Source organism: Flavobacterium hauense, assembly GCF_054457175.1.
Genome location: NZ_JBTKVX010000004.1, coordinates 1 through 57,671 on the forward strand (window position 1 = coordinate 1; position 57,671 = coordinate 57,671).

At 37.9% G+C, this 57,671-nt stretch carries 61 protein-coding genes and 1 tRNA gene (1 of these 62 running past the window's edge); 16 read left to right on the forward strand and 46 right to left on the reverse strand.

What is annotated here, in order from left to right:
• Positions 1-3 precede the first annotated feature (3 nt).
• The 5 genes from ACX0HA_RS03205 to idi all read right to left on the reverse strand — a co-directional run bounded on the left by ACX0HA_RS03205 (position 4) and on the right by idi (position 2,476).
• Positions 4-77 (reverse strand) — tRNA-Thr (locus tag ACX0HA_RS03205).
• Between the two features lie 80 nt (positions 78-157).
• Positions 158-424, reverse strand: a complete 267-nt coding sequence (locus ACX0HA_RS03210; RefSeq protein WP_458843832.1) for a hypothetical protein — start codon at positions 422-424, stop codon at positions 158-160.
• Between the two features lie 55 nt (positions 425-479).
• Complete coding sequence (locus ACX0HA_RS03215; protein WP_458843833.1) at positions 480-1,445, reverse strand: type I phosphomannose isomerase catalytic subunit; 966 nt, start codon at positions 1,443-1,445, stop codon at positions 480-482.
• Between the two features lie 23 nt (positions 1,446-1,468).
• Complete coding sequence (locus ACX0HA_RS03220) at positions 1,469-1,879, reverse strand: 6-carboxytetrahydropterin synthase (protein ID WP_458843834.1); 411 nt, start codon at positions 1,877-1,879, stop codon at positions 1,469-1,471.
• Positions 1,880-1,948: 69 nt separating this feature from the next.
• Complete coding sequence (idi, locus tag ACX0HA_RS03225) at positions 1,949-2,476, reverse strand: isopentenyl-diphosphate Delta-isomerase (protein ID WP_458843835.1); 528 nt, start codon at positions 2,474-2,476, stop codon at positions 1,949-1,951.
• Positions 2,477-2,638: 162 nt separating this feature from the next.
• Between idi and ACX0HA_RS03230 the strand changes: the two genes are divergently transcribed.
• The 6 genes from ACX0HA_RS03230 (at position 2,639) to ACX0HA_RS03255 (ending at position 6,754) form a co-directional block, all read left to right on the forward strand.
• A complete protein-coding gene (locus tag ACX0HA_RS03230) occupies positions 2,639-3,313 on the forward strand; it encodes a hypothetical protein (RefSeq protein WP_458843836.1) in 675 nt (224 codons plus the stop codon).
• A 5-nt stretch (positions 3,314-3,318) separates the two neighbouring features.
• Positions 3,319-4,185, forward strand: a complete 867-nt coding sequence (locus ACX0HA_RS03235) for an AraC family transcriptional regulator (protein WP_458843837.1) — start codon at positions 3,319-3,321, stop codon at positions 4,183-4,185.
• Positions 4,186-4,261: 76 nt separating this feature from the next.
• Positions 4,262-4,981 (forward strand): siderophore-interacting protein, encoded by a 720-nt coding sequence (locus tag ACX0HA_RS03240; RefSeq protein ID WP_458843838.1) that lies wholly within the window; start codon positions 4,262-4,264, stop codon positions 4,979-4,981.
• A 23-nt stretch (positions 4,982-5,004) separates the two neighbouring features.
• A complete protein-coding gene (locus ACX0HA_RS03245; protein ID WP_458843839.1) occupies positions 5,005-5,772 on the forward strand; it encodes a helix-turn-helix domain-containing protein in 768 nt (255 codons plus the stop codon).
• A gap of 72 nt (positions 5,773-5,844) precedes the next feature.
• On the forward strand, positions 5,845-6,237 hold the full coding sequence (locus tag ACX0HA_RS03250) for a DUF1398 domain-containing protein (protein WP_458843840.1): 393 nt from the start codon (positions 5,845-5,847) through the stop codon (positions 6,235-6,237).
• A gap of 124 nt (positions 6,238-6,361) precedes the next feature.
• Positions 6,362-6,754 carry a DUF1398 domain-containing protein gene (locus tag ACX0HA_RS03255; RefSeq protein WP_458843841.1) on the forward strand — a complete coding sequence of 131 codons (393 nt, stop codon included), beginning with the start codon at positions 6,362-6,364 and terminating at the stop codon, positions 6,752-6,754.
• A gap of 41 nt (positions 6,755-6,795) precedes the next feature.
• Here ACX0HA_RS03255 and ACX0HA_RS03260 read toward each other — a convergent pair whose 3' ends face one another.
• Both ACX0HA_RS03260 and ACX0HA_RS03265 read right to left on the reverse strand, forming a co-directional pair.
• On the reverse strand, positions 6,796-8,109 hold the full coding sequence (locus tag ACX0HA_RS03260; protein ID WP_458843842.1) for an ABC1 kinase family protein: 1,314 nt from the start codon (positions 8,107-8,109) through the stop codon (positions 6,796-6,798).
• Positions 8,109-8,768 carry a TetR family transcriptional regulator C-terminal domain-containing protein gene (locus ACX0HA_RS03265; protein WP_458843843.1) on the reverse strand — a complete coding sequence of 220 codons (660 nt, stop codon included), beginning with the start codon at positions 8,766-8,768 and terminating at the stop codon, positions 8,109-8,111. The genes ACX0HA_RS03260 and ACX0HA_RS03265 overlap by 1 nt, the downstream gene beginning before the upstream one ends.
• Positions 8,769-9,001: 233 nt before the next feature.
• Here ACX0HA_RS03265 and parS point away from each other — a divergent pair, with 233 nt between their 5' ends.
• Both parS and ACX0HA_RS03275 read left to right on the forward strand, forming a co-directional pair.
• Complete coding sequence (parS, locus tag ACX0HA_RS03270) at positions 9,002-9,430, forward strand: type II RES/Xre toxin-antitoxin system antitoxin (protein ID WP_458843844.1); 429 nt, start codon at positions 9,002-9,004, stop codon at positions 9,428-9,430.
• The gene (locus tag ACX0HA_RS03275) at positions 9,427-9,888 is read left to right on the forward strand and encodes an RES family NAD+ phosphorylase (RefSeq protein WP_458843845.1); all 462 of its coding nucleotides are present in this window, start codon (positions 9,427-9,429) and stop codon (positions 9,886-9,888) included. Before parS ends, ACX0HA_RS03275 begins: the two co-directional genes overlap by 4 nt.
• On the opposite strand, the gene ACX0HA_RS03280 is transcribed toward ACX0HA_RS03275, so the two are convergent.
• From ACX0HA_RS03280 to ACX0HA_RS03300, 5 genes are all read right to left on the reverse strand, one after another.
• Positions 9,889-11,508 (reverse strand): serine hydrolase domain-containing protein, encoded by a 1,620-nt coding sequence (locus ACX0HA_RS03280; protein WP_458843846.1) that lies wholly within the window; start codon positions 11,506-11,508, stop codon positions 9,889-9,891.
• Between the two features lie 258 nt (positions 11,509-11,766).
• Positions 11,767-13,332 (reverse strand): NAD(P)/FAD-dependent oxidoreductase, encoded by a 1,566-nt coding sequence (locus tag ACX0HA_RS03285; RefSeq protein WP_458843847.1) that lies wholly within the window; start codon positions 13,330-13,332, stop codon positions 11,767-11,769.
• Positions 13,333-13,405: 73 nt separating this feature from the next.
• Positions 13,406-13,993 carry a hypothetical protein gene (locus ACX0HA_RS03290; RefSeq protein ID WP_458843848.1) on the reverse strand — a complete coding sequence of 196 codons (588 nt, stop codon included), beginning with the start codon at positions 13,991-13,993 and terminating at the stop codon, positions 13,406-13,408.
• A 16-nt stretch (positions 13,994-14,009) separates the two neighbouring features.
• Entirely contained in the window at positions 14,010-15,065 is a 1,056-nt protein-coding gene (locus ACX0HA_RS03295) for a DUF2891 domain-containing protein (protein WP_458843849.1), read from the reverse strand.
• A gap of 25 nt (positions 15,066-15,090) precedes the next feature.
• Positions 15,091-15,546: a hypothetical protein gene (locus tag ACX0HA_RS03300; protein WP_458843850.1), complete on the reverse strand. Its 456-nt coding sequence runs from the start codon at positions 15,544-15,546 to the stop codon at positions 15,091-15,093.
• A gap of 171 nt (positions 15,547-15,717) precedes the next feature.
• Between ACX0HA_RS03300 and ACX0HA_RS03305 the strand changes: the two genes are divergently transcribed.
• Complete coding sequence (locus ACX0HA_RS03305; RefSeq protein WP_458843851.1) at positions 15,718-15,954, forward strand: hypothetical protein; 237 nt, start codon at positions 15,718-15,720, stop codon at positions 15,952-15,954.
• Positions 15,955-16,078: 124 nt separating this feature from the next.
• On the opposite strand, the gene recQ is transcribed toward ACX0HA_RS03305, so the two are convergent.
• Positions 16,079-18,274 carry a DNA helicase RecQ gene (gene recQ, locus ACX0HA_RS03310; RefSeq protein WP_458843852.1) on the reverse strand — a complete coding sequence of 732 codons (2,196 nt, stop codon included), beginning with the start codon at positions 18,272-18,274 and terminating at the stop codon, positions 16,079-16,081.
• An 88-nt stretch (positions 18,275-18,362) separates the two neighbouring features.
• Here recQ and ACX0HA_RS03315 point away from each other — a divergent pair, with 88 nt between their 5' ends.
• Genes ACX0HA_RS03315 through ACX0HA_RS03335 form a run of 5 tightly spaced genes read left to right on the forward strand, consistent with a single transcriptional unit; the run spans position 18,363 to position 21,823 of the window.
• Positions 18,363-19,328 carry a KpsF/GutQ family sugar-phosphate isomerase gene (locus ACX0HA_RS03315; protein WP_458843853.1) on the forward strand — a complete coding sequence of 322 codons (966 nt, stop codon included), beginning with the start codon at positions 18,363-18,365 and terminating at the stop codon, positions 19,326-19,328.
• On the forward strand, positions 19,328-20,170 hold the full coding sequence (tatC, locus tag ACX0HA_RS03320; RefSeq protein WP_458843854.1) for a twin-arginine translocase subunit TatC: 843 nt from the start codon (positions 19,328-19,330) through the stop codon (positions 20,168-20,170). Before ACX0HA_RS03315 ends, tatC begins: the two co-directional genes overlap by 1 nt.
• Positions 20,163-20,525: a carboxymuconolactone decarboxylase family protein gene (locus tag ACX0HA_RS03325; RefSeq protein ID WP_458843855.1), complete on the forward strand. Its 363-nt coding sequence runs from the start codon at positions 20,163-20,165 to the stop codon at positions 20,523-20,525. Before tatC ends, ACX0HA_RS03325 begins: the two co-directional genes overlap by 8 nt.
• A gap of 14 nt (positions 20,526-20,539) precedes the next feature.
• The gene (lptB, locus tag ACX0HA_RS03330; protein ID WP_458843856.1) at positions 20,540-21,325 is read left to right on the forward strand and encodes an LPS export ABC transporter ATP-binding protein; all 786 of its coding nucleotides are present in this window, start codon (positions 20,540-20,542) and stop codon (positions 21,323-21,325) included.
• Positions 21,326-21,373: 48 nt separating this feature from the next.
• Complete coding sequence (locus ACX0HA_RS03335) at positions 21,374-21,823, forward strand: GNAT family N-acetyltransferase (RefSeq protein WP_458843857.1); 450 nt, start codon at positions 21,374-21,376, stop codon at positions 21,821-21,823.
• 123 nt (positions 21,824-21,946) lie between these two features.
• On the opposite strand, the gene ACX0HA_RS03340 is transcribed toward ACX0HA_RS03335, so the two are convergent.
• From ACX0HA_RS03340 to ACX0HA_RS03350, 3 genes are read right to left on the reverse strand one after another with little or no spacing between them, the layout of a single operon-like run.
• Complete coding sequence (locus ACX0HA_RS03340) at positions 21,947-22,606, reverse strand: DUF4145 domain-containing protein (RefSeq protein ID WP_458843858.1); 660 nt, start codon at positions 22,604-22,606, stop codon at positions 21,947-21,949.
• 38 nt (positions 22,607-22,644) lie between these two features.
• Positions 22,645-23,505, reverse strand: a complete 861-nt coding sequence (locus tag ACX0HA_RS03345) for a glycoside hydrolase family 25 protein (RefSeq protein WP_458843859.1) — start codon at positions 23,503-23,505, stop codon at positions 22,645-22,647.
• A gap of 3 nt (positions 23,506-23,508) precedes the next feature.
• Complete coding sequence (locus tag ACX0HA_RS03350; protein WP_458843860.1) at positions 23,509-24,261, reverse strand: CDP-alcohol phosphatidyltransferase family protein; 753 nt, start codon at positions 24,259-24,261, stop codon at positions 23,509-23,511.
• Between the two features lie 103 nt (positions 24,262-24,364).
• Here ACX0HA_RS03350 and ACX0HA_RS03355 point away from each other — a divergent pair, with 103 nt between their 5' ends.
• Positions 24,365-25,438, forward strand: a complete 1,074-nt coding sequence (locus tag ACX0HA_RS03355; RefSeq protein ID WP_458843861.1) for a putative type IX sorting system protein PorV2 — start codon at positions 24,365-24,367, stop codon at positions 25,436-25,438.
• A 4-nt stretch (positions 25,439-25,442) separates the two neighbouring features.
• A complete protein-coding gene (locus tag ACX0HA_RS03360; protein WP_458843862.1) occupies positions 25,443-26,567 on the forward strand; it encodes an Lnb N-terminal periplasmic domain-containing protein in 1,125 nt (374 codons plus the stop codon).
• A 39-nt stretch (positions 26,568-26,606) separates the two neighbouring features.
• Here ACX0HA_RS03360 and ACX0HA_RS03365 read toward each other — a convergent pair whose 3' ends face one another.
• The 30 genes from ACX0HA_RS03365 to ACX0HA_RS03510 all read right to left on the reverse strand — a co-directional run.
• On the reverse strand, positions 26,607-28,559 hold the full coding sequence (locus ACX0HA_RS03365) for a polysaccharide biosynthesis protein (protein WP_458843863.1): 1,953 nt from the start codon (positions 28,557-28,559) through the stop codon (positions 26,607-26,609).
• A gap of 253 nt (positions 28,560-28,812) precedes the next feature.
• A complete protein-coding gene (locus tag ACX0HA_RS03370; protein ID WP_458843864.1) occupies positions 28,813-29,391 on the reverse strand; it encodes a PglD-related sugar-binding protein in 579 nt (192 codons plus the stop codon).
• On the reverse strand, positions 29,384-30,340 hold the full coding sequence (locus ACX0HA_RS03375) for an MraY family glycosyltransferase (RefSeq protein ID WP_458843865.1): 957 nt from the start codon (positions 30,338-30,340) through the stop codon (positions 29,384-29,386). The genes ACX0HA_RS03370 and ACX0HA_RS03375 overlap by 8 nt, the downstream gene beginning before the upstream one ends.
• 2 nt (positions 30,341-30,342) lie before the next feature.
• A complete protein-coding gene (locus ACX0HA_RS03380) occupies positions 30,343-31,251 on the reverse strand; it encodes an NAD-dependent epimerase/dehydratase family protein (RefSeq protein ID WP_458843866.1) in 909 nt (302 codons plus the stop codon).
• Positions 31,252-31,253: 2 nt separating this feature from the next.
• Positions 31,254-32,288, reverse strand: a complete 1,035-nt coding sequence (locus ACX0HA_RS03385; protein ID WP_458843867.1) for a CgeB family protein — start codon at positions 32,286-32,288, stop codon at positions 31,254-31,256.
• 4 nt (positions 32,289-32,292) lie between these two features.
• Complete coding sequence (locus tag ACX0HA_RS03390) at positions 32,293-33,444, reverse strand: NAD-dependent epimerase/dehydratase family protein (protein WP_458843868.1); 1,152 nt, start codon at positions 33,442-33,444, stop codon at positions 32,293-32,295.
• Positions 33,423-34,013 carry a DapH/DapD/GlmU-related protein gene (locus ACX0HA_RS03395; RefSeq protein WP_458843869.1) on the reverse strand — a complete coding sequence of 197 codons (591 nt, stop codon included), beginning with the start codon at positions 34,011-34,013 and terminating at the stop codon, positions 33,423-33,425. The genes ACX0HA_RS03390 and ACX0HA_RS03395 overlap by 22 nt, the downstream gene beginning before the upstream one ends.
• Positions 34,006-35,088 carry a glycosyltransferase family 4 protein gene (locus ACX0HA_RS03400; protein ID WP_458843870.1) on the reverse strand — a complete coding sequence of 361 codons (1,083 nt, stop codon included), beginning with the start codon at positions 35,086-35,088 and terminating at the stop codon, positions 34,006-34,008. Before ACX0HA_RS03400 ends, ACX0HA_RS03395 begins: the two co-directional genes overlap by 8 nt.
• Positions 35,089-35,216: 128 nt before the next feature.
• Positions 35,217-36,308: a glycosyltransferase gene (locus ACX0HA_RS03405; protein ID WP_458843871.1), complete on the reverse strand. Its 1,092-nt coding sequence runs from the start codon at positions 36,306-36,308 to the stop codon at positions 35,217-35,219.
• 8 nt (positions 36,309-36,316) lie between these two features.
• Entirely contained in the window at positions 36,317-37,261 is a 945-nt protein-coding gene (locus tag ACX0HA_RS03410; RefSeq protein WP_458843872.1) for a CgeB family protein, read from the reverse strand.
• Positions 37,248-38,492 carry a hypothetical protein gene (locus ACX0HA_RS03415; protein ID WP_458843873.1) on the reverse strand — a complete coding sequence of 415 codons (1,245 nt, stop codon included), beginning with the start codon at positions 38,490-38,492 and terminating at the stop codon, positions 37,248-37,250. The genes ACX0HA_RS03410 and ACX0HA_RS03415 overlap by 14 nt, the downstream gene beginning before the upstream one ends.
• Positions 38,489-39,628 (reverse strand): NAD-dependent epimerase/dehydratase family protein, encoded by a 1,140-nt coding sequence (locus ACX0HA_RS03420; RefSeq protein WP_458843874.1) that lies wholly within the window; start codon positions 39,626-39,628, stop codon positions 38,489-38,491. Before ACX0HA_RS03420 ends, ACX0HA_RS03415 begins: the two co-directional genes overlap by 4 nt.
• Positions 39,629-39,684: 56 nt before the next feature.
• Entirely contained in the window at positions 39,685-40,170 is a 486-nt protein-coding gene (locus tag ACX0HA_RS03425; protein WP_458843875.1) for an acyltransferase, read from the reverse strand.
• A gap of 101 nt (positions 40,171-40,271) precedes the next feature.
• Positions 40,272-40,934 (reverse strand): CatB-related O-acetyltransferase, encoded by a 663-nt coding sequence (locus tag ACX0HA_RS03430; RefSeq protein ID WP_458843876.1) that lies wholly within the window; start codon positions 40,932-40,934, stop codon positions 40,272-40,274.
• Positions 40,927-42,180, reverse strand: coding sequence for a lipopolysaccharide biosynthesis protein (locus ACX0HA_RS03435; RefSeq protein ID WP_458843877.1), 1,254 nt, complete (start codon positions 42,178-42,180; stop codon positions 40,927-40,929). The genes ACX0HA_RS03430 and ACX0HA_RS03435 overlap by 8 nt, the downstream gene beginning before the upstream one ends.
• Before the next feature lie 44 nt (positions 42,181-42,224).
• The gene (locus ACX0HA_RS03440) at positions 42,225-43,685 is read right to left on the reverse strand and encodes a capsular polysaccharide export protein, LipB/KpsS family (RefSeq protein WP_458843878.1); all 1,461 of its coding nucleotides are present in this window, start codon (positions 43,683-43,685) and stop codon (positions 42,225-42,227) included.
• Between the two features lie 45 nt (positions 43,686-43,730).
• Positions 43,731-44,963, reverse strand: coding sequence for an N-acetyl sugar amidotransferase (locus ACX0HA_RS03445; RefSeq protein WP_458843879.1), 1,233 nt, complete (start codon positions 44,961-44,963; stop codon positions 43,731-43,733).
• On the reverse strand, positions 44,963-45,619 hold the full coding sequence (gene hisH, locus ACX0HA_RS03450) for an imidazole glycerol phosphate synthase subunit HisH (protein ID WP_458843880.1): 657 nt from the start codon (positions 45,617-45,619) through the stop codon (positions 44,963-44,965). The genes ACX0HA_RS03445 and hisH overlap by 1 nt, the downstream gene beginning before the upstream one ends.
• 2 nt (positions 45,620-45,621) lie before the next feature.
• Positions 45,622-46,467, reverse strand: a complete 846-nt coding sequence (gene hisF, locus ACX0HA_RS03455; RefSeq protein WP_458843881.1) for an imidazole glycerol phosphate synthase subunit HisF — start codon at positions 46,465-46,467, stop codon at positions 45,622-45,624.
• Positions 46,468-46,519: 52 nt separating this feature from the next.
• Entirely contained in the window at positions 46,520-47,260 is a 741-nt protein-coding gene (locus tag ACX0HA_RS03460) for an oxidoreductase (RefSeq protein ID WP_458843882.1), read from the reverse strand.
• Positions 47,253-48,179: a Gfo/Idh/MocA family protein gene (locus tag ACX0HA_RS03465; protein WP_458843883.1), complete on the reverse strand. Its 927-nt coding sequence runs from the start codon at positions 48,177-48,179 to the stop codon at positions 47,253-47,255. Before ACX0HA_RS03465 ends, ACX0HA_RS03460 begins: the two co-directional genes overlap by 8 nt.
• Entirely contained in the window at positions 48,176-48,895 is a 720-nt protein-coding gene (locus tag ACX0HA_RS03470) for an acylneuraminate cytidylyltransferase family protein (RefSeq protein ID WP_458843884.1), read from the reverse strand. The genes ACX0HA_RS03465 and ACX0HA_RS03470 overlap by 4 nt, the downstream gene beginning before the upstream one ends.
• Positions 48,895-49,944, reverse strand: coding sequence for a nucleotidyltransferase family protein (locus ACX0HA_RS03475; RefSeq protein ID WP_458843885.1), 1,050 nt, complete (start codon positions 49,942-49,944; stop codon positions 48,895-48,897). Before ACX0HA_RS03475 ends, ACX0HA_RS03470 begins: the two co-directional genes overlap by 1 nt.
• Complete coding sequence (neuC, locus tag ACX0HA_RS03480; protein WP_458843886.1) at positions 49,931-51,043, reverse strand: UDP-N-acetylglucosamine 2-epimerase; 1,113 nt, start codon at positions 51,041-51,043, stop codon at positions 49,931-49,933. The genes ACX0HA_RS03475 and neuC overlap by 14 nt, the downstream gene beginning before the upstream one ends.
• Complete coding sequence (gene neuB, locus ACX0HA_RS03485; protein ID WP_458843887.1) at positions 51,040-52,065, reverse strand: N-acetylneuraminate synthase; 1,026 nt, start codon at positions 52,063-52,065, stop codon at positions 51,040-51,042. The genes neuC and neuB overlap by 4 nt, the downstream gene beginning before the upstream one ends.
• Entirely contained in the window at positions 52,062-52,958 is an 897-nt protein-coding gene (locus tag ACX0HA_RS03490) for a methionyl-tRNA formyltransferase (RefSeq protein ID WP_458843888.1), read from the reverse strand. Before ACX0HA_RS03490 ends, neuB begins: the two co-directional genes overlap by 4 nt.
• 4 nt (positions 52,959-52,962) lie before the next feature.
• Positions 52,963-54,105: a LegC family aminotransferase gene (locus ACX0HA_RS03495; RefSeq protein WP_458843889.1), complete on the reverse strand. Its 1,143-nt coding sequence runs from the start codon at positions 54,103-54,105 to the stop codon at positions 52,963-52,965.
• 2 nt (positions 54,106-54,107) lie between these two features.
• Positions 54,108-55,295: a UDP-N-acetylglucosamine 4,6-dehydratase gene (locus ACX0HA_RS03500; RefSeq protein WP_458843890.1), complete on the reverse strand. Its 1,188-nt coding sequence runs from the start codon at positions 55,293-55,295 to the stop codon at positions 54,108-54,110.
• A gap of 18 nt (positions 55,296-55,313) precedes the next feature.
• Complete coding sequence (locus tag ACX0HA_RS03505) at positions 55,314-56,381, reverse strand: Wzz/FepE/Etk N-terminal domain-containing protein (protein ID WP_458843891.1); 1,068 nt, start codon at positions 56,379-56,381, stop codon at positions 55,314-55,316.
• A 4-nt stretch (positions 56,382-56,385) separates the two neighbouring features.
• Positions 56,386-57,671: the 3' portion of an SLBB domain-containing protein gene (locus ACX0HA_RS03510; protein WP_458843892.1), read on the reverse strand. Its footprint extends 1,123 nt past the window's final position; 1,286 of the gene's 2,409 nt are visible here — the last part of the coding sequence; its start codon lies off the right edge, out of view — the gene reads right to left on this strand; the stop codon is at positions 56,386-56,388.

A 57,671-nucleotide genomic window follows, 5' to 3' on the forward strand; every position in this document is an offset into this window, starting at 1 on the left:
TTGAGCCGATAGAGGGACTCGAACCCACGACCTGCTGATTACAAATCAGCTGCTCTAGCCAGCTGAGCTACACCGGCGTCTCAATACGGGTGCAAATATATAGTGCGGTTTTGAATTTTGCAACTATTTATCGCCCCATTTTACTGATTTTTTCTGCTTACAGCGCGTTGATTTTCTCAACTAATTGTGTAGCAGATTCTTCAAGCTGTTTGTTGATAGCCCTGAAGTGTTCTTTTTTATTTTCAACGTTTTTCTGATTTACTTTAACAATAAGGTTGTCAAAAAGGACAATAGCCTCATCTATAAGCGCTTCTGTTTTTTCAGTTGGTTTTCCGCCTGTAGCTATTTCCCAAACGTAAACCGCTTCGATAATGTCTCCTAATACGAAATTGATGTCTTTCTTTAAGTTTTTTACGCTTGCCATCTCTATTTTATTTTTAATTTGTTTGCAAAGTTACGGTTATTCTCCGACTCTTTTGTTAAGAAATGCCTATTTCTAATAACGTAGCCTCTCCCGAAAGGATGTAAATCTTTAATGAAGCCGGTATGAGTACCGTGTCACCTTTTTTGAAATTGTGCTTTTCGCCATTGGCTTCCACGGCAAATTCGCCTTCGGTACAAATGTAAACCGTAAAGCTGCTGCCCTCTTTGCTTACACCTGTACTGCCGTTAAGCGGCAGGTAGCTCGTAGTAAAATACGGGCAGTCCACCATTACATTAGGCTGGTTTTGTAATGTGGTATAATGTTTTTGGGTCTCGGTAGTGTTATAGTTCATCGCATCGAGTGCAAGCTCAACATGCAGTTCGCGTGAATTACCCTGTGCATCTACCCTGTCCCAGTCGTATATCCTGTATGTGATGTCAGATGTCTGCTGTATCTCGGCAATCACTATCCCTGCTCCTATCGCATGAATGGTTCCTGTTTCAAGAAAGAAAACATCGCCTTTTTTTACCGGTACTTCATTCAGTATCTCAATAAGGCTTTTGTTTTCCAGATGCTCCAAATATTCCTCAGGGCTCGATTTATGCTTAAAACCTACAATGATGCGCGCACCCTCATCAGCCTGCATAACATACCACATTTCGGTCTTGCCGAAAGAATTATGGCGTTTTTTAGCCAGTTCATCATTAGGGTGCACCTGAATAGAAAGATCGTCTCTTGCATCAAGAAATTTAAACAATAACGGAAATTCATTTCCAAACTTCTCGTAGACTTTATAGCCCAACACCTCGGCAGGGAATTTCTCAAGCAGCCCTGCGAGGTCCTGCCCTTTGTAGTCACCATTGGCAACTACGCTCACATTGCCTTTTACATCACTAAGCTCCCAGCTTTCACCTGTAGCTTCGGTAGGCAGGTTGGTCTTGCCAAGGTCGGTTCTTAATTTGGTTCCGCCCCATATCCTGTCCTGCAGGATGGGCTCAAAGACCATTGGATACAATTTCATTATATATGTTTTTTGGATTGGACTTAGTTTCCCCTGTACGTAACAAAATTGCGTGGCGTCTCGTAAAGCACCACTTCAATATCCATTGCGCTATCTATGCGCCTTCTTACCCTGTTCCAGATCACAACGGCAATATTCTCAGCCGTAGGATTCAGGTCGGCAAAGTCAGGCACATCAAGGTTAAGGTTCTTATGGTCAAAAGGCATTTCTACCTCATCAACAATAATATCCTTCAGTATTTTTATATCAATAACATAACCCGTCTGCGGGTCTATCTCTCCGGTAACGCTCACTATAAGCTCATAGTTATGCCCGTGGAAATTAGCGTTATTGCATTTGCCGAAAACAGCATTGTTCTGCTCCTCGCTCCAGTCTTTGCGGTACAGGCGGTGGGCAGCATTAAAATGGGCACTTCTGCTTACGGTTACTCTCATCTTTTGGTTGTTGGTTTCTGGTTGATGGTTGCCGGATTATCTGACAACTGACAACCGTCAACTATTAAACTATAGTTTATGGTCTTCTAAAAAATGGTAAAATTCATCAAAAATGATCCTGAACCATACAGTATACAGTTCGGGCTGCTGCTGCATGTCTTCTTTAACAGCGTCAATGCTCATCCACTTCCAGCTTTCGGCCTCATCCCTGTTGATGTTTGGCTCTTCATTATAGTAGCCTATCATCACATGGTCCAATTCGTGTTCGGTCAGGCCGTTATCAAAAGGTGCTTTGTATATGAAAGAGAAAAGCTCTTTCAGATCGGTCTCAAATCCCATTTCCTCCCTTAGCCTGCGTATTCCTGCTTCGATATTAGACTCGCCTTCGCGCTGGTGGCTGCAGGTGGTGTTTGTCCACAATAGTGGTGAATGGTATTTTTGGGCTGCACGCTGCTGCAGCATGACCTCATTGTCTGAATTCAGTATAAAAACCGAGAAAGCACGATGTAGTAAGGCTTTTTCGTGAGCCTCCATTTTTGGCATAAGGCCTATCTGCTCATCCTTCTCGTTTACCAGTATTACTTTTTCTTCTGTCATAACATCCTAATAGCTTCCAAAAATAAGAAAAACTTTGCGGATTACAGGCCGTTTAACTTTTTGATAGTAGTAGTTGACAATATTATACAGCATGCTTTGATATGAAGACATAAACTTAGGCTATTTTAGTTATTTACTTATTTTTACATCAAATAACCAACCATGAAACAAACCATTAAAGCTGTACTTTTTATTGCCTTTTTTATCCTGGCCGGATGCAACAAATATGAAGACAGGCCTGTTGCAGTAAAAGAAATTGAAGGATTTGACTACGGCCGCGTAAGAAACAATACCTACACCAATACTTTTTTTAATGTTAAGATGGACGTGCCAAAAGGCTGGCAGGTACAGGATGAAAAACAGAAAGAAGAGCTTATGCAGCAAGGCCGCGATGCTGCACTTACCGATGATACCAAAAAAAATGCAGCCATAAAAGCTTCTGAAATTACCACGGCCAACCTTTTTACTGCTTTTGCCCACGAACCCAATACAGTTCCCTTTAATCATAACCTGATAATGATTGCCGAAAATGTAGGCCAATATTCTTTTGCCGTAACTCCTGAGGTATATCTCAATAAGTTAAACAAAGGACTTAGCAGCGGCACTATGAATATTGTTCAGATAGATAATTCTTTTCGCAAGAAAACACTGAACGGAATGGATTTTTACCAAATGAATCTTGTTACCTACCTGGAAGATATGCGCATAAGTCAAACCTACCTCATTACTATCGAAAAAGGTTTTGCTTTTGGTTTTATCTATACCTATGCAGACGATGCACAGAAAAGTGAGATCGAAAAAGCAATAAACTCATTAAGGCCGTATAAAGAGTCTTAGCCAATATGAAAACCCTCAAAAACATACCCATAAACAAACAGGATGCCCGTGCGGTTGGCGGTATCGACCTGGACTATGTTTCGTTTGAGGATGCAAAAAAAGAAATAGGCCCCGAGCACTATATGGAAGAACACATGGACGACCATTATATCTTTCTTATAGTCCTCGAGGGCACAGCTACCTTTCACTGCGACATGGAAGACTTTCATCTCTCGTCAAAGGGGCTGATGGTTGTAAAACCTTATCAGGTGCACGCCCCAAAAGATGCAAGCAATGATGTCAGGGGCTTTTTTATGACAGTAGAATCTTTTCTTGCCCCCACTCATTTGCGTGAAATGCTCGAAAACCTCTCGGCACAGCAACAGTATATAAAATTTGAAGAGAACGAAGGAGCCGATCTCGAAGGAACCGCTGCCCTTCTCTACAGCACCTTTACATCGGATAATCCCTATAAAGCAATTATCCTCAATGGCCTGCTTACTGCTTTTCTTAGTCAGGCATCCGCTTTGTATTACAAAAAAGGACACATAAAGCCACAAGCCAAAACACAGGCGACCATCATAACTGCCAAATTCAAAAATTTGCTGGAGCAGCATTCCTTTTTACACTTGCCATCGTTCTATGCCAAAAAACTGAACATCACTACTTCTCACCTCAATCACTGTGTCAATACCGTTACCGGGCTATCGGTAACGCACTGGCTGCAGGACGCCATGATTACCGAAGCCAAGAAACAGATATATTATACTGATGCCGACATTAAGGAAATAGCCTATACGCTCGGTTATGACGACCACACCTATTTCTCGAGGCTATTCAAAAAAATAACGGGTCTCACTCCACTCTTATTTCGAAAAAAATTCCGCGAATAGTCCAATAATTTACATTATTTGTAAAATCAGAATTTAAAGCTCCTTACGGTACTTTGCACAAGCAAATCACCATAATATGAGCTTTATACAAACTATCATCAACAAGACTTTCCGCAGTGCGGAGCTTATCCATAAAGAACAGATAACACCCACGACCTATCATATCAGGATAAAGATCAGTGGCGACATCTTAAAGAACTATATCCCCGGCCAGCAACTCAGGGTCCTGGTAGGACTTGACAACATCACCTCGCTGACTAATCTTGTGCGCACCTACTCTATTTGGTATTATGACGACCTGACCAATGAGGCCGATCTTGCCATCTGTACCTTTTCTAACGGGCAGGGCGCCAAATGGGTACAAAGCCTGGACTGCGGAGACACCATATATTTCCGCGGGCCTGAAGGCAAATTCACCCTGAATCCGGATGCCCACAATCATTTATTCCTGGGAGATATCTCATCTCTTGCCCACCTGTATGAGCTTAACCGCCATACCGGCTATAACAAAACAGCAGCAGGAATAGTATATTCTTCCAGCAGGGACCATCACTTTGAAGACATCTATCCTAAACGTAATTTTGGTTTCCTGGAATCGTGCGCCAATACGCTTGAAGATCTTATTTCAGAAATATCGTGGAGTGGCATCCGTAAAGAAAGTACGGCTGTATATATAGCCGGAGAAACTTCCATATGCGTGGGACTGAACAATTACTTTAAAAAAGAACTGAATTTCTCCCCTAAACAAATAAAGACCAAACCCTTTTGGCACCCAGACAAAAAGGGACTTGAATAGTCCCTTTTTATGTACCTTTGGGTATGCGGTTTGACAGATACATACCCAGCGTTAGCCTTCAGCCTTATATAAGGCACTTTGTTATTTCTGAAAATAGCGAGGCCAAAGAATATAAGGTGCTGCCGGGAACCTCGGCGGTTATAGGGTTTCAGTACCGCGGGTCGCTGCAAAAGATAAAGGGATCGGGAGAAGGAAACCTTTCCATTTCCGGAATAACCGGACTGCTGGATTCATATCAGATATTTAAAAATTCTGCAAACATAGGTACAGTACTGGTTTTCTTTACGGAGACCGGCGCTTCCCACTTTTTTAAGATTCCGATAAACGAGATCTTCTCCGAAAGCCTTTCCCTCGATACTTTCATACCAAAATCAGTCATTGAAACAGTAGAAGAGCAATTAGCAGAAGTCGAAACGGACAATCAGAGAATAAAGATCGTTGAAGCATTCCTCCTTTCGCAATTGCAGCACAGAGAGTCTGACCTGTTAGTATCGCAGGCACTTAACCTCATCATCAATTCTAACGGTACGCTGCGCATTAATGAGCTGGCGCAAAGACTTTACATAAGCCAAAGTCCGTTGGAAAAGCGATTCCGCAAAACTGTTGGCGCTACGCCTAAAAAATTCTCATCTATCATCCGTATCAATTCGGTCATAAATAACAGCAGCAACAACAGCTTTACCGAGCTTGGCTATGCAGCAGGCTACTTTGACCAGTCTCACTTTATAAAAGACTTCAAAACCTTTACCGGCGAAACTCCCGAACAGTTCTTTTCGGCAGATACCAGATAAACGATTTTTTACAATTACAGGATTGCTGCCTTTTGAATATTTGCAGTGTATTAATTCTTAATTTATTAAATCATGTTTACCATCGATCAGATTAAAAATGCGCACAGCAAAGTAAAAAGCGGCGCCGATTTTCCTCAGTACATCCAGGATATTAAAGCACTGGGCGTTACCGACTACAGCACTTTCGTAACAGACGGACACAGCATATTTTGCGGTGATAACGATCATATGGCACAATCTCCTGTCAAGTATGAAACTCTTGAAATAGCAGAGACCTCTTCAGTTTCACAACTTGGCAAAGCCCTGAAGGTACATCAGGCCGGAGGAACAGATTATATGACCTTTTGCAGGCAGGCTGCCAGCGCAGGAGTAGAAAAATGGGTAACCGATATTACACGCATGACCTGTACGTATTATGACATTGCCGGCAATGCACTCATTGTTGAAGATATTCCGCAGGCTTAAGCAAAAGCACCTGATCATTCAGGTGCTTTTTTTTTGTAAAAAACTACATTACAACATTTTATACCATCTCTAAAAACACCTAACCTTAAAATTTTGTACCTTTAGTATCCTAAAATTGACGAGTATGTTTACTATTGACCAAATCAAGGAAGCACACTCAAAAGTAAAGAGTGGCGCCGATTTTCCGCAATATGTACAAGACCTCATAAAGCTTGGGGTAATACATTATACAACCTATGTAAAAGACGGGCATACCGTTTACTGGGGCAGTGATAATTTCAGGGTGCAATCGCCTGCAAAATATGATCTTAAACAGATTGCCGATAAAAGTGACAAGAACCAGTTCATCCATCAGCTCAATGCGCATCAGGCCGGTGAAACCGACTATGCTACTTTTTGCACCCACTGTGCCGAAAACGGTGTTGAAAAGTGGGTAGTCGACATGGTTGAGATGACCTGTATCTACTATGATAAGACAGAACACAATTTGTTGGAAGAAGAAATTCCGGTTCCTTAACTAAAAATCTCCTGCCGAAACAGGAGACTTTAATAAGAGGATTATATTTTAGATATATATCCGTTATAGGAACTTACATCTATATCTGCCTTTAGATCAAAGAGTAAGCTATACAAGCCAAAAAATGTTCTGTTTACATAGATAAAATGTTTAGAACCACGATTCCCATTCATTTTTCTCAATGTCTTATCATTGGCAAATTTTTCGCTTAGCCCTGCAATAGCATCACTAAACTTCGTGTCTGAAAAATCAAAGCGATCCTGCTGGAATGGCTCGGTAAACACCGTAAGCAAATCATGAAATAGTGTAGAAAAGAACGCAATCTCTTTTGGTGAATCGTTAGCTTTCAATATTTCCAGTTCATATAGTTTATCGTTAAAGAAGGCTGCATTATTCAGGTTTTCTTTTTTAGCCAGGTCAAAATACGGCACATAGAAATCGTCAGGTATCTTTTTCATACAGCCAAAGTCGATAGCCATCAGGTTAGCTTCAGTATCTACAAGAAAGTTTCCCGGATGCGGATCGGCATGAAAATTTTTAAGTTCGTGTATCTGATACATATAAAAATCCCATAGCGCCTGTCCTACCTTATTGCGTTTATCCTGTGAGGTCTCTGTTTTACAGAATTCAGAAAGATGTATACCTTCCATCCAGTCCATTGTAATGATCTTTTCAGAAGAGAACTCAGGATAGTATTTTGGAAACTTCAGGTTGTCAATATGGGCGCAGGCAATACGGATGGTTTCGCTCTGTTTAAGTTCCAGTATGTAATCAGTCTCTTCCATCAGCTTATCTTCAACTTCCTGAAAATATTCATCAGAAGCACCCTGAAGATTAAACATCCTTATAGCAATGGGTTTTACTAATGCTATATCAGTACCTATACTCTCCCTTACTCCCGGATATTGTATTTTTACGGCAAGGTTTTTCCCGTCTTTTTTAGCGCGGTGCACCTGCCCTATACTTGCGGCATTAATAGAATCTGCGCTAAATTCGTCAAAGAGCATATGTGGTTCCTTACCAAAATAGCTTTTAAATGTCTTAATGACCAATGGCGCAGAAAGCGGCGGCACCGAGAACTGGCTCAGCGAAAACTTCTCTACATACGATTGAGGCAGCAGGTTTTTTTCCATACTCAGCATTTGTGCCACTTTAAGCGCACTGCCTTTCAGTTCTTTTAGCCCGTCATAAATATCAGATGCATTGTCTTTATGCAAAGTATCTTTTGTCAAATCAGGATTTACCATCTTCTGACTGTAATACTTCAGATAATTACCCCCTACCTTCACACCTGTTGTAACCAGTTTGGTTACCCTCTCAACCTTATTTGTGGGAATAGAATCCAGTCTTTTCATTATGCAGTAAATTTTTCTTTCCAAACAAATTTACCAAGGTCTAAAAGGCTTTTTAACGGACTGTTATAAACCAGGTCTGTTGATGCCTTAACCGATTTTTCGATGTACACATCTGTCTTCTCAAAGCCCGGCGAGGTATCTTCCATCCAGAATTTGAAGATAGAAAGAAACTGGAGCCACGCGCCTTCACGCAGCGCTTGCCCCTGTATCTTATTGGCATGTTCATTTTCTATCTGCACCGGTTTTTCCAATACAGTTTCGGCAAAATGAATGAATTCATTACGTAGTGCTTTCAGCTTTTTAAGGTTTTCTAATTTGTTTTTGCCTTCTTCCATAGTATAAATCACAAAACTCCTGTTGGCCGTAGCCATCTCGAAGAACGTAAAATAGAGCGCTGAAAGTTTTTCTACCCCTCCATATTCTGAATAAGCAGTCGATTGACCTAATGCCTGAAGCGTACAGTTGAACATTTCTACAAAATAGAAATTTTCGAGTGATTCAAAAGAAGTAAAGTGTTTATAGAACTCCGCTTCTTCAAAACCATTTTCTTTAGAAAATTTATATACTGATGCCGGTTTTTGCCCATTCATCAGGCAATAATCTGAGTATTTATCTATAATATCAGATTTAGAAAGCTGTATTATTTTTTTTGTTGCCATGGCAATAAATTTAATCCTGACAAATTTGACCTGTTTCAGAAACCTGCAGGACGGTTAATAATTTTAGATACAGGTAAATGTAAACAAAATCCATGCTAAACTATCACAAAGTTTCATTTTTTTCTGAAATAAAAAAAACTTTATGATTTGCGACAATTTTGAAAATTAACACGACAAATGTCGTAAGTTTTAAAATGTTTTGTAACTTTGTCATTATCAAAAACTGAAGCCCCATGGAAGCGATTGACCTTTTCAGTAAAAACATCAGTTACAATGCCATAGACGATCAAAACATCATGTCTTTGATATCTCTGGTAAGGCAGGGAATACAATTTCCCGTGTTTGTAAACTTTATGGAGAAAAGCCCGTTTGACCTTGCTGAATGGTCAGGGTTCCTTCACGTGTCAGAACGCACCATGCAACGCTACAAAAAAGAAGAGCGCACCTTTGATGCCCTTCAGTCAGAAAAAATACTTGAGATAGCCCTTTTGTATAAAAAAGGAATAGAGGTTTTTGGCCACACCACAAACTTCAACACCTGGCTAAATACCCTAAACCTTGCCCTTGGTAAAATAAAACCAAAAGAGCTTTTTGACAGTTCTTTCGGGATAGGCCTCTTAAAAGATGAGCTTACAAGGATAGAGCACGGCATACTGGCATGATAGTTTTCCGATTAAGCAAAGCGGCCTATGCCAATGACCTTAGCGGACGCGGTGCCGAGAAAGCCGGCGGTCGGTGGAACAGCAAAGGCACGGCTATGGTATACACCAGCGAGTCGCGAGCCTTATGCACTACTGAGATTGCTGTACATACTCCATTAGGAATATTACCTTTGGACTATGTTATCATTGCCATAGAAATTCCGAATACCGTACAGATAACCGAATTGAAACCAGCCAATCTTCCTGAAGACTGGAAGTCGCTTCCGCATGCCCATTCCACACAGGAAATAGGAGATGCTTTTGTAACCAATGAAAAGACTGTGGTGTTGAAAGTACCTTCGGCAGTAGTACAGGGCGAGTTCAATTACCTAATCAACCCTTCTCACAAAGATTTTAAAAAGATAAAAGTAAAGTTGGTCGAACCTTTTGATTTTGACGAGAGGCTTTTCATCCGATAACTATATCTTCTCAAATTCAAGACCCTTAACCCTTGGATGGTCAAGGGTAAAAGCTGTTACTGTTCCTTCAGCATTACGGTGGTAAGTCACTTTACCCTGTTCAATTGTAACCGTGTCTTTTTCGATCACGCCAATAGTCGCTGCTTCTTTTCCGTTTATCGAATAAAAGAATTTTCCGCCTTTAGCATAAAAATCATATTCAGCATTTATAGATTTACAAAGAAAACGTCCTGCATAAGCACTGTTATCTGGCCCTTTATAACTATTGGTACGTTTCAGTTCAAGCGTCTCTCCATCCTGGGTCAGTTTCATTAGCTGTGCTTTACCGTCTATGATATTTTCAAAGGCAAAATCGGCTCCTGCCTCGGCAAAAGTAAACGAAGCCTCACCTGTAACCTGAGCATCATAACTTTCCCCGTCCCATAATTGCGTTACATTGATCGTAGTATTGCTTACCGATATCTCAAAAAACATCCCCATCGCTTCATATATCCCTGCATACTTTTCAAGAACTTCTTTAGACAACTGCACAGCTGACTGTAGAGGCTTAGCCGATGCAGGCCAAGCAAACTTAAACCCAAAAAGCTGGCTTGCGATAGCGCCCTGCATATTCATTACATTAAAGTCACCCATGTTAGTAAAGACAATGATATCCAGCTTTTCCTCAGGAAAATAACTCATAACCGAATGATATCCACTAAGATCTCCACCATGGTATATCCACTTTTTACCTTTGTAAGGATTAAAGAACAAAGCATTTGAGTAGAAGGCATTTCCACCTATTGCGTGCTTTTGCCCGTTAAGCATAGCGTCCCAAAAGGCAGTACCCAATTTCTTTTTGGTGTCCATCTCATCAAGCCATTTCAGCATATCGTTGGACGTAGAAAACATTCCGCTACCACCAAACACACCGGTATCCTTATCACTTTCGGCATACGCATTACCCTCAATGGCATAGCCTATAGCCCCATTATTTAGCTTTGTTACATCGCGATGATAACGTGTATCTTTCATCTTTAAAGGTTTAAAGATGTTTTTATCGGCAAAATTACCGATAGGCATACCCGATAACTGCTCAACGATCTGAACCAGGCACCAATAGTTGGAGTTACTATAGCTCCACTCAGTTTTGGGCTCAAAATTTAAAGGAGTCGCCTTCAGCATTTTCCTTATATCCTCATTAGACACTGCATCTAACTCCTTACCTGCTATCCAGAAAGCAGTTCGATAATCAACCAGTCCGGCAGTGTGGTTCAGCAGGTCCTGGATAGTGATCTTTTGGGCATAATCCGGGAACTCAGGAAAGTATTTTGACAGCTTATCGTCGAGCTTAAGCTTGCCCTTCTGTTCAAGCATAATGATACACGAAGCTGTAAACTGCTTGGTATCAGAAGCCAAATTAAACAGTGTCTTATCGTTTATCGCTTCACCTTTTTCTATATTGGCATAACCGCCGCTCTTTTGGTAAATTACCTTACCCTCTTTTCGAACTAACACCGTAGCCCCCGGCGATCCGGGTTTATTGAAGGATGCCAGCACCGAATCGGCAACGCTGAAATTATATTGTGAGTGAGCAGTAAAAGAAAGTGCAAAAAAGAAAAAGGCGAATAATTTTTTCATTAGATTGGTCTGTAGGAATTTTATTATTTGCGAAAATAGCCGACACCATCCGAAATGAAAAATTTAAATTCTTAAATTTTCGATTGGGCAGAAAATAAATTTTTCAGAAGTAAAAAAACAGATTAAAAACAGCAAAATTCTAAAAAACCAAAAGTGCAATATTAATTTACAAACTTTTGATTTTCAATATTTTGTCTTTTTTAATTTTACGCACCAAAATGGCGTTTTTGGCACTTTTGGATGACGTAAAGTGCAATATTAGGCAAGGCTTTCTGCGCACTTAATGGCACATTTTTCGCCATCGATCGCAGCAGAAATGATACCTCCGGCATAACCTGCACCTTCCCCACAAGGATATAACCCTTTGATTTGCAGATGCTCAAGTGAGAAATTATCGCGTGGTATACGTACCGGCGAAGATGTCCTCGACTCCGGAGCATGTAAAATTGCTTCGTTGGTAAGGTAACCGCGCATTGTTTTGCCAAAATCGACAAATCCCTGACGCAAAACCTGCGTAATGAACCCCGGGAATACCTGTCCCAGCTCAACCGAAGTAGTACCCGGAACATAAGAGGTTTTTGGTATATCAGCCGATACTTTAGATTGTGTAAAATCAATCATACGCTGGGCAGGAACACGCTGTGTTTCACCTGCTAATCGCCAGGCTTTCTGCTCAATAGCCTTTTGGAATTCCATTCCGGCAAGGGCACCGTGTTTAGCAAAAGGAGCAAAATCTTCAAGTTTAAGTTCTACTACAATACCTGAGTTGGCTGTCTCCTGGTCACGTTTTGAAGGCGACCAGCCATTGGTCACAACCTCTCCCGGACTGGTAGCACATGGCGCTATCACCCCACCGGGACACATACAGAAGGAGTACATTCCGCGCCCATTTACTTGTTTTACAATAGAATACGGTGAAGGAGGAAGGTATTCTCCCCTGCCGGTATTGTAATCGCAGCTGTATTGTATGCTGTCTATAAGAGCCTGAGGATGCTCGGCACGAACGCCAAGGGCAAACGGTTTGGCTTCTATAAATATCTTTTTACGGTCTAAAAGCTCAAAGATATCACGGGCAGAGTGGCCCGTAGCCAGTATAATTTTAGAAGCGTTTATAACATCATCATTCTGTGTTACAACGCCTTGTACTTCATTATTTTTAACAAGAATATCAACGACACGGGTATCAAACAGCACCTTTCCACCAAACTCAATGATCTTCTCGCGTATTGACTTGATGATCTTCGGAAGCTTGTTCGTACCTATATGCGGATGGGCTTCTACCATTATATCTTCGTTGGCGCCAAAGCCTACAAACAATTCAAGGATACGGTCTACATCGCCTCGCTTTTTAGAACGGGTATAAAGCTTACCATCAGAATACGTTCCTGCTCCACCTTCGCCATAGCAGTAGTTAGAGTCCTCACCTACGATATGGTCAACGTTAATTGCTTTCAGGTCACGGCGGCGTTCCTGCACGTCTTTACCTCGTTCAAGCACAATGGGTTTTAAGCCAAGCTCAATAAGCTGCAATGCTGCAAACAGACCTGCCGGGCCTGCACCAATGATAATCACCTCCTGTTTATTGGAGACATCTTTATAATCAGGTAGCTGGATCTTGGTTTCGGTGTAGTCTTCATTCCAGTACACGGCCACTTTAAGGTTGATCTTAATGCTCTTCTGGCGGGCATCGATAGAACGCTTAATAATGGCCACATGCCTAATCTCCTCAGGCTTAACCTGCATGAGTTTAGCGATATGGTCAATAAGTAATGACTGTTGTGCGGCTACTTCCGGAGCCACCTGTATCTGAAGTTCTCTTGGCATGGTGCAAAAATAGTAATTATTTTTCAGTCATTGCGAGGACATCAATCAATACAAAAAAGAGAAATTTTAATTTTTAAAAGAGAAAACTATTAAAATTTATTGCTTTTACAATATCATAAATATATGACTTAGGGATAGTATATGTACTATCAAACGAAATTGGCTTAATTACTAAAATAATGTCGTTTTCAACACCCATCATTTCCGAATCTCGCTTAGCAATAATACCTCTGCAATAATTGGCTTTGATAACTAAGTACGAAATTTTCACTTTTTCATTGTATAAAGACGACCTAACATCAAGTTTCATAAGTTCATGCATTTTTGGCAAATTGCTTTTGAGTATATGATCGTACTCATTAAGATATTTCGTCTCATGTTCAAATGAATCATCTTTAAACAGAGATGATAAATTTATGGAATCCCTTTTTATGCAAGATATTATATTAGCATCAGTAAAACCATCAAAAAAAACACGCACTGATTTCAAATCATTACTAAGTTTTCCATCTTTCATTTCTAAAGCAAAATATCCAAAAGTTTCTCTATCAATTTGCAAATTCCTTTCAATATCAACTCTTAATAACAGTAACTCACCTGTGTTTTCCTGAGCTAAACCAAGAAATCCGAACAGTAATATTATAACCTTTATTAATTTCATAGTATCTTTAATTTTGCTACTCCTTCATCTCAAAAGCATACAAAGCAAACGACGCCAACCAGTGTTCGCCTTCATAATTACCATCGGTAATTGATGGAAGTGAATATCTAAAGTGAGTATCGGCCAAAAGTTTTAAGTGACCCAGCTCTTTAGGATATTGTTTTACAAGAATATATAAATTCCAGGCACGACTGAAATTCAATCCATCAAGATGTACGAGGTGCCCATCGGTACGGTCGGACACTTCTCCCGGCTTCCAGGTAAATTTCTTGTTGAATAGTTCAGGTGCAAATTCTTTCAGCCATTTCAGGAAATCTTTGGCAGGCATAACACGCTGCATGATACCGATCTCTTCCATACAGGGTGACAGAAAATCCGTTCCGCTTGGTTCCCATGCAAATGGGCAGTCGATATCATTCTTAAACAGGCGTAATGCATTAGTACGGATACTTTGCTGTAATGGCAGATTCTTAGCCTGAACTGCATAATCCCAGGCAAGGTTAAGTCCGAAAGCCGTACTGGTATGCGTACCGACACGGATAGGATAATTCAGTTTTGGCAAAAACTCGATATACCGCTCTGCGAGAATAGTAGTCAAAGGCTGTAGATTCGCTGACAATTCTTTAGCGAAAGGTTCATTATAGGTGTCCAGCTCCTGCTGCAGTTTCAGCAGCCACGCCCAACCATACATACGTTCGTATGATTTCTCGTGTTTCTTGTTCAGATAAGCTACTTCCCGTGCTATGTTCTCCTTAGATAGGTTTACTTTTAGTTTGGCAATAATATCTTCCCTACCTTCCAAGTTGGGGAATTTCTTTAGCAGATATACCAAACTCCAATGCCCGTGAACCGATGAATGCCAGTCAAAACAGCCATAAAATGCAGGGTGCAGCTGTTTAGGTGATTGTATCTCTGAAGCATCAACTAATAGCTGGCTTAGCTTGTTTGGGTATTCCTGCTGAAGGCATTTTACAGGGAGTTTGGCAAGAGCATTCGCCTGTTGCAGGTTAAGCTCCTGTGCCGATGTTATCGCTATTGAAAATAATAAGGCGGTTAGGTAGAGGTGTTTCATAAAAGCATATTTATTTTGAATCACATTAATTTCCTTCATATAGTATTTCCCCTTTGTGAGTAAAATCTATGTGAAATCCCCAATCTCTTGTTGTATATCTATGAGTTCGCATAAACTTTCCTTCACTGTTATTTTGTAAAAACTCTCCAACTGGTTCAGTATTTGCAAATATCATATCTAATTCAAAAGTCAAAGGGTATAACTTACCAGAAATTGAAATATATCGATTTGTGTGTTTAGCCCAATTATCATTTTCCTCATAATGTTCTAAATAAATCCTGTATTTAAAATCTTCAATTTTTTCCAAAAAAAAACAAACATTAGATGTATCGCCCATATCAATTAATGCCAAGCGTTGGGTAACCTGATAAGGTAATACATAAACGATGCCGTTTAAATCAATCTTATTATCTACAACTTTCCTTTTACTGGAGCAACCAGTAAAAATTAATATAATGACTATCAAATTTAAGTATCTCATAAATTAACATATTACTAATGTTAGTTCACTGCAATGTTTCAAAACCTTGTAGGCATAGAAAGGCTAAATATAAATACTTTATAATAATTAAACCTACAAGGTTTCAAAAACCTTGCAGGTTGGCGAAACTTTGTAACTTTGCCCCTCTGCCACTTTGCAGCTTTCAAAAAAATGAGAAAAATAAAACTGATATGGGATTTTCGCGGTGAGGCCGGAGCCAAAACTGCCGAACACCACGAGATTCACCTTAAAGAGTATATCGCAATAGAAAAACTGCCGCTAAACATCACAGGATTTGACATACTGTCTGATATGCATGCTATTGCCTGGATGGTCGTGACCGATGAGTATATGATTCCGGTAAGAGATGCACTGAAACCGCACAGAGGCGAGCTATACGAGCAATAGTTTTCAGTCGCAGTCTCAGTTTTCATCGAAAACAAAAAAATCCTGAAACAGTTCAGGATTTTTTTTATCTTTTTCTTCGTGTGTTATTGTGTGTGTTACAGCAACTGCGACTGAACACTGAATACTAGTTGGCTACTTCACTGATAAACTTGATTCGCATCAATCGTAGCTCTTCGGTATCATAGTCGCCATCAAATTCTTTAAGGGCATCTTTGATACTATCCGATTCTGAGTCCATGTAGTAGTCATGAATCTCTTCCTGCTGGTCTTCATCCAGTATGTCATCAACCCAGTATTTAATATTCAGCTTGGTACCTGAATATACGATCTGTTCCATTTCTTTCAGCAGCGTATCCATATCAAGTCCTTTAGACTTGGCAATATCATTCAGCGAAAGTTTTCTGTCAATGTTCTGAATGATATATAATTTCAATGCCGAGTTGGCTCCTGTAGATTTCACTACCAGGTCATCCGGCCTCATAATATCATTATCCTCAACATAACGTGCTATCAGCTCTACGAAGTCCTTGCCATATTTCTTAGCCTTACCTTCGCCTACACCATGCACATTGCCCAGCTCATCAAGATCGATAGGGTATTTAAGCGCCATATCTTCAAGCGATGGATCCTGGAATACCACAAACGGAGGCACTCCCAGTTTCTTCGCCACTTTTTTACGAAGGTCACGCAGCATAACCATCAGCGCTTCATCTGTAGTGCCCGATGATTTAGATGCTGTTACCGTAGCTTCTTCCTCGCTTTCGTTATAATCATGGTCTTCGCTCATCATAAATGACTTCGGACTCTTGATAAAACTTTCTCCTGCTTCGGTCAGCTTTAATATGCCATAGGTCTCAATATCTTTAGAAAGATAACCTTCTACCAATACCTGGCGGATAAGTGCCATCCAGTATTTTTCGTCAAAGACAGCACCTGAACCAAAGAACTTCTGCCCATCGGTCTTATGCGCTTTGATCACTGCATTGATTTTACCTATCAGGGTAAAGATTATCTCTTTTGACTTATAAAGCTGATTGGTCTCTTTTACCACTTTCAGCAGGGTAACCACCTGGTCTTTGGCTTCCGCCTTTTTCTTCGGATTACGAACGTTATCGTCCATATCGGCACCCTCGCCTGTTTCGTCGTCAAATTCTTCACCAAAATAATGCAGCAGGAATTTTCGGCGTGACATCGATGTTTCGGCGTATGCCACCACTTCCTGAAGCAGTGCAAAGCCAATCTCCTGCTCGGCTACCGGTTTGCCCGACATGAATTTCTCGAGCTTCTCGATATCCTTGTACGAGTAGTAAGCCAAACAGTGGCCTTCGCCCCCATCACGGCCTGCACGGCCCGTTTCCTGATAATAGCTCTCCAGTGATTTTGGTATATCGTGGTGGATAACGAAACGTACATCCGGCTTATCGATACCCATCCCGAAGGCTATGGTTGCCACCACCACATCAACATCTTCCATAAGGAACATGTCCTGGTGTTTGGCGCGTGTTTTGGCATCAAGCCCTGCATGGTATGGCACGGCACTGATACCGTTTACCTGCAATACCTGCGCGATCTCTTCCACTTTTTTACGGCTCAGGCAATAGATCACGCCCGATTTGCCTTTATGCTGGCGAATGAAACGGATAATATCCGACTCCACGTTTTTAGTTTTTGTACGTATTTCGTAGTACAGGTTCGGCCTGTTAAACGATGCCTTGAACGTATTGGCATCGACCATATCAAGATTCTTCAGTATATCTTCCTGGACTTTTGGCGTTGCCGTGGCGGTAAGGCCAATGATAGGCACATCGCCCAGTTGCTTGATGATACTCCTTAAATTTCGGTATTCCGGTCGGAAATCATGCCCCCATTCCGAAATACAGTGTGCCTCATCGATAGCTACAAATGAAATTGGGACGCTTTGCAAAAAGTTTACATACTCTTCTTTTGTCAGCGACTCAGGTGCGACATACAACAGCTTGGTAAGCCCTGAAGTAATATCTTTTTTAACCTGGCTGATCTCCGTTTTTGTAAGCGATGAATTCAGTACGTGTGCAATACCCGCTTCAGAAGAAAGGCTCCGGATAGCATCCACCTGGTTTTTCATAAGCGCAATGAGGGGCGAAACCACAATAGCGGTTCCTTCGAGTGCCAGGGCAGGCAATTGGTAACATAATGATTTACCGCCTCCTGTAGGCATAATAACAAATGTGTTGTGGCCTGAGATTATACTCTTTACGACATCTTCCTGTAAGCCCTTGAATTTGTTAAAACCAAAATATTTTTTTAACTCTTTGTGTAAGTCAATTTCGGTCGATTTCATTATTTATTAATAGTAATTTACATAAATTTGCAGAACATAAAGATACAAAAATCTTTAATACGCACAACTTTTTAAACATTTCACAAGTTTGACAAATAGAGACGCAATACTGGCTTCTGCCAGGAAAACCATACTTTCTGAAAGTGAGAGCATTGCTAACCTGGTAAACTATCTTGACGACGATTTTGCCAAGGCAGCAGAAATAATCTACAGCAGCAAAGGCCGACTGGTAGTTACCGGAATAGGCAAAAGCGCCATTATAGCCCAAAAAATTGTTGCAACCCTTAATTCTACGGGCACCCCTTCGCTTTTCCTGCATGCCGCTGAAGCCATTCATGGCGACCTTGGCATGGTGCAGCCCGGCGATGTGGTTATCTGTATTTCTAAAAGCGGCAACAGTCCTGAGATCAAAGTATTGGCTCCATTATTAAAACGTTTTGGCAATATTCTTATTGCCATGACCGCCAATAAATCTTCTTTCTTAGGAAAAGAATCCGATTATGTACTTAATGCGTATGTAGAATCGGAAGCCTGCCCCAACAATCTGGCACCTACCAACAGCACCACCGCACAGCTTGCACTGGGTGATGCGCTTGCAGTATGCCTTATGGAAATGCGCGATTTTAAAAGCGAGGATTTTGCAAAATACCATCCTGGCGGCGCATTGGGCAAAAAACTGTTGCTTCGTGTGGGCGATATGCTCGACGGAACGCACAAACCACAGGTTAGCCCTGACAGCAGCATCAAGAAAGCCATCATGGAGATCTCTGAAAAGAGGCTTGGCGTAACAGCTGTTATTGAAGATGAAAAAATAGTGGGAATAATAACCGATGGTGACATCAGGCGAATGCTGAACGACAGGGACAATATTGCCGGTGTAACCGCTGCCGATATCATGACCCGCAGCCCTAAAACGATAAAAAGCACCGACATGGCTGCAGATGCCTTTAACACCATGGAAAACTACGCTATCACCCAGTTGGTAGTGGCAGACAATGGTGAGTACAAAGGCATACTACACCTGCACGATATCTTAAAAGAAGGAATAGTATAATGGCAAAAAATAAAGATCAGGTAGGCGAAATGTCGTTCCTGCAACACCTGGAAGAACTGCGCTGGCTATTAGTAAGAAGCTCGGCAGCAATAATTATCGGCGGATGCATCGCCTTTGCTTTCAGCAGTTTCATTTTTGACGAGATCATCTTTGCCCCGGTTAAAGGCGATTTCATAACCTATCGCGTTTTTTGCCAGTTAGCCAACGAATACGACCTCGACAAAAGCTTCTGTATCCAGAAACTTCCGTTCGAGATCCAAAGCCGTTCAATGGATGGGCAGTTCACAACCGATATATGGACATCCATCACTGCCGGTTTTATACTGGCTTTCCCATACATCCTATGGCAATTCTGGAGATTCATAGGTCCTGCTTTATACGATAAAGAAAAGAAATATGCCGTGGTATTCATTATCACGACATCCCTGCTGTTCTTCATGGGGGTATTTTTCGGGCATTACCTTATCACACCGCTTTCGTTAAACTTTTTGGCAAATTACCGAATAAGTGAAGTGGTTAAAAATGATATTGACCTTGACTCTTACCTGAGCCTTGTAAAAACTACTGCCATATCTTGTGGCCTGGTTTTTGAGCTGCCTATCATAATGTATTTCCTTGCGAAAATTGGACTGGTTTCAGCTTCTTTTCTTCGTAAATACAGGAAATACGCATTAGTTATCATACTTATCATAGCTGCAATTGTTACCCCTCCCGATGTGGTGAGCCAGACAATTGTTACCATACCGCTTGTTATACTCTATGAAGTAAGTATCTTTATTGCAGCGAGAATGGAAAAAAAGAAGGCTAAACTAGAACTTGAAAAAGAAGAAACCAATGGCTAACATAGTAGAAGAATTTAACGACTACCGCCAAAAAATGAACGATAAGCTTCTGGCGGACAATAATAAAGTTATCAAACGAATCTTTAATGTAGACACTAATGCTTATATGCCGGGTGCGCTTGATGTTAAGACCAAAGAGCTTCTTGGCCTTGTGGCTTCGGTAGTGCTTCGTTGTGACGACTGCGTAAAATACCATTTAGAGACCTGCCACAAGGAAGGCCTTACTAAAGAACAGGTTATGGAAGCACTTAGCATAGGTACTGTTGTAGGAGGAACGATTGTTATTCCTCACCTGCGCAGGGCTTATGAATTCTGGGAAGCACTGGAAGAAAACGCAGGCAATACTACTGTTTAATACAGCACAGACACATGAAATTAAGAGCAGAGAACTTAATAAAGACCTATAAAGGCCGAAGCGTTGTAAAAGGCATTTCGGTGGAAGTGAACCAGGGTGAGATCGTAGGGCTTTTAGGCCCTAACGGTGCAGGAAAAACCACATCATTTTACATGATCGTTGGACTTGTAAAGCCTAACAGCGGCAAGATATTCCTTGATAAGACCGAGATAACCGATTTCCCGATGTACAAGCGTGCGCAGCATGGTATTGGCTACCTTGCACAGGAAGCATCAGTTTTCAGGAAACTGAGCATCGAAGACAACATCCTGAGCGTATTACAGCTTACCAATCTTTCTAAAAAAGAACAGGAAGCGAAAATGGAATCGCTTATCGATGAATTTTCACTACAGCATATACGTACCAACCGTGGTGACCTTTTATCGGGTGGTGAGCGCCGCCGTACAGAGATTGCACGTGCACTGGCAACCGACCCGAAATTTATCTTGTTGGATGAGCCTTTCGCAGGGGTTGACCCTGTTGCGGTTGAGGACATTCAGCGCATTGTAGCACAGCTAAAAGATAAAAACATCGGTATCCTTATTACCGACCACAATGTACAGGAAACCCTTGCCATTACCGAAAAGAGTTACCTGATGTTCGAAGGAGGCATCCTTAAAGCCGGTGTACCTGAAGACCTGGTACAGGACGAAATGGTGCGTAAGGTTTACCTTGGGCAAAACTTTGAGCTTCGCCGAAAAAAACTGGATTTTCACAAGGAGCCAAAAGCTTCGGAAATTCCGGATGAGGAAAAATTTTAAGACAACATACAGCGCGGGTTTATCCCGCGCTTTTTTATTTACATAACCATGATACGATTAGTACGAACCGACTCTTCCAATCCTGATTTTAAAAATCTCGTAAAACATCTTGATGCCTATCTCGCCGACCGCGATGGCGACGACCATGCTTTTTATGACCAGTACAATAAAACGGACACCATTAAACACGTTATAGTCGCTTATGAAAATGAAACTGCGGTGGGTTGTGGAGCTTTCAAAAAATATGAACCGGGTACAGCTGAGATAAAAAGAATGTTCGTTCCCGAAGAGAAAAGAGGAATGGGCATTGCCTCAAAAGTACTCACAGAGCTTGAAAAATGGGCTAAAGAAGAAGGTTTCAACAAAACTGTACTGGAAACCGTAGAAGACTCAGGAGCGGTAATGCTTTATAAGAAAAGCGGTTACAGCATCATTCCCAACTACGGGCAATATGCCGGAATGGAAAAAAGCTGCTGTATGGAGAAAATGATAAAATAATGTAAAAATACCCATTAATGGGTATTTTTTGATAATGACTAACTCGCTACTTTTGGCTTACAAACCATTCGCAACCAATCTAATTTATTACACGAGCATCCCTTCAACCAGGATGCTTTTTTTTTATTTATGCCTTGGGGGAACTTTACCTTTAATACTATTCACAGATCTATCTACAATTTCAGATTGAAGTAAATTTTCTACGATATCTAAAATTTCAAAAAGAGTCTCTTTGTCAGTCTTGTAACCCCTATGGGCTGACGCATTTCCAGCTTCAATCAATGCCTCTAAGACATTAGCCTTTCCAGACGTTATTACACCCTGACCGACTAATCTATTTAGTTTTTGCTTAAAAGATCCAACATCACCAACCTTTCCAACAATAAATATATCTAACAAAGTTCGGATACCTGTTACTGCTAGAATATGAAGCCCTTCATTTACGCAGACGTATATCTCATGAACAATTTCTAAATATTTTACAGGTAATTTCCTCACCCAATATGGTATTTCCCTAATAGGCTTCCGAGGAAAATAAAACACTACATCTCCACTTTTATCGGGTGATTGTCTTGATATATGTTTAAAATTTATTTTCTCACATCCTAAGCATTTAGAAACTAACCATAACCCTCCAACTAACATCCACATTGACTGACTTTCGTCACCCTCATCATTTCTTTGAAGTATTTCCTGAGGATTCAATTCAAACTCATCTAAAAGTTTTTCCTGATTAGTTTCATTATTGCAATGATAACAATGTGTTTTTACTTTGTCTGACATATATCAATCATTAAGTATATTGAATCAAATATAAAAATTTACTTACACATCCCCTTAAGTTCCGTAAAACTTCCGTTATAAATATCTACATCAACCATGCCCTTTATACCCTTTAGTTCACCCTTATCGGTAAACTGCCAGATGAGCCATTCTTTGCGAATCTCGTCTTCAAAGAAACTGTAGTTGGCTATCCACAGGTCGTAGCCTTCGAATTCTTTCTTGAGGAAATCGGTATAAAAACTTTCACCACTATAGATGATTGGTTTCATGCCATAGTGTTTTTCCACTTTGGTAAGCCATCGCTTCAGTCCTGTTTTCAGGCTATCAAGACTCTGCCCGTTAGGTATCTTTTCAATATCCAATACCGGAGGCAGGTCGCCTTTGGAAAGCGTTACGTTCTCAATAAAGTTATCAGCCTGCATAACCGAGTTCTCATCTGGCCTGTAATAATGATAGGCACCCCGCAGGTAGCCATTATCTTTAGCACCTTTCCAGTTGTTCTTAAACTGAGTGTCGACTTTGTTTTTGCCGGCAGTCGCACGCACAAAAACAAATCCCAATGGAAATTCAGCGTTATTGTTTTTCAGGGCTTCCCAGTCGATCTTATCCTGATAATGCGACACATCGATTCCGAATACCTTATCCTTATGGCGTTCTACTATCTCATAGATGCGAAGGTTCTCGATCTTGCGTTCTTCTTTCGAGAGGGCTTCGACACGCTTGTCGGTCTTAAAGCCCAGCCAATATAGGAAGCCATGACGGTACTGATACCCCATTGCGACCAAAAAAGCTGAAAGCAACAAAAGGGCAGAATACTTTAGTATTTTGCCCTGAGTTATTTTTTTAGAAGTCTTTCGTGATTTCGTCCTCCTTACCGGTCGTGACGGCTGGCGTGCCATATATTAATGAGCGGCTGGCTTAGTTAGAAACTTGTTATCTATTACGGACAGCAGCACATAAGACAATATGATTAGCGGTATGCCTCCATACTGGAAAACAAACAGCAATAGTACCGATAGTATAAGGAAGATGATCTGTATCTTATTCGTTTCCCAGTTAAAGTATTTTACTTTAAGAGAAAACAGCGGAATTTCAGCATTAAGCAGGTAACCGCTAACCAGTGATATACCTACAAGCACAAATGGATTACTCAGCATTTCGAACACGATACCCGTACCGTCAGAATGTGCCTCAATAACCGGAAGGCTCAAAATAAGCAATGCATTAGCAGGTGTAGGAAGCCCGATGAAAGAATCGGTCTGGCGTTTATCGACATTGAATTTTGCAAGCCTGTAGCATGAACCCAATGTTATGATGAAACCTGCAAAAGGCAATATCCCTAAATAGAAATTATCCGGGCTAAGATTAGACTCTTCCTGATTGATGGCAATATCAGATAACATTTGGTACATTACCAGTCCCGGAACTACTCCGCTGGTTACCATATCGGCAAGGGAATCAAGCTGAAGGCCCAATTCACTTTGCACTTTTAGTATCCTGGCAAAAAAACCATCCCAGAAATCAAAGAAAATACCCAGACACACCCAAACGAAAGCCATTTGGTAATGTGTATTGAATGCATACATCAGGGCTATAAGCCCGCATGAAAGATTACACAGTGTAATGAAGTTAGGAACATGATTCTTAAATGCCATAGTTGGTTTTATTTTTTATAAGCACAAAGTTAACACAATAAGTTAATAGAATTGGAGTTTAGTAATTGAGAATTTTATATCATATTTGCACAAAATAACAGCATTGAGAAAGATATTTTTTATTTTATCCTTTTTATCTACCGTTTACACTTATAGCCAGACAGTTAGAAAGTACTCCAATGAATTCATGAATATTGGTGTAGATGCTGCAGCACTGGGTATGAGTAATGCTGTTACGGGGCATACCGCCGACGTAAATTCAGGCTATTGGAACCCCGCCGGACTTGTAAATGTGGAAGATAAGCAGCTTGCCCTGATGCACGCCAGCTATTTTGCCAACATTGCCCAATATGACTATGCCGCATTCGCAATGCCTATAGATGATAAAAGTGCCTTCGGGATATCTATCATCCGTTTTGGTGTAGATGATATCCTTAATACTACACAACTTATAGACAGCGAAGGAAATATTGATTACAACCGTATCAGCCTTTTCTCTGCTGCAGATTATGGTGTTACCATATCTTATGCCCGTAAGCTTCCGCTAGATGGTTTTAACTGGGGTATGAATGCCAAAGTGATCCGAAGGAATATTGGCGATTTTGCCAATTCATGGGGCTTTGGATTTGATGTGGGTTTTCAGTATGAATCTAAAAACGAATGGAAGATCGGATTGATGCTCCGTGATATAACCACAACCTACAACGTTTGGCAGATTGACGAAGATGCTTACAACACTATAAAAGATGCTGTCCCAGGAGAAAACCAGGAATTACCGGCAACTACCGAGATCTCACTACCAAAAGCACAATTCGGTGTTTCAAAGAAATTCGTTTTCCATTACGATTACAGCCTTTTGGCCGCTGCCAACCTGAACATGCAGTTTGCCCAGACAAACGATCTTATCTCTACTGAGGTGGTGAGTATTGACCCCGCGATGGGCTTTGAATTTGGTTATATCGACCTGGTATATGTAAGGGCCGGCGTAGGTAACTTCCAGAATTTAAAAGATATTGACGGTCAAAGCTCCTTAAGTTTCCAGCCAAACATAGGCCTTGGCTTTAAATACAGAGGCATCCAAATAGATTATGCCCTGACTGATATTGGCGACCAAAGTGCTGCACTATACTCCAATATATTTTCGCTTAAAGTAGATCTAGGAATTTTCAGAAAATAATACCATGCACAACATTAAAGTTTTAACCGTATTACTACTCACACTATTTATAGTAACCGCTAAAACTTATGCACAGGTACCGCTCTCCCCACAAGCCAACGTGAGCTTATTAACCTGCGGCCCCGGTAATGAGCTTTATTCCGTTTATGGACACACTGCCATCAGGGTTTCCGATCCCGCCACACGTTTTGATGTTGTCTACAACTTTGGCACTTTTGATTTCGACACTCCCAATTTCTACCCTAAATTCGTAAAAGGCGATCTGCAATATTTTGCATCAGCAGGTTCCTATGAAGACTTCGTATATACGTATCAATATTACAACAGGGATGTATTTGAACAGCCGTTAAATATTACCCTACCACAAAAACAGGCTATTGCCGATGAGCTTGCTGACATACTGGTAACCGACAAACGTTTTTACAACTACAAGTTCATACATCGCAACTGCACTACCATGGTGGCCGATATACTGAACAGACATCTGCCGGGAAAAATATCACTTAAGAATTCAGATAGCGGACTGACTTACAGAAAAATTCTGCATAAAAAAGTAGAAGGTCATTTTTTTGAAGATCTAGGTATTAACCTTGCTCTTGGTGCACCAACAGATAAGACCTCAGAAAAATTATTCCTGCCTCATGAACTTATGGAAGGCGTAAACAATACCACAACATCACTTGGTCCGCTGGCCATATCAACCCAAACAGTTTATAAAGCAACCGAAGAGCAGCTATCATTCAGCTTCAATAATTTTTATGTTTTTGGATTACTGTGCTTACTGTTAATAGCCCTTACTGGCAAGAAACTATTCCAGCGTTCTTTACTGGCCATTGGAGGACTGTTAGGCATTTTCTTTTGTATATTAGGCCTATACTCTTCACATACAGAGCTGATGTACAATTACAATGCACTGCTCTTTAACCCGTTGTTCTTAGTATTGCTGTATTTTATTTTTGCCCACAAGGCAAAAGCCATTATACTCACATCTTACGTATGTTTTGCATCTATTGCAGTCTACATAATATTCACACTAAATAAGCCCACACTGTTGCTTGTATCGCCTTTACTATTATTGTTTACAATAACGTTGGCAAGGATTTATCTTGCCGCAAGAAAACAGGTATAATTAAAGCATAAAAAAAGAGCAGACTGATCTGCTCTTTTTTTATGCTTTAAGTTCCTTTTTATCGAGAAGCTCATAACTTGAGTTCATACTTATATACTCAGGGACTATCATTTTCATTCTCGATACAACGTCCTGCGCTTCGTAATTGTTGGCAGCCTCTATCAAACCTTTAAGGTTTGATGTCAGATCGTTAAAATCTTCATATTCCTCCTGAGCAATCATGATCTTGTCATGATGGGTAGGAAGTGTTTTAGACGTATCGTTAAGTAATTCTTCGTATAATTTCTCGCCTGGCCTTAAGCCTACAATTTTGATGGCAATCTCTTTTTCTGGAACATAACCCGCAAGCATGATCATTTTTCTGGCAAGATCTATAATCTTAACCGGTTTACCCATATCAAAGATATAGATTTCGCCTCCACGGCCCATTGCTCCCGCTTCAAGCACTAGCTGGCAAGCTTCGGGAATGGTCATAAAATAACGAATAATATCAGGGTGGGTAAGCGTAATAGGCCCTCCGTTTTCAATCTGTTTTGTAAACAATGGCACCACTGAACCATTAGAACCTAACACGTTCCCAAATCTGGTAGTAATAAATTTTGTTTTACAATTACCTTTCTCAATGATAAGGTTATTATGGAGCGACTGTACGAATTTTTCAGCAATACGCTTGCTTGCCCCCATAACATTACTTGGGTTCACAGCCTTATCAGTAGACACCATCACAAAGCTATCGGCATTATAAGCGCAAGCCAGTTCGGCAACATTTTTAGTGCCCTGTACATTTACAAAAATGGCCTGAGAAGGATTTTCTTCCATCAAAGGTACATGCTTATAAGCTGCCGCATGGTATACTACCTCCGGCCTGAACCTGTCAAAAATCTTATCGAGAGCAACTTTATCCCTTACATCTGCGATTATGCTGTATACATCAGTATTCGAATCCAGCTTGCCAATCTCAAGCCCCAAATGATGCAAAGGTGTCTCTGCCTGATCCAGCATGACAACAGTACTGGGATTGAACTGGATAACCTGCCTGACTATTTCACTTCCTATAGAACCTGCAGCTCCGGTAATAAGAACAGTTTTACCTTTAAGCTGAGATGAGATCGATTTATTATCAAGCACTATAGGCTTTCTTTCCAACAAATCCTGAATCTGGAAATTCTTAACCTTTTTGGAAATTTCTTTCTGGTCTTCCCAGTCAGATATTAACGGTACGGTATATACTTTGTAATTAAACTCAAGACATTCATCAACAAGCGTCATCTTCTCTTCCTTAGAAAGGCTTTTATCGGCAATTACCAAAGCCTCCGCATTAAAGATTCGCATCAGCACCGATACCTTTTTCTTATGCTGCAGGATAGGCAGCCCCAGTATCATTTTGGATTTGTTATGGCTTGATTTATCAATAAATCCTACTATTTTAAATCTCGCAGGAAGTTCAGACTTAAGCGCATTGGCAACAGCAATAGCATTAGCGTCTGAACCATATATAATCGCCCTTACAAGCTTTTGACTGTTATTAAGGTTGAAATAATTCTCAAACAACTGCTTCACCATTACCCTGTAAAGGAAAAGGCAGCTGAAAGAAAAAATAGCATTGATTAGTATACCAATATTGAGGTAAAGTAAATGCCCGGTAATATTATTAAATAATGTATTTACTGACAGCAATAAAAATGCAGTGGTAAACTGCGAAAAAAAGATCTTAACCGCATCAATATACGATGAGTGGCGTATTATCCCGGCATAAATCCTAAAAGCCCTGAAAGAGAGTGTACTGACAATAAGATATAGCGGAATACTTATGGATAAATTTTCCTGTTTTATATATACAAGTCCTGTACGGTATATCAAATAATAAGAGATAGCCGCTGTAAAGGCAACGACTATAACGTCAAGCATAAGGATAATCCATCTGGGCAGATATCCTAAACTCTGCAAAGATTCCCAAAATTTATGAGAATTCATCTTCTTCTTCTCGCTCACAATATCATCAATTATCTATCAACAACCATCTAGTCCGGCATTTAATTTACTAAATTAAAGTAAAAAGCTTAAGACTTAACATTTTTTTAAACATTTTAACTAAAACACCGTATAAGTCAAGTGCTAAAAGCAACAACAAACTAACTACCAGTCGGTTACAATAAAAATAACCAACAGATGATTTTTAAGGCAAATGTAAGATAAAATCAACCATTTTTAACAGACAATTATCCTATAAAATAGCCAAATTTTATCAACTTATTATTGAGGTTGTAATTACTGAATCATCTTCAATCAGGCATTTAGTAGTAATGGCGCAATTTGCGGTTATATAAACACCGCTACCTATTGAAGCACCCCCCGTAATCCTTACTCCCGGCATAAGCACTGAATAATCTCCTATAACTGTATCATGCTGTAACGAACAAGCTGTGTTGAGGAAACAAAAATTTGCGATATGAATATCTGTAGTAAGTATACAGCCATCAGCTATATATGAGCCTTTTCCTATTTTTACGGTTTGCTCATCGTGTATACTTACATTTGGATGAATAACCTGAGGAAACGACAACGACACATCACTTAAAGCTTCGGTAATTTTTTTTCGTACTGAAGGGTTTCCTATTGCAATAACAGCACCTAAATCAGTACTGTTTTCTTTTATCCATGAAAGTCCGCCCAAAACCTTAAGTCCATTGATGATAGTACCAGGCTCAACACCATCATCTACAAAGCCTATCAGTGCATAATCTTGCAAAGGATATTTCTTAAGGACTGCCAAAATTTCACGGCCTACCCCTCCGGCACCTATTATTACCAGCTGCTTATACATTGGTTATTCCAATTTTAGCTATAACTGATTTCCTTATTGCAAAATACAATACCGCAATAATAGCCAGTATACCTAACATCATAAAGACAGACATTTTTTCATTAGCGATCAACCATATAACCAGTCCGTTAATAATCAGCTGCACAATAGCATACACCAATGAGACCATAACATGAGGCCATTTCATTTCATTAGCCAGGTATTGGTATAAATGACTCCTGTGTGGCTGAAAAATATTCTCTTTATTCTTTATCCTGTATATTATAGTTATAACAGCATCTACGCCATATACACTAAAAAACAAGATATAAGCAGGCTCATTAGTCTCAAAGATTATCTTGATCATAAAATAAGCCAGAAATAATGCCATACTGACACTGCCCACATCGCCGGCAAAAGTTTTTGCTTTTTTGCGTACATTAAAAAAGCCAAACACGATACATGCCAGTCCCATAACAGCAAGGATATTAAATGACGAATCATCTTTAAGAAGCCAGCCAAAAGAAACAATGGCAACAAGGGCATAAAGTACCGTAATCCCATTGATGCCATCCATAAAATTAAAGGCATTTATCCATCCGATAGCCAAAATAAAGACAATGGGAATCAGGAATAACAGACCGGTATGAAGCATATTAAGATCGTACAGCACCAATGTTACCGCTATAAGGTGAGACCCAATTCGCGGCAGCTGATGCAGGGGCTTTATATCATCTATGAAACTCACAAGGCCTACGAGCACAACCGCAACAGTAAAAGCTACTGATGCATGCCCCAGAATACAGGCAATAAGCATAGCTATTGGAAAAATAATCCCTCCACCCCTAAGCGTTACAGATGTGTGCGACGACCTGTGATTGGGTTTATCAATTATATTATAGCGTTCGGCAACATTAAAGTACACTAACTCTAAAACAAACAGGATGGCTATTATTATACTATAATACATATTTATGATATAAAACTCCTGATGGTTTTATCTAGACCTTCCTGAGCAGTTAATGGTAATTTTTGAATTTCAAGCATTTTTTTTAGTGCTGTATTAGACACCACAAGATTTGATGTCATCTTTACCAGTCTTTTGGAGTTTAAAGGCAGCCTTAAAACATCCCCTGTTTTGGCCAGCAGTCGTATCAGACCCACAGGAACTCTCAGTACCCTTGACTTTACAGCCGTCAGTCCGCTAATGGTTTTAATAATCTGAAGTGTGGAAAGCGGTGAATCGTCAGCAACATTGTAAGCTCCCGAAGTTATTGTGTCGCCATTTTCAATTATTTTTTTTATCAAAAAGCACAGATTATCAATCCCTGTAAATGATCTGTTGTTATCAAAAGCACCCAACGGATAGGGTATGCCCTTATTTATAATTTTATAAAGCAACATAAGGTTACCTTTATCTCCCGGACCGTGTATCATTGTAGGCCGCAGTATTAAAACCTTTTTACCTGTGGGCAGTTGCTGCGCCAAAAGAAATTCTTCAGCTTTTCTTTTGGACCTGCCGTATGCTGACACCGGATTAGAAATATATCCTTCTGTAACTACTGAATCTGAAGATTCTTCTTCAAGAGCCGCAATAGAGCTAATATGAATAAACAGAGAAGCACTACTATTTAAAAAGTAAGCAAACAGCTGTTTGGTAAGTTCATAATTAGCATAAAAAAAATCATTCTCAGTTGCTACTCCTTTATGGTCATGTGCTTTACCAACAAGATTAATGATAGAATCAACTTGCAATTGCTTATCCTTCCACTGATTCTCTCTCAACGATAAGCTGCTTACATCATAATCATCTTTAAGAAATCGCGAAAGATTGCTTCCCACAAAACCTGATGCTCCGGCTATAAGTATCTTTTTTTTCATGGTTAAAGAATTACATCAGACCAGTATTTTGAATCATCAATAAAAAACAAGGCATCAAGCCAGCCATCAATAGACATCGCCCTGTAAATATCCGAATCAATGGGTTTAAAGTCCGATTCAAAAAAGTCTTTTTCAAATTCAAATTTCTCCCTGTTAATAACAAGAATATTATTACTGTTATAAAAAGGATATTTTTTAATAAGATCATTAGTTGTTATTATCTTTTTGCCAGCACCTAATGCCTCAAAGGTTCTCATTGTAAGTCCTCTTTGCCCGGGGTGGTTTATATCCAACACAATCTTTGATTTTTTGTAAAGATCAACAATTGCTTTGTGACTTAAACTTTTAAAAGAAATCTTACTATAATCGAATTTCTTAAACGACGCATCAAAAGCTTTTTTATAAAGAAAAACCATTTTGCTGGGCGAATAGTAAAAAGTAAATGACTTAAAGCTATTTTCCTGTGCCCACTTAGCCATTTTCTCGCTAATCAGGTACCTGTCGGAGTGTGCTGTACCAACAAACATGACATCGTAGGCCACATCTTCGCTTTCATTGCAAATTTCAGAATATTCTTTTGAAAAAAACAACGGCCTGAACGTCATATCATATTTTTTTGTATCCGCACTATCAAAGGTATATTTTCTATCAAAGTATGAAACTACATCAACCGCATTAGGGTTATTCTCAAAAGAATCATAGGTATAATAGATCATTGTAATTGCAGGGTTTAGCACCTTCAGCTGTTCGATAAAAAACAACGGCACTACTTCACCTTTTATTAAAAAAAAATAATCAAGCCTTTTACCTTCAATACTTTTAAGTATGTTATAGTAATACGCTTCAATTTTTTTTTTGTAAAGCTCTCTTTTTACCCTGATGATACCCTTAGCAAAAATTGAATTTGAAGGGCGCTCGTCGAAATAAGCAACGTCTGCGCCGTAAGACTTCAGAGTATCTATAATAATATTCTCGTAATTAAAGAATTTTACTGAGATAAAGAGAATCGTTTTTCCTTTAAAATCATTTAACGCCATAAGTTTATTTTAAAAGGCCTTTCGCTTTCATTTCTTCGAGTGACTGAGACAGTTTGTCTTCCTGTATTTCCTGCTCCAGTACCCAGGCAGTGAATTTACTAATACCCTCTTCAAAAAACACTTTGGGCTCAAATCCTAAAAGCTTGTTTATTTTAGACAGATCAGCATAATTATGCCTGATATCACCAAGCCTAAACCTTCCTGTTACAGTTATTGGGACTTTAATTTGATAAGCATCCGTAAGTGCCTCTGCAACAGTAATTACATCCGTAGGCACTCCTGTCCCTACATTAAACACATGACCGTTAGCCTCTTCCTTTTCAATTCCAAGAATTGTGGCATCTATTACATCATCAATAAATACAAAGTCACGGGTTTCCTTACCATCTTCAAATATTTGTATTCCGTTATTATTTCTAATCTGTGTAGAAAATATGGATAAAATACCTGTGTAAGGATTAGACAATGACTGCCCTGGCCCGTAAACATTTTGATATCTAAAAGCAACAGGGGCAATTCCAAGTGTAGGACATACCGTCATAATCATCTGCTCCTGATTTTGCTTGGTAATACCGTACACAGATGAAGGATGAATTTTAGACTCCTCATCTGTTGCAAGCAATTCAAGTTGTTGATTATCTCCGTATTTGAGTTCAAAATCGCCCGAAAGCATATCTTTTTCACTTCTATGAGACGGATAAACAAGACCTAATTCAGGATGCCTGTATTTCCCTTCCCCATAAATTGATCGTGATGAAGCAATTACAATTTTTTCTACTGAGTGATCCTGGTTTGCCAAAATATCAAGCATTATTGCTGTACCCTGTATATTTACTTCAGTATATTTTTCGATACAGTACATCGATTGACCTGTCCCTGTCTCAGCAGCAAAATGAACAATAATATGCTGCCCTTTAAGTGCCTCAATCCAATTTTCTTTTGAGGTAACTGTGCCTTTTATAAATGTGACCTTATTTTTAATACTATTGTACAATGGTGATGTAACATTTGGTTCTTCACCATGAATCTGAGGCGATAGATTATCTAAAACCGTAATATTATGACCTTTTTTAATTAGGGCAAGTGCAAGATTACTACCTATAAAACCAGCTCCTCCAGTTATAAGAATATTTTTTATTGAACTATTTTTTCCCATCGTTTTGTTTCGAAATTATATTTTTTAATCGGCTTCGCCGGGCTTCCCACAGCAATAACATTTTTTGGTAAATCTCTTGAGACTACAGAATTTGCACCTACAATGCTGCCTTGACCTATAGTAACTCCGGGAAGCACTGAAACGAACTCTCCAAGCCAAACATTATCTTCAATTACAACAGGTTTTGAATGCATTTTTCTTTCTGCTGGAATACTATCCGGTGCACTGTCGTGTTCATTACCGCTATAGCTTCCATGAGAACAGTCAGAGATATAAATTTTGCTTGCCATGAGTACATTATTGCCAATGACCACCTTCTCCATAGCCGTAATATGCACATAATCATTCATCTGTACATTTTTCCCTATAAAAAGTACTTTTTCTTTATTAAGGGGATAGGCTTCGAGCCTACAGCCAAACCCTGTAGTAAAACCTTCGGAGACATCAATATACTTTTTGCCTCGCAAGTCTAACGGGAAGCGTATAATTCTTGCTTTTCTAAAAGTCAGCTTTGTCCTGACCAATGAAATGCATAAATGAATATAACCTAAAATAGTGTATTTACCCATTGTAAATGTTTTTATAGAGATCAGAAGTCTGTCGGTAAGTTTTATCCCAACTAAACAGTTCAGCCTTCGAAAAGCCCATTTTAATAGTTTCTTCTCTTAATTTACTGCTTCGGGATAATTCTTTTAATAAAGCAACAACATTTACAGCATCAGGCTCTGCAATCATAAGATATTTATTAGCAGTGACTTCAGGTAATGATGAGCTGTTAAAAGTTATAACCGGACAGCCTGCCTTTTGAGCTTCAATAACCGGTATCCCAAACCCTTCATACAATGACAGATACAACAAGCAGTAAGCTCCGTTATAATATAAATTCAGGTCTTCTACACTTACATTTTGAAGTGCCTTAAAATTGCCGCTCCCTAACTTAGAATCAAGTAAATTGATTTCAGTTTCATTTAATTGCCCCCCTCCTATCATTAATAAAGGAAAACCAGACATTGCGCAAGACTCAACCGCTAATCCAAAGTTTTTATATGGTGTTCTCCTGTCTCCTACATACAATATATATTCTCTCCCGTTAAAGGGATGCCCAATACTATCATTGTTACTGAGAGGCCTAAAACTATCATCAACTCCGTTGTATATAACATGGATTTTAGCAGCGTCAGCCTGAGGGATAAATTTAATCAAATCTCTTTTTGTGCTTTCTGAAACGCAAATAATAGCTTCGGCACCCAATATCGCATTATTTTTTTGATATGTATGTACCTTTTGTCTTATCCCGGTAACAAAATGTTCGTATGTAAAATCATGGACAGTAGTAATATTTAAAGCAGATTTTGCTTTATTAAGCCTGTAATGTGACGAATGAAATATATGCCTTTCATTACCACTAACCTTCACGTCTAAATAACGTTTCACATTTAAGAACTTTGAAGACTTGCTTTCAATATTCCCTTCATCTATCAATAATTGTCTTCTAAAGAGATTTGTGTCAGCGGTAGTATACTCAATAAACGTACAGGCAAAATCAGGATCAAGCAAAAGTCTTTGAAGATGTTGTTGCCAAACGACTGAGGCTCCCCCCGATTTTTGTAATGAAAAAATTATATTATCTAAAACAGCATTCATATCTTTTTATGTAAGTCCTGATCAGTTTTCTATAGCACCATGAGTATCAAAAAAAGTTCATAAAGAAACGATACAACTCATGTATGCAGCAAAAACCACAATTTTTATTTATAGCTAAATTAATCCGATTATATTATATTCAGGTAATATTCCATGATTCTTTTTGATTCAAACTCATGTAAAGACGGAAACTCATTATCTTCAAATTTTTTATCCAGCATTCTGAGAATCGCATCTATAAATTTATCCTCATCAAATGAATCAACAATTTCTTTTGTTTCAACGTTTTTTAAAATCTCTTCAGCACCACTATTAGTAACCGTTACAACAGGCACTTTAAGAGCAAGCGCTTCAACATACACAAGCCCCATAGATTCGGTAAGTGAAGAATGAATGAGGAGATCGGCATTCTTTAAAATCGGTAAAGGATTGGCAAAAGCCCCCAACATGTGAACCGAATTTTCAAGTCTCAAATTTTTTATTTCATTTTGAATTTCTGCCTTTTCAGCTCCTTCACCCAAAATAATCAGATTATGGTCAAACGATGGCACTGACTCTTTTATCTTAGAAAAAGCCCTTAGCATAAAAGGATAATTTTTTACCGTTTCCAGCCTCCCAATAGCAATTATATACTTTTTTGAAAGCAGGGCGGAAATAGAATCTTCAATTGGCTGCTGTGCCTTTTGAAAAAAATCATTATTCACTACAGCATTATAGATTGTAATAACTTTATCCGCTTTAATAGAATAATTTGTAATTAAATCATTTTTAATCCCTTCTGAAACAGCTACAACTTTTGCGGTATGGTTATATGTTCTCTTTATGAGAAAAGGAGCAATCCTGCCTACAACTCCCAGTTTATCCATTTCAATATCTTGATAACTGTGCTGATTCGCTATTATACGCATTTTTTTAAAAGCAAATAAATTACATATAATAGCTATGATATTAGGATATGTAGGTCCGGAAATAAGACAATCAGCTGATGAATGCCTGATGTAATTGTATAAAGGCTTGAAACATTTACGAAGCCTGCTGTCCTTAAAAGCAATTACGTTTATTCTTTTATCTAATTCACCAGTTAATTCGCCTTTATATTGACAAACAATAAAATCTACGTTGTGCCCGGCAGCGACAAAACTATTTGCGAGATTTACGAAAGCACGTTCTACCCCCCCAATATTTAAACTAGCAACAAAAAAAGCAATATGTTTAGCCATAAAAACAGTTAACTTAAGAGTTTATTTACCCAATTAGAAATTTCAAGCCTTTCAATATCATTATACTTTTCATTAAAGCTGAAAAAATTTGAATCTAATTTCACCTCTTTTCTATCAATAACCTGTATCATTTTAGGATTATAAAAAGTCTCAGACGTTATATAAGAATTAGTTGTAATGAGCTTTTTCCCCTTACCAATTGTTTCAATTGTCCTCATCGTTAATCCTGATTGCCACGGATGGTTAATATCAATGATACACTTAGCCCGTTGATAGTATTTTATTGTTTCCTCAAGAGGTACAGGCTTTGAGGTGAGAAAGGGAGATGGAGAAATTGTTTTTTTTATATGCACCAGGTAGAGGTAGCTATACCAGGGATAGTACACCTTAAAATAATATTTTAGATTGTTGGCATTAGCATATTCCGCAATTTTATCCAGTATTTCGATTCTGTCGCTATGCCATATACCAATGAACAAAAAGTCAATATCCTCCGCCACCTCGCTCTTGTCCTTTTGTTTATAAAACAAGGGCAGATAAGGTATATTCAATTGCAATGCATCTTGACTATCAAAGGTCATTACGCTATCAAAAGACGGAATCATGGAACGATAATCAAAATTTCTGACCGAATCCCATTGATACAAAATCTTCTTAAATTTATAGGTTTGGTTTATTCTTTTCCAGAAATCACTATCAGGAGTTTTCCCACCTATAACTATCATGCAATCATAGTTGCCTTTGTCAAGGCAGGCCAGTACTTCCTTTTCATATTTTTCTTTATACCGCTTCAATAAGAATTTGGATTTTGTAGATAAAATATATGAAAGCCCCGAATTCTTATCTTCTAAAAAATCGACTGTATGCCCTTTTGCCTCTAAAGACTTAATAATTAAAGTGTGATAATTAAAGTATACAGGGGCTATTAAAATTATACGGCTATTGGAGTTCATGTGTATATTTATTATTTATCTGATCTTTATGTGTATACATTGCTAATGCAAATAATAAGCAAAAAACGGGACTTGTGTAATTTGCCAGGCGTATAAAACCCACCAACAAAACTATAATTGACATTCTATTGATTGACTTTATATGATCTACTGTGCCTCTATAGGTTATGTACCAATAAAGGCAAAACATTAAGAACAAACCAACAAAAGAATATTCAGACAAAACCTTAACATACATTGACGATCCATCTAATTTATTAAGAACAATTGAATCCTCACTAATCACATAAAATTCGTCAATATATCTGTCATAATTATTTTTATGCGTAAAAAAACCCGTACCAATAGGATTATCATTAGCAGCACTCCATGCAACCTGAGCATTTGAGATCAGCGCAAATGCAGATAAATTTTCTATCGACTGCAATTCAGAAGCGTCTGCAAAAAGGCTTTCCCTTTTTTTACTGATATTAGTATCTAAATAAAAAAGAAAAAGAAATGCAAATAAAACAACTAAACCCAACAATATTATATTCTTAAAACTAATCTTAAATGCAGCAAAATATTGGTACGCAAAAATCAATATTATTGACGTATAAGCTACAAAAGAAAAAGTTAGACAATATGCCAATACTATAATTACAACCCTTGTTTTAGTAATATTATATGTAGCATAGGTTCCAGGAACAAAGATACCTTTAACAATAAAAAAAATACACGGTAATAAAAGCAGTGCAAAATGTGCAGGCTCAAGTGTTAATGAATTGATTTTGAATATTCCGTATACAGCATCAAAATTTCTTTCATGTCCATCTAAATATGAAAAATTATAAAGAAAACTAAGATTACTTGCATATCCGACAATCTGTATAAAACCTATGATTGAAAAAATTGTACATAGGTAAAAATATTTCTTTATTACATAATCAATCGATTTAAGTCCTATTATACTCAAATACATATAATAAGCAGTCATGTAAATGAATAATCTTATAAATTCAATGATGTTAGCTATCTCAAGGTATTTATATTGCACTATACTGATAACTACAAAATACAAAAGCACTGCCAGCAATATTTTACTGATTCGGAATTTGGTTACATAACTGGTTAATGCAAAAAGAAGGATTATACAAATTTGGGATATAGAAATAGGAAGGAATGTCATAGGCATCCCCGACAAAAAAACACCTCCTAATGCTAAAAAATGTAAAACCTTCGTTAACTTCATTTCATCAAGCCTTTTTCCTTCATTTCCGCAATAGAGGTTTCATATTTGCTCACTTCTACTTCCTGGGTTAATACCCATTCAGTGAATTTTTTTATACCACTCTCAAAATTATAGCTAGGAGAAAAACCTAATAGGTTTTTTATCTTTTTCATATCAGCATAATTATGCCTGATATCACCTAACCTGTAATTACCAGATATAACAACATCCGTAGACGATTTATAATTTTCTATCAACTTATCTGCTACAGTAATTACATCTGTTGCTTCGCCTGTACCTACATTAAATACTTCTCCGTTGGCTTCATCTTTTTCAAGTCCCAAAATAGTAGCATCAACTACATCTTCTATAAAAACAAAATCTCGGGTTTCTTTACCATCTTCAAAAATATTGATGCTTTTTCCGTTTCTTATAAGAGTAGAAAAAATAGATAAGATACCTGTATAAGGATTAGATAAAGACTGACCCGGACCATAAACATTCTGATACCTGAAAGCAACCGGGGCTATACCAATTGTAGGGCATACAGTCATGATCATTTGTTCCTGATTCTGTTTCGTTATGCCGTAAACAGATGAAGGATGTATTTTAGACTCTTCATCCGTTGCTACTAATTGAAGAGGTGTTGATACGCCTTTATATTTTACTTCAAAGTCACCTGCGGACATGAATTCTTCAGTCCTGTGTTTAGGATAAACATAGGCTTTTAATTCATCAGACCAATACCTGCCTTCACCATAGATAGATCTGGATGAAGCCACAACTATTTTCTTCACCGAGTGTGGCTTATTGGCGAGTGAATCGAGCATAATTGCTGTTCCACCAATGTTTACTTCACTATATTTCTCAATTAGATACATTGACTGCCCTGTTCCTGTTTCTGCTGCAAAATGTACAATCGCATCCTGCCCTTTTATTGCTTCAGTCCAGTCTTCTTTAGATGTAACAGTACCCTTTATAAATCTTACTTTACCTTTAATCTTTAGATAAAGAAAAGAATTATTTTCCGGGTCTTCTCCATGTATTTGTGGCGACAAATTGTCTAGAACTGTAACCGTATAACCTTTATTGACTAGTTTAAGTGCGAGATTTGAGCCTATAAACCCAGCTCCTCCGGTTATTAATATATTTTTCATTTTTTAATAATTCTTTAAACTTTTAACCGCAAAGTAAGTTAAAAGCATCTTTATATTTAGTTGGTTTTAATCCATTGGTTGGTTTCAAAGCAGTAACGCTTAATCACTTTGGCCGGGCTACCCACAGCCACACTATAATCAGGTATATCTTTAGTTACTACAGAATTAGCTCCAATCACACAGTTCCTGCCTATTTTAGCACCAATTACACAAACATTTTCTCCCAGCCAGGAGCCATCACCAATGACTACGGTTCCAATTTGCTTAATGGGCTGTTTAATGATTGGCAAAGATACATTTTCATATCCATGGAGATTATCAGATATATAAACTTTATCTGCAGTAAGGACATCTTTGCCTATAATTATTGATTTAGTAGCATATATATGATTTAGATTTCCAATACTGGTACCATCTCCTATTATAAGTTCACAACCCTCTGCACCGGTAAGGGGCATAGCAGCCAGCCATGACTTATAGGCTATATTTACATTATTACCTACACTAATATTCTTTATCCCATTAATATTTAAAGGGAACAAAACATTTGAATTGGCTCCATAACTTCTAAAAGACCGTTTATAAAACAATCTAAAAAACCGAATATAAACACTGTTAATTACTCGTAAGTATAACATATTCTTTAATTTGAATGTTTAAGAATAAATTGATCGATATCGTAGAATAAATGTGCATTTTCTTTTATTTTTTTCTCATCCCAATTCCACCATTGTATCTGCATCATTTTAGCAACCTGCTCTTCGCTAAAACGATATTTGAGATGCTTGGCAGGCGTTCCGCCTACAATAGAATAGGGTTTTACGTCTGATGTCACTACAGATCCTGCTGCCACCACTGCACCATCTCCTATAACGACACCACGCATTATTATCGAGTTTAAACCTATCCACACGTCATTACCTATAATAGGCTTATCCCTTTGAGGTTCAGCCATGGGTGTTTCTATAAATTTAAATTCGGTAGATGTAATTATGGGACTGGTTGTAACCCATTCATAGTTATGCCCCGATACACCTATAACTACCTGTCTCGCTATAGAGCAATACTTTCCTATTTCAACTTCTTCGATATAGCTTCCCGGCCCACTTATGTAGGAATAGTCTCCCAAAGAAATAAGCCCGATTTCGGTACCTCCACGTACCATAACTTTCTTCCCAAGCTTAGAACTGGGAGATAAACGATAGTTGTATATTTTTAGCCCCTGGGTTAAATTCCTGTAGTTCCAATAAAGAAACAAAAGAACCCTTATAGCAAAAATCTTTAAAATCCGGTAAATATTAAGCATATCCTTTCTCTTTTGATTTTTTATAGACAATAAAAAGATAACAAAATTTAAAAATATAATATATATTAAAACATATAATCATATTTAATAGCGAAAATCTATTAAATACAACAAGCGTTAAAACACATAATAAATAAACTATTATTGAGAATAATTCACTCCACAGAATAGGCATTAATTTGACAATGCTATTAAGGTATAAAGCCATGGGATCAGCCAAAGTCCTAAAAACAAATCCGGGCAATGCAGCTACAATCAAAAACACATAGGGTTTATGCACAGGAAATACAAATCCTACAATAATTTCCAATAAAAAAAAAATACTTAAAGAAGCTACAGCACAATAGCAAAATGTAACTATAATATTCTTTCTTATCATATCATGAAAAGCTTTATAATCTCCTTCAGAAAAAAGCTTTATGGTTTTAGGAAAGAAAAGATTCAATACGGAAGAGGGAACTAATAACCAAAGTGTAGTAATTAACATATATAGGTATAGCTTACCCAATTCACCCTGTCCCAGATAAGAAATAATACTCCAACGCTCTATCTGTGTATACATCAATATAAACATCCCAGATAAAAAAGGGATAAAACCAAAACTCAAAACATATTTTATATATGCCAGGTCAAAATCAAACTTTGTAGGCAAAGCTACCCTGTGGGTAGACACTATTATAATTAAAAGAAGGCAAGGCTGAGCCAGAATACTTATTAATGCGCCAGACAGACCATAAAAATAAGCAAGCAACAAGCATAGCAAACTTATAAGAGCACTAATACCATTTGCTGCATTCAATTTTCTATATTCCTGTGCTCCAATTAGCATATTTGTCAGCCAGTTCGTTAGCAGCATACAAAAACCCATAACGAGGCTAACCGCAAGAATTAAGATATTGTCAAAAAAATCAAAAAAATAAATCCCTGAACATATAAGGGTAAGTACACAAAAAAGACATCCAAAATATGAAAAAAGGACATTATTGACTTTCTCTTCCGATTCAAGTTCACGTAAAGCAATAATTCTATAGCCCCCGTTTATTAGTCCAATTTGAAAAAAGCCAATAAATGAGGCAGCTGTACTTACCATGGTAATTGTCCCCAACTCACTGAAATTAAAAAACTTCATAAATGCGAACGAACGAACGAACCCCAAAAAAGCAACGAAAATATTGATTACAACAAAAATGAAAGACTGATTGCTAAAATATTTTTTCAGCGTTACTTTTGACAAAACTGGATTCATTAAACCTCACAATTTTAAATTACATTTAAATTAATCTTCTACCTCTACACGGATTTTGGATAATTTATAAAAAAAGCTTCTAGTCCTGAAGCCGCATTCCTGAGGTTTTTGTCTTTGTCCAAATCAATCTGATCGGCTAAGCCGATATAAAAGTCTGTAAATCCAACCTTAAGGCTCCTTAAATATGCAAGCACAAACCTATCTAAGTCATAATCATCATTAAAGTCACCATCTTGCATAGTATATAAAACCTCCCTAAGATCTTTTATGTTCTTAACGAACTTTACTCTGTCAGAGACCTGATAAAATGCAGATCCAAAGGTAATAATCTTTTTATTAAGTAATAATGCTTCAAGTCCTGCCGTACCGTTCAGTGTAATGACCCCTTTAGAATCCTTAACAATTTTTTTTCCGGGCATGTGAGGCGGAAGCAATTTAACATTCGGTATATCTTTTATAATATCATAATCGCGAACATCCCTGTAACCATACAAATGTGGATGATCCTTAACATATAAAAATGTACCTACAGGCAATTGACCTGCAATATTTTCTATGAGTTTAACCTGATTTGTGTAAATACCATCGGCCCAATACAATACAACCGCTTCCGGTTCTAAATGCAGAGGGTAAAAATAAAAACTATCCTCAGGATTATATTCATCATATTTAACTCTCCTGTAATCCAGGAAGTTTTTAAGCCTCCTGCTATTAAGCCTGTCATTAGAAAGAAATACCTCTATATTTTCAGAGAGTGGATCCAGCTTTTTTGAGCGTTTACTTATGATACCCTCTTTAAGAGACCTCTTAAAAAGTTTTAAATAAAATGACAATCCGGGTTTTTTAGGCTCAATTATGCTAAAAAAAACATCGTATGCTGCCCTGAAGCTAAGTAGAAACTTTTCAATCCTTTCTTTCTCACCTGCAATGTCTTCAGGTGTAATTTTATCATAAACAGACTTTAGTTCAGTAGGATAGCCGCTATCATGATCTAACATAATAAAATTGTACTTATCTTCTCCCTGAACCATGATATGTGTCGAATAAACAGCACCTTTTTGCCTGCAAAGCATTGCAGCCATATGGTTTATCATTAAAGACGTAGGCTCATGTATAAAGAAGTCGATTTTACTAGCAGAGAAAATTTCATCCCAGGCATGATAATATGCAGATGATATTTTCAGAGTCTCGGAGTACTTAAGCTTTTTTAGAGTCCTGTCGCTTTTTATCGAGCTGTTAAGGCTAAAACGTCCGTTACTATTATTAATAAATAACTCATCCAGCATTTTAAAAAATGCTGGGTGAGAATCAATACTTAGTTTTTCTTTATAAATTTCTTTAAATGTAATTACACTATCTATTCCGTATTCATTTCTTAGTATATCGGCTTCCAATTTTGAGTAGGCCACATGGACAATATTTAAATCAGAACTAAGATATTTACCAAGGGGGCCATACAAATGAACTAAATCACACCTGCTAAAAAATAAAACCGTTTTCTTCATACTTTCTGAATACATTATAATTTATGTAAAAGCTAAAAATAGCTTTTAATCATCTAAACCATTTCCGGCAACATTATGCCTTAATTTCCATTGATCATTTTCATCTTTACCCCATAGGTGTGGAGATCTGAATTTATCAACTAATTCATGGAAATATGCAGGTTCCATATCCAGGTATTCCATCACTTCATTAAAGTAACGATCCGGGAATTCACCGTCAAAACGGCTAACAAGCGCAACACCCTCTTCTCTTGTCAGGTGCCTGTTCCTGATTTCCTGTGATGCATCATAACTAGCCCTGCCTATACCAAATTTAATAAACGTTGTATAGAAGTGAAGGTCATCAATTTTATCATCAATACCGCTGTATTTGCTATAAGTTCCCTGCGTTCTGTGTGGTCTTGCTTTAAATCCTGTGTTTTCTACAGCATAGTAATATACTTCCTGAGGAATCCATTTTAAGTAATAACCAAGATAATGTACCTCAATATTTGCTTTTTCAAGATCCTCAAGCTTAGGAGGCAGATATGCCATAAGATCGCTTAACCTTACATCATATTTCTCCATAAGTTCTTTGATAGATACACCTGCTAAATATATTTCGTCAAGGTTATCAAAACTGTAGTATGATTTATCCCTTAGCGAACTCATATTGTCTGCAATTGGATTACCATATTCTGCTTCGTTCTCTCCGTAAAAAATAAGATTTATACCATGTTGAGCAGCTATTTTAGGAGCAAGGTTTTTTTGTCCTAAAATAAATGTCTGGAACGGGTGCATTAAGTTTTCGATAGACAGCTTGGTAAGTAATTTCATGACCTTACCATTCCTGTAAAAAGATATATTGTCAAATCCGCTGTCAAGCCAGTTTCTCCAGTTTTTCAAACCGTAGTCAGTATAAAGGATAGGAGGCCATGTAACCGTTAAAGGATTCATTCCATACTTATATTTAAGCACGTGAGCCTGGTATGCACTGTCTTTACCTCCACTACCCGGTACAAGGCAATCATAAGACCCATCATTTTTTCTATGCTTATCAAGAAGTTTTATTAGCTCTTCTTCACGCATACCCCAATTAATATTATCTTTAATCTCAGCAGTTCTACACGCATCACAAACTCCTTCTTCATCAAAGTTCATGGTTACTTTTTTGCTGTCAATAGTATGTTTAAATTCTATTGCCGAGGCAGGTCTTTGGTTAGACATTATACATCTTGTGCAAAATTTCACCTCATGTGGTAAGCCATAATAAGCTTCAAGTGTTTTTTTATCAGACATTACAGTAAATTATTAATTAGAGCCCAGTTTTTATAAATCGATATTCCCTTTTCAGCACTCTTTTCAGGGTGAAATTGGGTTGCAAAAATATTTTTTTTACGAACGGCAGAACAAAACTCAATTCCGTCATAATCTGTTTTAGTTATGATACATGAGTCGTCTGTAGGTTTTACATAATAGGAATGGATAAAATACATAAAATCGTTATTTTCCAGTTCCTGAAGTGGAGAGTCAGACCATTCCTGTCCTGCTGGATAAATTTTATTCCACGCTATGTGCGGTACTTTTATCTTTCTATCCTCAAACTGCTCCGGAAACCTTTTAATTGTACCCGAGATAAGATCAAGTCCATTTCCGGCACCAAACTCTTCACTTTCGGTAAAAAGAAGCTGTTGCCCAAGGCAAATTCCAAAAAGAGGATTGCCCGCATTTACCTTATCTTTAATGGCAGATATTAAGTCTAATTTCTTAAGGTTTGTAATCGCCTCGTTAAAAGCACCAACACCAGGAAGGATAAGTGCATCTGCATTAATAATATCATTCTTATCAGAACTTAGCTTAGCATTCATTCCCACTGTATCGCAGGCTTGCTTTACGCTAAAAAGATTACCTAACTGATAATCAATTATTACTACTTTGTTTTTTGTATCGTTCATGATTATATCCTGCATTCTATTTGATTAGCAACAAGTTCCTTTTTCAGATCCAATATGCTGCATGGTTCAAAAGTATGGAAATTTCTTTTTTGTTTTAAAAACTCAACATTGCCTTCCTTGTCAGAAGCTTCCGATTCGTTTTCTTTAATAAAATTATAGTGAAACAACGACGAAATCATTGCTGCATCAGTATGTCCCTGTTTAAGCACATCAACAACGTCCTGCTTTTTACCGGGCCCTCCATGTGCTATCACAGGAATGCTTACAAGGCTGCTTATTTTAGAGATAAGGTCAATATCATAACCTTCTCCGGTACCTTCCCTGTCAACAGATGTGATTACAATTTCGCCGGCACCAAGTTCATCCACTTTTTGCGCCCATTCAAAAACATCAATACCTGTATATTCACGACCGTTATCAGTATATGCCAGGTATTTTCCTTCTGATTCTTTAATAGCTTCGATAGCTACTACTATTGTAGACGATCCAAACATTCGTGATGCGTCTCTTATAAGCTGCGGATTTTTAATTGCCGCAGTATTAAGGCATACTTTATCAGCCCCAACTCTCAACACTTCTTTAATGTCAGAGATTGATCTTAATCCTCCGCCAACAGTTATAGGTATAAATATTTTTTTTGCTGTTTCAGAAATAATATCGTGAAGGCTGTTTCGCTCATATAATGATGCTACAACATCCATAAACATTAGTTCATCTGCACCTTGCTCATAATAATACTTTGCAAAATCTGCCGGTTTACCTAAAACCCTCAGTCCTTCCAAATGTATACCTTTAACAAGATTTGGCCCCTTAATATCAAGCCTGGGTATAATTCTTATTCCTTTCATGACGTTATCACACTATTATTCTATCGATTGATTGATTTATGTTTAATCTTAATTATATTGCAGTCCAACCACCATCTACCGCAAGGTTTTGCCCTGTCACATAGCCTGCTTCGTCAGAAAGCAAAAATACTACCGAGGGAGAAATATCTTTTGGCAAACCCATCCTCCTCATTGGTACTTTTTTGTTGTAATTATTCACAAAAACAGGGTTTTGGTTATCAAATATGCCTCCCGGTGAAACAGTATTAACCCTCACTCCTACCGGCCCTAAATAAGAGGCCAGATAACGTGAAAAATTAATTATACCACCCTTAATCGCAGAATATGCGGCAGGTGTTGTCATTGGAGTTCCGTCATAAACTGTAAAATCAGGACCTACTATTCCATACATAGAAGCCATATTTACAATTGCGCCGCCCTCTTGCAGTTTCATGTGTTTAGATACCTGTTGTGCAAAATAAAAATAGCTGTTTAGTTGCCAGTCTACATTTTGCTTCCAGGAATTGTAATCAATATCTTCAAATTTTAATGCCCAGTCTTTAGTTCTGGGGTAAGCATTGTTAACAAGTCCGTCAATCTTGCCGTACTTGCTTATTACCGATGCTATACAGCTATCAATAGATTCTGAATCAGTAATATCACATTTTATCAGCGATAGGTCTTCAGTTGTTTCATGATTAATATCGACATTAATACACATGCCTCCTTCTTTCCTAATATTCTCTACTATCTCCCTGCCTAATAACCCATTACCTCCTGTAACAATTACAATTTTCCCTTTTAACCTACTCATTATCAAAACATATTTTTAAAACTTCAATTGATTCCGCAAAAGTATTCATTTGTTTTTTACTATTCTCTAAAGAATTAATAAAATAATCCATCTGGCTCGTGTAGGTTTGGAGAACATTAAAATCATCTCCCGAAAAAATTTCACGGCCATTTTTGCCTGTTATTCTGTTCTTAATAAGATCTACTAACCATGTTTCGTCGTCAAACAAAATCTCTATAGTACGTTTTGTATCTCTCCTGTAATAGTTCAGAGTAATATTTGCCACGAAATGCTCATACTCAAGAATATAATTAGCATAATCACAAGCAGGAATTTCCAGTGACGATTTATTTCTTCTTATACTTGTTACATTTTCAGGTTTACCAAAAAGCCAGTATGTATAATCAAATTCATGAAAAAGATCCAAATGCACACCTCCACCCATTTCAGGCCTGCTGCTGTAAATTGTCCTGAAATCTTTACCCGGTCTCCATTCCGGTAAGTAAGACCCACAGTATACATTCACTTCATTTATTCTTTTCCCCTGATTATTTTCCATCTCATTTTTTAAAAACTGAATGCATGGATGAAATCTCAGGTTACACGCAACATAATTTACCGTATTATTATCCTCAAGCTTTTTAATAAGCGACTCTACATTATTCAGTGAACTTACAGGAGGTTTCTCAATAAACAAATCTATCCCTTTGTTGGACAGTGTCTCTATTGTGGCATAATGTAAATTGCTGGGGTTGGATATTATTGCAAAATCAACTTCCTCCTTCAGATCGTTTAGATCATAAATATTAATTACACCTTCAATTGTTTCGGCATCAGCCGATGATCGCAAAGCATAAATATCTGCGTTAACATCAATGCCCTTAAGCGCATTAATGTGTTTGGCCGCAATAGATCCTAAACCAATAATTAATATTTTCATAGTTTAAAATCCAGTTTGTCATTTTGAAGTAAATACTCCATAAACAGGAAATCCACCGGATGGTCAAGATCAAAACACATGTGCGGCATTACATAAATAGTAGATTCATCTGTTATTGCAGCCTTTATGCCCGAATCAAAAAACGACCTTTTGTACCAGTAAAAAGAAGCATTTAGGTCATAAACTTTAGGTGCAGATTGCCTTGTCATTACCGTCCCGTCAGGATTTGTCTTTATCAAAGAATAGAAACCGTTTTCTTTTTCTTCAACCATATTAAAGTAAGGATTCCTGCCCGCAGGATTTACAGAGAAAAGTGTCTTTGCCCCGGATTTAATAAAATGATCCAGCGCCAGTTCTATATCCTCAAATGTTCTTAAAGGAGAGGTAACATCAAGATCCAGTATATAATCAAACTGGTATCCTGCTAACGATTCTTCATAATGCACAAGGTCTTTTATAGTATCTATCTTACCTGCCGTATCAGTAGCAAGATGTTCGGGTCTGGTATAGTCAGTAACAATACCGCACGCAGCAGCAGCTTCTTTTATGCCCTGATCATCAGTTGACAAAGCTATTACCGCATTGTATTTTGCAGCAATTTTTTTAGCAACATCAACAGAATAATCTATTAGTGGCCTGCCTGCAATAGGTCTTATGTTCTTTCCCGGAATTCCTTTCGAACCTCCTCTTGCACAAATGGTAACTAGTATTTTCATTAGAATTTAATATTATGGATATCAACCTGAGCTTTCTCAAAATCCTCATGCTTTCCTACATCAAGCCAATAGCCTGAAAACGGATATGAGATAACCTTTAAGCCATTATTAATCATGTGTTCCATAAGATCGGTTGCATTATAAAACGAATCTTTAGGTACATGCTTAAGTGCATCCTTCTTTATCAGATAAATTCCTCCATTACTATAGTAAGTATAAGTAGGCTTTTCCTTAAAGCTTTTTACCTGCGTATTATTTACGGTTTCAAGAACAGCATACGGAATATTAACCTGGTATGGTATTGTTAATACGGCAAGATCTGCATCTTTATTAATAAAATCCAGGAAAAAATGTTCATAATCAACATTAGTAAGCAAATCAGAATTAGTTACAAGGACGTAGTCATGCTTAAAATTATCAATTTTAGAAACTGCCCCTATAGTACCTAATGCATCTTCTTCCCAGATATAGTCTATTTTTATATTTCTGTCACCACCATTGCCAAAATGATCTTCAATCTGTTCTCCGAGATATTTAACACAAAACCAAAAATCGTCTATACCATACATAGCAAGCCGATCTACATTAAGTTCCATAATCGCTTTTTCACCTACTTTAAGCAGTGGCTTGGGAACAGAATCGGTAAGCGGTTTCAGTCTTTGCCCCCTGCCGCCAGCCATTACAACAGCATCTATAGGAAGGTAGGATTTGATATTCCTGAAATTAATAATATTTACAATTTTGTGGTCTTCATCCAGTACAGGTACTATCCTGAAATCCCCTTCTCTGTATTCAATTATTTTTTTCAGGTTATTTTCTCCTTTAGTAATATACCTTGGATTTGACTGAATAATTTCATCTATAATACTTTCTATAGTAAAGCCTTTTATAAGCCCTCTTCTGACATCACCGTCAGTAAGTGCCCCAATGAGTTTATCATCCTTATCTACAACAAATAAGATGGCATCATGCGAGAGTTCATCAAGAAGCAGTAATGCTTCTTTCACTGTGCTCCCTGAAAGGATAAGATGATCTCTATATATTCTCATAAAATTTTTTTATAATTTTCACAATCGCATTTACAGCCCCATTTTTATAATAGGCATTATCTCCTTCATACCTGCCAAGATCCAACGCCTGCCTCGTAGCCTCATACATCTTTTCATCATCAAATGGGCAATTAAGTACATTCATACTTTGTACACGGCCCTTTTGTCTGTCGCCAACATTAACCACATATTTTCCAAACGAAGCAGCTTCAATTATACCGCTCGAGGTATTGCCAATCAAAAGACTGGAATAATGCATTGCCGAGAAATAATTAGCTTTTCCAAAATTTTCAATCAACAGTATCCTGTCTGGAAATTCGTTCTTTAATTTAATAATTTCTTCTCTGAATATTGAACCCAAAGTGTCTGCGTTAGGCATTGTAATAACCAGAAAAAAGTCTTTGCTTATTTTTGCCATACCCCTTCTCATAGCATCGGCATACTTATAATTTTCACCAGAAGATACTGTTTCAGGATGAAAAGTTACCAAAGCATACTCCTCATCAGGAATAGCAAATTTATCAAAAAACACCTGTTTTTCAATTGGTAAAAAAGAAGGCATATTGTCAAGGCTTAAAGAGCCTACACTATATATTCCTTCTTCACTATCAAGAAGCATTTTTATTTTTTCTTTGAAACTATCCGCGGCAGTAAAATGAAGTACAGACGCCTGCGTAATCTGGTGCCTGTAAATATTATCTATTGCTCCCAGAGTAGTTTCTCCTCCGTGTATATGTCCAAATTTCACTCCAAAAGGTATCCCTGCCTGAACAGCAGCACTCATTTCAAACCTGTCTCCAAGGCATAACACCAAATCATATTTATGTAAAGCCCAAAAATCAGCAAACTTTATAACCGTGAGTCCGTAAGATGTAGTTATAGCCTGCTCATCATCGTTTGATAATAAAGATGAAATCTCATGGATACATGCATACCCGTCTTTTTTTATATCATTTAATGTATAGCCATGACTTTTTGATAAATGAGTTCCAAAAGCAATCACTTCTAAAGAAAAAAAACTTTCTGTTTTTAACTTCTCTAAAAGTGGCAGGTAAATTCCATAATCTGCCCTTGAACTTGTTAATACACCTATCTTCATATAATATCCGATGGTATCAGTTTATCAAATTTACTCTTATCCGCTGTCAACTTCTTGCCAACAACATTATTCCACTCCATCGGAGAGATACCGTCGCCGGGTCTAAGTGCAATTATATCAGCATCAGTAATAATATGCCCAGCAGGCAAATCGTTGTTTAAGTGTATGCTTTTTCTTGCTATAGCAATATTTTTTGCCTCACTCTCACTAGGCTTCTTTGTACCGTCTCCACTAATGGCAAGTTCAATATTCCTGATAGCTTTTACCATTGCTGTTAATTCATCCGGTTCTAATGATGCAATATGGTCAGGCCCGGGTAAAGTACGGTCAAGCGTAAAATGTTTTTCTATAATCTTTGCCCCTAAAGCAACAGCAGCAATAGGCACTTCTATACCCAGAGTGTGGTCAGAATAACCTATTTCAACATTAAACATCTCTTTTATAGACAGCATTGCCTTAAGATTTACATCTCCCATAGGTGTGGGATATTCAGTATTACAATGCAAAACCGATATTTTGTCTCTCGTCAATCCATGTTCCAATAAAACGTCGGTTGCCTGTTTTATATCCGACTCCGCGCACATACCTGTAGAAAGTATAACAGGTTTGCCAAAAGAAGCAACTGTTCTCAGATAGGGATAATTCGTTACCTCACCGCTGGGAACTTTAAAAAGAGGCAGCCCAAGACCATTAAGATAATGAAGGCCATCAACATCAAATGCTGTTGAGAAAAAGTTTATTCCTCTTTCTTTACAGTACTGCATAAGCTCAAGATGATTTTCATGGCTTAGTTCCAGTTTTTTAAGCATATTGAATTGTGAGTCGTCTCCATCACCAATATTCTTACTTTGGTATTCAGCTTTTTTAGCATTTGGGCTAACAAGCTTTTCAGCCACGAAAGACTGAAATTTTATATAATCTACTCCGGCAATAACAGCAGCATCAATAAGCTGTTTCGCCATATTTAAATCTCCGTTATGGTTTACGCCCGCTTCGGCTATAATAATTGTGTGTATGCTCATATCCCTAACTTATCTCCTACTCTTACTACTATATCAGATTCTATTTCTAAAATTTCAATAAAACTATCTACGGTTTTTATCAAAAAGCCATCTTTAGTTTTGGCAAGCAACTGCCCTGGGGTACAAATGTATTGCGGAGCATTTTCAACCAACCTCGCTCGGTTAATCCTCACTTCACTGCCATTAAGATGTGTTGTAGCCATTGGCCCCGGTTTATTTATAGACCTAATAAAATTAAACAGGGCTCTTGAGGTTTGATTCCAGTTGATTATTTCATCACCCGGACCTCTTCTTCCGCAATAAAATCCAACAGGATGAATTGTATCCTGAACGATTCTCTTAGAGTTTCCTCCCTGAATTTCTTTTATAGACTGATATAAAACCGAAGCACACTCTACATAAGCAACCTCAAGCAGTGAGTTATAATCATCATTATCACTAATAGGATAAACTTCCTGTTTTATAATATCTCCTGTATCTATGCCCTCATCTACATAATGTACAGTTATACCAAATTCCTTCTCATCATTAATCAGTGCCCAGTTCAAAATATTCCTCCCCCTGTAAAATGGGAGTTTCCCGGCATGACAATTAATAACACCAAGTCTGGGAACTTCCAGAATAGGTGCCCTGAATATCTGATTAAAGCTCATCGAAACCAAAAGATCTGCATTATAAGATCTGGCTGTTTCAATAAATTCCGGAGAATTAATCTTAACAGGGTACAAATAATCAATTTTATACCTCTCAGAAAAATCCTTCAGGGTATTATCATTTGTATCGGAACGTGGAACTATAAACACTATTTCTATAGTTTCGTCTTTTATTAATTTTTCAAAAGCCAGATGTGACCACGGCCCATCTGCTAAATATCCTATTCTTATTTTTTCCATTCTGCTATCGAACGCTGCTCGGTATATTTACAATTCTTTCTTCTAAAAATAATGCATTTTGCTGACTATCCTTCTGGCAGTGTGCATACATTGGCAACCTGAACATCAGTTGCCATATAGGCCTTGTCATTACGCCACTTTTATTCGTATCGTTCAAAAACAAATCCCTTTCCTGCCTGTTTTCAAGTTCAACACACATAAGCCAGTAATTAGCATTAGTATCGGGAGTTTCTGTTCTGAAATTTATCCCTTTATCTGCAAAAAATGACTGGTACTCCTTTGCAAGGCTTCTTTTGTCTTTAAGAAATCCTTCGAGCTGTTCAAGTTGAGCGCATGCTAAAGCTGCGTTTAAGTTTGGCATCCTGAAATTATACCCCATCTCATCATGCACAAATTCATAAGGATGTGGCACTTTAGCTGTGGTAGTAAGATATTTCCCTTTTATGCCCAGCTCAATATTGTTAGTAACGATAGCACCGCCACCGCCACTTGTAACGATTTTATTTCCATTAAAAGAAAATGCACCAAGTTCTCCTATGCTCCCTGTAGGCCTTCCTTTGTATGTACTGCCTAAAGATTCTGCAGCATCTTCTATAAGTATTATTTTCCACTTATTACAAACAATCAAAAGTTCATCCAGGTGAACCGGAAAACCGAAAGTATGCATTGGCAGGCAGGCACTTATTTTTTTTCCTGTTATTTTATTATAAGCCCCATCATCCTTTAGTTCGGCATTTTCAGTAAGAAATGCTTCCAGAGCTTTAGGTGACAGTCCCATTGTATCAAGATCAACATCTACAAAAACAGGTGTAGCGCCATTATAAACAATCGCATTTACGGTTGCAATAAAAGTCAATGCCTGTGTAATTACTTCATCGCCGGCTTTAACACCTACAAGCCGCAAAGCTACCTGTATTGCTGCTGTACCATTTACTACCGCAACAGCCTTTTCTGTTTGGGCAACTGTACACATCATGTCTTCAAATCGGTCTACATAGGCTCCAACTGATGACACAAATGTAGAATCGATGGTATCAAGCAAATATTTTTTCTCATTCCCGTTAAAAACAGGAGCGTGAAGCGGCGTAAAATCTTTATTATTATGTTGCGCCTTTATAAATGATATAACAGAATTAAAATCGCTCATGATTACATTTTTGAATCTAAATATTTACCAGTCTCCTTATGTCCGAAGTTGGGTATCATTTCGTGAAATAAATCAACTATCTGATGTTTATCCCATAACCCGTCAGCTTTCAGGCTGTTAATTGACTTTGTAAAATACTCAAGTTTGTCTTTATCGAAGATCTCCTCGTTTTTAATTACTCCAAGGTTTTTAAACCTTTCCATGTCAAGCACTTCATTATCAGTAAAAAATTCCTCAAAATCTTTCTCTCCGGTCGTGTCACTGCCTGTAAACAAACACGGCCATTTCTTTTGAGCAATAAGATTTTCTACATTATCCCTTGCTTCATCTTCCGTTTCACATAAGTAGGGTTCATAGCCAATTTCATTAAGATACTTTACCGCAATATCTGCAAAAGAGATCAGGTGTAAGCTTTCACTCAGTTTTGGAAAAAATATATCTCTGTTTTCTCCAAAAATGCAGGACATTAAGCATAGTTCTCCTGATTCTTTTGGAGTAACGAAATAACGCTTTATATCATTTGGAGCTACGATAGGCTGCTTTTTAAGTATTCTTTGGTTAAACCCATGCAACAAAGAACCATCAGAGAAAGCAACGTTAGCAAAACGTGCAGTAGAAATCTTTATATCCCTGCTTTTTCGCATAAGATACATTTCCATAATACGTTTAGATGCCCCCATCATATTTACAGGATTGGCAGCTTTATCAGTAGAAACACAAAAGTATTTTTTTGCATTATTATCTATAGACTGCTGAAGTGTCTTTTCTGTATTAAATATATTTACTTCAATCATTCTCATCAAAGTAAACGGATCCTTCTCACTCCTTACATGTTTAAGTGCCGAAAGATTTAAAACATAATCATATTTACCGTCAGACTTTATGAACGCATCATATTCTACTGAACCAATATCTAAGGCAAAAGTTTGAAAATCGCCATCAATATAACCATAGGAGCTTCTCAAATCCCTGACAAGCTCTACCATATTATTTTCACTTATATCAACAACATGCAGTTTAGAGGGATTCCTTTTAAAAATCTCTTTTGTAACCGCCTGTCCAATAGATCCTGCGCCTCCAATTACCAAAAAAGAAGAATTTCTAACAATAGTATTCAGTTCATCTTCATGATTAATTATATCCGTCTCAAATATTTCGGAGTTTCTCCCTATAAGTTTTAAAATATCCATATCCAATTTTTATTTCACCTACTCTGCCATCAAAATTTTATACAATCTTCTTACGATTAAATATATAGCTGCAAGAAAGCCACCTATAAACCCACCATATATAACTCCCATCGCTTTACCAAATCTTTCTTTTTTTAAAGGATAAATTGGTTTATCAATGACCTGAATTAGAGGAGTTTCTTTTCTTAAGGTAACTTTTGCAAGTTCGGTCTGTCTTACCAATTCTGTCAAAATAGCAGTATTAGTCTGCACATCAACATTTTTTCGAACAGAGGGCACTCTTTTTACATTTAATGCAGGATTCAGACTAAAAGTTCTGTCATTAGCAAGGGCTACACTCTGAATAGACCCATTCAATTCACCTCTTATTGAATCAAGCTGCTTCTGTAATATGACCATATTAATTTCGGCCTTTCCACTTTTAATTTCAATATAAAAATCTGACACAACACCTACCAGGGATTCTGCGAACAGCTTAGAAAATTCTTCATTTTTTGTTTTTACCTCAACAGAAATAATACTCGCCTTTTTATCTTTTTGGGAAATATTAAGGGCATTGCCAGACAAATCCTTATACATAACCTCAAGAATACTATCCTGGTCTCTGGTAAAATTTATTCTCTCGGCATTTGGTACAAACTGTATTGATCTAAATTTTGGTTTTCCTTCCCATCTTTTCCTCCATTCATTTTGCCTGATATACATCTCTGCCAGAGAAATATTTTTCCCTTTAACATATACGGGAGTCAGAAGTGTCTTTTCAACCATACTTCTGGATTTAAAAAGCTCTATAAGGTTAGAAGCCGAAAAAACACCTCCGCCTCCACCTCCAATGTCAATACCAAACTGTCCTGCAAGCCCTAATGCACCTCCCATTCCTGAAGATTTCTCATCTTCCAGTGCAAAAGTAAGTGTAGCAGTATAGATTGGCTTTTTCATATATGAATAAGCGACTCCAAGGCACGCACCCAAAAAAGCTATAAGCATGATTATCTTAAATTTTGAAAGCAAAAAAAGATACCAATCCTTAATGATAGCTATAATACTCTTTAGGGTAATTTCATCACTATTTTTAATTTCTTCCATAATCCTATTTAATAGTTAATATGGCTATTACAACCCCGGCAAGACTCGTTAGCACACTGGCAATACCTACAATTTCACCCGTACTCATTTTTCTGCTCTCCGGTTTAGCAGGAACAACAATCTGAGACCCCGGCTGAACTTCAGGATACGACCTGAAAAACAAAAACGAACTTGCAACGTCTGCCTTACCATTAGGATAAATAATATAAGATTTCTTCTTCCAGCCTTTATTATCTACACCTCCAACAGAATTTATATAATAGTTAAACCCTTTCCCTTTCCTAAAAGGAATTTCAGAATTTAACAGTACATTACCCGATATTTTAACCGACTCTTCGAAAGCTAAGACTTCAATAAGATCACCCGGCTGTAATATTACGTTAGAATAATGCTTTTCATCTTTCCGTATTCTTTCCCAGTCAACCGGAATGGTCGCATATCTAAGCTGAATTACCTTATCGGTTAATTTCTTTTGTATTGTGTCACCTTCACCTAAATTCAAATCAATTCTGCTTAAATCTTCTACCTGGTCATTTTTTATAGGTCTCTTTATTTTAACTCCAAGAGTATTTGCCTGGGGTGACAATCCTCCTGCTCTTTTGATAACATCTGCAATTCGTTCATCTTTATTCTCAAGAACATATTTTCCCGGATATACTACTTCACCTTCCAGAACAACCATTTCAGGTTGTTCAAATACAGGCATTTTCCTAATGTTAATTACATCATAAGGAAAGAGTGTTATATTAGAAAGCTGTTCATTATTCCTTGCATTTATCTCAATGTTTAATACCTCGACTTTACGTGGGTTTGTATTATCAATATCCTCAGATTTTATCATTCGGGCAATCTCCACTTTTTTAGAAGCTGCTCCGGTAAGTCCGCCTGCCTGAATTATAAGATCATTCAGTGTAAGATTTTCAAAATAACTATACACACCAGGTTTCTTTATTTCTCCTTCAACGCTCACATTGTAATTCTCCTTAAAGTCCAAAAGCGAATATATTGTCAGTACATCTTCTTTTTTGAGCTCAAGATTAGAAGCCGGGTTACCTGCAATTGCATCTGCAAGATTCACTTCTACAATTTCAGAGGTAAGATCATCTTTTTGTCTCAATATTCTTGCCCTGGGCGTATAAGCATCTTCTCTTAACCCATCAGCTTTAGCTATAAGGTCAGATATCCTCATTCCGGCGATGAAAGAATATTGATTAGGCCTGAAAACTGCACCTTCAACAGTTATCCTGTTCTCAAAACGACTAAGAATTTTAGAAACACCAAACACATCTC

Bases quoted from the DNA above. Each gene is read 5' to 3' on its own strand.
- ACX0HA_RS03210 (WP_458843832.1), bottom strand. From the start codon at position 424: ATGGCAAGCGTAAAAAACTTAAAGAAAGACATCAATTTCGTATTAGGA.
- ACX0HA_RS03215 (WP_458843833.1), bottom strand. From the start codon at position 1,445: ATGAAATTGTATCCAATGGTCTTTGAGCCCATCCTGCAGGACAGGATA.
- ACX0HA_RS03220 (WP_458843834.1), bottom strand. From the start codon at position 1,879: ATGAGAGTAACCGTAAGCAGAAGTGCCCATTTTAATGCTGCCCACCGC.
- idi (WP_458843835.1), bottom strand. From the start codon at position 2,476: ATGACAGAAGAAAAAGTAATACTGGTAAACGAGAAGGATGAGCAGATA.
- ACX0HA_RS03230 (WP_458843836.1), top strand. From the start codon at position 2,639: ATGAAACAAACCATTAAAGCTGTACTTTTTATTGCCTTTTTTATCCTG.
- ACX0HA_RS03235 (WP_458843837.1), top strand. From the start codon at position 3,319: ATGAAAACCCTCAAAAACATACCCATAAACAAACAGGATGCCCGTGCG.
- ACX0HA_RS03240 (WP_458843838.1), top strand. From the start codon at position 4,262: ATGAGCTTTATACAAACTATCATCAACAAGACTTTCCGCAGTGCGGAG.
- ACX0HA_RS03245 (WP_458843839.1), top strand. From the start codon at position 5,005: ATGCGGTTTGACAGATACATACCCAGCGTTAGCCTTCAGCCTTATATA.
- ACX0HA_RS03250 (WP_458843840.1), top strand. From the start codon at position 5,845: ATGTTTACCATCGATCAGATTAAAAATGCGCACAGCAAAGTAAAAAGC.
- ACX0HA_RS03255 (WP_458843841.1), top strand. From the start codon at position 6,362: ATGTTTACTATTGACCAAATCAAGGAAGCACACTCAAAAGTAAAGAGT.
- ACX0HA_RS03260 (WP_458843842.1), bottom strand. From the start codon at position 8,109: ATGAAAAGACTGGATTCTATTCCCACAAATAAGGTTGAGAGGGTAACC.
- ACX0HA_RS03265 (WP_458843843.1), bottom strand. From the start codon at position 8,768: ATGGCAACAAAAAAAATAATACAGCTTTCTAAATCTGATATTATAGAT.
- parS (WP_458843844.1), top strand. From the start codon at position 9,002: ATGGAAGCGATTGACCTTTTCAGTAAAAACATCAGTTACAATGCCATA.
- ACX0HA_RS03275 (WP_458843845.1), top strand. From the start codon at position 9,427: ATGATAGTTTTCCGATTAAGCAAAGCGGCCTATGCCAATGACCTTAGC.
- ACX0HA_RS03280 (WP_458843846.1), bottom strand. From the start codon at position 11,508: ATGAAAAAATTATTCGCCTTTTTCTTTTTTGCACTTTCTTTTACTGCT.
- ACX0HA_RS03285 (WP_458843847.1), bottom strand. From the start codon at position 13,332: ATGCCAAGAGAACTTCAGATACAGGTGGCTCCGGAAGTAGCCGCACAA.
- ACX0HA_RS03290 (WP_458843848.1), bottom strand. From the start codon at position 13,993: ATGAAATTAATAAAGGTTATAATATTACTGTTCGGATTTCTTGGTTTA.
- ACX0HA_RS03295 (WP_458843849.1), bottom strand. From the start codon at position 15,065: ATGAAACACCTCTACCTAACCGCCTTATTATTTTCAATAGCGATAACA.
- ACX0HA_RS03300 (WP_458843850.1), bottom strand. From the start codon at position 15,546: ATGAGATACTTAAATTTGATAGTCATTATATTAATTTTTACTGGTTGC.
- ACX0HA_RS03305 (WP_458843851.1), top strand. From the start codon at position 15,718: ATGAGAAAAATAAAACTGATATGGGATTTTCGCGGTGAGGCCGGAGCC.
- recQ (WP_458843852.1), bottom strand. From the start codon at position 18,274: ATGAAATCGACCGAAATTGACTTACACAAAGAGTTAAAAAAATATTTT.
- tatC (WP_458843854.1), top strand. From the start codon at position 19,328: ATGGCAAAAAATAAAGATCAGGTAGGCGAAATGTCGTTCCTGCAACAC.
- ACX0HA_RS03325 (WP_458843855.1), top strand. From the start codon at position 20,163: ATGGCTAACATAGTAGAAGAATTTAACGACTACCGCCAAAAAATGAAC.
- lptB (WP_458843856.1), top strand. From the start codon at position 20,540: ATGAAATTAAGAGCAGAGAACTTAATAAAGACCTATAAAGGCCGAAGC.
- ACX0HA_RS03335 (WP_458843857.1), top strand. From the start codon at position 21,374: ATGATACGATTAGTACGAACCGACTCTTCCAATCCTGATTTTAAAAAT.
- ACX0HA_RS03340 (WP_458843858.1), bottom strand. From the start codon at position 22,606: ATGTCAGACAAAGTAAAAACACATTGTTATCATTGCAATAATGAAACT.
- ACX0HA_RS03345 (WP_458843859.1), bottom strand. From the start codon at position 23,505: ATGGCACGCCAGCCGTCACGACCGGTAAGGAGGACGAAATCACGAAAG.
- ACX0HA_RS03350 (WP_458843860.1), bottom strand. From the start codon at position 24,261: ATGGCATTTAAGAATCATGTTCCTAACTTCATTACACTGTGTAATCTT.
- ACX0HA_RS03360 (WP_458843862.1), top strand. From the start codon at position 25,443: ATGCACAACATTAAAGTTTTAACCGTATTACTACTCACACTATTTATA.
- ACX0HA_RS03370 (WP_458843864.1), bottom strand. From the start codon at position 29,391: ATGTATAAGCAGCTGGTAATAATAGGTGCCGGAGGGGTAGGCCGTGAA.
- ACX0HA_RS03375 (WP_458843865.1), bottom strand. From the start codon at position 30,340: ATGTATTATAGTATAATAATAGCCATCCTGTTTGTTTTAGAGTTAGTG.
- ACX0HA_RS03380 (WP_458843866.1), bottom strand. From the start codon at position 31,251: ATGAAAAAAAAGATACTTATAGCCGGAGCATCAGGTTTTGTGGGAAGC.
- ACX0HA_RS03385 (WP_458843867.1), bottom strand. From the start codon at position 32,288: ATGGCGTTAAATGATTTTAAAGGAAAAACGATTCTCTTTATCTCAGTA.
- ACX0HA_RS03390 (WP_458843868.1), bottom strand. From the start codon at position 33,444: ATGGGAAAAAATAGTTCAATAAAAAATATTCTTATAACTGGAGGAGCT.
- ACX0HA_RS03395 (WP_458843869.1), bottom strand. From the start codon at position 34,013: ATGGGTAAATACACTATTTTAGGTTATATTCATTTATGCATTTCATTG.
- ACX0HA_RS03400 (WP_458843870.1), bottom strand. From the start codon at position 35,088: ATGAATGCTGTTTTAGATAATATAATTTTTTCATTACAAAAATCGGGG.
- ACX0HA_RS03405 (WP_458843871.1), bottom strand. From the start codon at position 36,308: ATGGCTAAACATATTGCTTTTTTTGTTGCTAGTTTAAATATTGGGGGG.
- ACX0HA_RS03410 (WP_458843872.1), bottom strand. From the start codon at position 37,261: ATGAACTCCAATAGCCGTATAATTTTAATAGCCCCTGTATACTTTAAT.
- ACX0HA_RS03415 (WP_458843873.1), bottom strand. From the start codon at position 38,492: ATGAAGTTAACGAAGGTTTTACATTTTTTAGCATTAGGAGGTGTTTTT.
- ACX0HA_RS03420 (WP_458843874.1), bottom strand. From the start codon at position 39,628: ATGAAAAATATATTAATAACCGGAGGAGCTGGGTTTATAGGCTCAAAT.
- ACX0HA_RS03430 (WP_458843876.1), bottom strand. From the start codon at position 40,934: ATGCTTAATATTTACCGGATTTTAAAGATTTTTGCTATAAGGGTTCTT.
- ACX0HA_RS03435 (WP_458843877.1), bottom strand. From the start codon at position 42,180: ATGAATCCAGTTTTGTCAAAAGTAACGCTGAAAAAATATTTTAGCAAT.
- ACX0HA_RS03440 (WP_458843878.1), bottom strand. From the start codon at position 43,685: ATGAAGAAAACGGTTTTATTTTTTAGCAGGTGTGATTTAGTTCATTTG.
- ACX0HA_RS03445 (WP_458843879.1), bottom strand. From the start codon at position 44,963: ATGTCTGATAAAAAAACACTTGAAGCTTATTATGGCTTACCACATGAG.
- hisH (WP_458843880.1), bottom strand. From the start codon at position 45,619: ATGAACGATACAAAAAACAAAGTAGTAATAATTGATTATCAGTTAGGT.
- hisF (WP_458843881.1), bottom strand. From the start codon at position 46,467: ATGAAAGGAATAAGAATTATACCCAGGCTTGATATTAAGGGGCCAAAT.
- ACX0HA_RS03460 (WP_458843882.1), bottom strand. From the start codon at position 47,260: ATGAGTAGGTTAAAAGGGAAAATTGTAATTGTTACAGGAGGTAATGGG.
- ACX0HA_RS03465 (WP_458843883.1), bottom strand. From the start codon at position 48,179: ATGAAAATATTAATTATTGGTTTAGGATCTATTGCGGCCAAACACATT.
- ACX0HA_RS03470 (WP_458843884.1), bottom strand. From the start codon at position 48,895: ATGAAAATACTAGTTACCATTTGTGCAAGAGGAGGTTCGAAAGGAATT.
- ACX0HA_RS03475 (WP_458843885.1), bottom strand. From the start codon at position 49,944: ATGAGAATATATAGAGATCATCTTATCCTTTCAGGGAGCACAGTGAAA.
- neuC (WP_458843886.1), bottom strand. From the start codon at position 51,043: ATGAAGATAGGTGTATTAACAAGTTCAAGGGCAGATTATGGAATTTAC.
- neuB (WP_458843887.1), bottom strand. From the start codon at position 52,065: ATGAGCATACACACAATTATTATAGCCGAAGCGGGCGTAAACCATAAC.
- ACX0HA_RS03490 (WP_458843888.1), bottom strand. From the start codon at position 52,958: ATGGAAAAAATAAGAATAGGATATTTAGCAGATGGGCCGTGGTCACAT.
- ACX0HA_RS03495 (WP_458843889.1), bottom strand. From the start codon at position 54,105: ATGAGCGATTTTAATTCTGTTATATCATTTATAAAGGCGCAACATAAT.
- ACX0HA_RS03500 (WP_458843890.1), bottom strand. From the start codon at position 55,295: ATGGATATTTTAAAACTTATAGGGAGAAACTCCGAAATATTTGAGACG.
- ACX0HA_RS03505 (WP_458843891.1), bottom strand. From the start codon at position 56,381: ATGGAAGAAATTAAAAATAGTGATGAAATTACCCTAAAGAGTATTATA.